This window comes from Rhodococcus sp. NPDC060090, assembly GCF_042729855.1.
Lineage (GTDB): Bacteria > Actinomycetota > Actinomycetes > Mycobacteriales > Mycobacteriaceae > Rhodococcus.
This window is the reverse complement of the sequence record NZ_JBHWXB010000018.1, coordinates 1-57,671: the sequence shown is the minus strand read 5'-3', so window position 1 is coordinate 57,671 and position 57,671 is coordinate 1. Positions and strand designations below refer to the sequence as shown.

Genomic DNA, 57,671 nt, shown 5'->3' with positions numbered 1-57,671 from the left:
GCGGTGTAGGGTACTCAAATATTGACACAAGTCAGTTTGGAGCGATGGGACCGTGCCGGTGATGGACAAGTTGTCAGGCCGCATTCCTCCTGCGCACACCCGATCATTCGACTGGAGGCCGGACGATGTGGCTCGACATTCTGAGATTGCTGGTTGCGTGGGGTTCGATGGGCGCGGTCATCGCGTTCTGGTACTGGGTGTTTTCCAATATCGGCACCTTCTGATCGTGTCGGGATCGGACACTGGAGTGCGACCGTGACCGCCGCGGCCACTTCGCCGCTGACGATCGAGCGGAGCTGTGCCCTCACCGCGGTGGCGTTCTCCGAGGGGCGTCGTGACGACGCACGTCTCATCTCCGGCGAGCGACGCAGTTTCGGGTTGAGCGGCACCCGGCGGGTGGTTCAGGTCCCGTACCCGCCGCCGGTCGAAGACTGGAGTCTTCGGACATTGACATGTGGTGTGGCACTGCAGTGCTCACCGTCGAAGGACCGGATTGCCCACTATCCCCTACATGAACTGTCCGCCCGCGAACGCGCGGCACTCACCGTCGTCGAAGGCAACGTCGCACTGGGGTGGGTCGGGGCCAGGTGGCCGGGGCTGCTGCCGGACCTGACCCGATTACTGCCGGGGCACGACCCGGTCGACGGCGATACCGACAGTGTCGACATGCTTCGGATGACCGACACGCTGGCTCGGTCTCGTGAACCACTGACCGTGCATCCTGTTCTCGGCCGGCTCCCGCTGGAGGAGCATCCACGCACAGGCTTCGCGGCCGCAGCGAAACGTATGTACGGGCGGATGCCGTGGTCGTCACCCCGATCCGCTTCGGTGCGGTTGATGTCGATTCCGGTCGGCGGTGACGGCGGTGTCCGCAACCCCAACCTGCCGCCGCCGAGCAGACCCGAGGATGAGGAACCCGAGATCCGGCCCGACGCACGAGTCGGCATCCCATATCCGGAATGGAACGCATGGCGCGATGCATTCCTCCCGGATCACGTCGCAGTGCTCGAGAGTCGGATGTCGACCGGATCGGCTGTGCCGATTCCCGTTGCCGCCGACGTGCGCCGCTGGTTCGAGCGCAACACGCACCGAGCCGTCGCGAATCGTCTCGAGGACGGATCCGACCTGGATATCGACGCGTATCTCGATCACCACATCGACACGATCACCGGCTACGTGACCGACGCCCGGATCTTCCGGGACCTGCTCCCCGGTTTCCGCGACGTGACGACGGCCCTTCTCCTCGACGGAAGTTCGTCGTTGGGCGTTCACGGCGGCAAGGTCTTCGCGCTGGAGCTCGCGTGCGCCGATGCGCTCTCCCGCGCGATGCGGCTGGCTCGTGAACGCCACGGGATTTTCGTGTTCAGCGGTAACACCCGCCATCGGGTGGAAGTGCGCTGCCTCAAGGACTTCGGCGACCGACACCTCGTCGTGCCCAGCGCCTCAGGTGTGACGACCGGCGGCTACACCAGGCTCGGGGCGCCGCTGCGGCACCTGACGAGACGACTGCTCGACCAACCGTCGGAACGACGACTCCTGCTCGTGGTCGGCGACGGACTTGTCTCCGATGAGGGATACGAAGGCCGATACGCGTGGGCGGACGTCGCCCACTCGGTGGAAGAAGCGGAGGAAGCGGGTGTCTGCGTGTACTACATCGGGGTGGGTCCCGCCCGCGTCGATCCGTTGCCGGAGGTATTCGGACCGGCGCGATCCCAACGTATCCACCGCGTCGAGGACCTTCCGCAAGTGCTCGCGCACGTGCATCGGGAGTTGGTGACGGAATGAACGACAGCGCCCTGTACTACGCATCCGGCAACGAGATCGACCTCTTCGAACGATCGTTCCGGCAAAGACTACCGGTGATGCTGACCGGACCGACCGGATGCGGCAAGACCCGCTTCGTCGAGCACATGGGCGAACTTCTCGGCTCCCCGGTTGTCACGGTCAGCTGCCACGACGATCTCACCAGTTCCGACCTCGTGGGTAGATTCACGGTATCCGGCGGTGATGTCGTATGGCACGACGGACCACTGACCAGCGCGGTCAGGAACGGTGCGATCTGCTACCTCGACGAAGTCGTCGAAGCCCGCCACGATTCGTTGGCGATCCTGCACTCGGTGACCGATCATCGCCGGACCCTCTACCTCGATCGGGCGGGGGAGGTGGTGCCTGCGCCCGCCTCATTCATGCTGGTGTGTTCCTACAACCCGGCATACCGAAGTTCTTTCAAGGACCTCAAACCCTCGTTCCGCCAGCGTTTCGTGACCCTGCCGCTCGACTACCTTCCGCCCGAACGCGAAGTCGACGTCGTCGTCGCAGAGACCGGCGTCGACCGTGGCGTAGCCGAGAGGCTCGTTGCATGCGCGGTGGGCATCCGCACCACCGACGACGTCTTCCATTTCGAACCGCCGTCCACCCGTGTGCTGGTCACCGCCGCCTCGCTGGTTGTCGCGGGAGCGAGTGTGAGCGAAGCAGCAGAAGCGTCGATTCTCGCGCCGTTGAGCACCGACGGCGCAATCACCGGTGGCCTGCGAGAAGTGGCAGCCGCAACGCTGCTCGGCCCAGACGATCAGCGCATCCGGCTCGAAACGTAAGGAGACCCGATGAACGAACAGGACCGCCGCCGCAAACGTGGCCTCATCGCCTTTCAGGTTTTCGCGTACGGGTTCCTGTTGTCGCAGTTCCTGATCCAGCTCTACCTGTCTGTGGTGCGAGGGTGGTGGGGGACGCCGTGAATCTTCCGACCTTCAACCTGAGGAAATCCGATACCGCGACGCCCAGCGGGGGTTATGACGAACACCAGGAGGAGTCCCGCCGCGCGCAACGTACCGCCGACTATTGGCTGACCGCCGGAACCTTGCTCATGGGCACTCTCGTGCTCGGCATCGTCGGGCTGCCGATCTTCCTGCGAGGCGTGTGGCTGCAACGTCGGGCCCAGCAGTCCGGATTGTCGGTGCGGCCTGTGATCGTCACGCTCATCGGATACCTCGTCATCCTGGATGCGGCTCTCAACAGCATCGGCTGGGCACTGGATCTGATTGCCAACCACACCCTCATCAACCGCGTGATCCTCACTGCGTGGGGGAACATGTTCGACGCGGGCTATTTCTGGCACTACAACGAACTGTGGATCGGTGGCGCGGCCGGACCGGGAGAGAAGGGCTGGGAAGTCGCCCTGATGCTCACGGTGTTCCCCATGCGTATCGCGGCGGGAATCGCATTCCTGCAGATGAAGCGGTGGGGACACCAGTGGATGATCGTCACCTGCTGGATGGGGCTGGTCATCTGGATCGGCTACACGTTCAACATGACGATGTATGCCGATGTCCGCTACGACGGCGTGGTGCTGCCCGTGATCGGCTGGTGGCTGTACGACATCTTCTATATCACCCCGTTCCTGGCAATTCCTTACCTGCATACCGTCAATCGAGAGATTTTCTCCGACTGAGATGTGCCCTTGCCGGGCGCAGAAGGGAAAGTCACGTGAAGAAGGCGTCATCGGACAACGAACCCGGGGCGGACGATCTGCCGCTCGGAACCACACCCGCGTTCGCTCGGATGCACAAGTGGATCAAGCGCGGCGTGTTCGTGTGCCTGTTCGCACTCGTCATCGAGGGGGCCTTCACGGTTCCCGCTCTCGCGATCTGGTACGGCTGGCCTCAACTGTCATTCCAGGAGATCTGTTCCGAACTCATGAAGGTCCGCTACTCGGACGACACCGTGGACTGCGAATACCCGTACCCGTTGTTCGGCCCGCCGGAAGGGGCAGCGGTCAAGGACTCGGCCGAGGACGCATGGGGGATCCAACCGACCCCCGGATGGGAACACGTAGGTTTCCGTGAACTGGTCCGCAATCACGAAGAGCGGGAGGGACGTTAGCTCGGGCTGGGCTACAGCTGGTTTGCCGGGCGAGTACGTATTCGGCGACCTGACCGGAGGCACTCCGCGACCGACACAGGGGAGGACGTGGCGCCGACCATCCGCGTGCACGACCTGCGGCACACCTCTATCAGGCTACTGCGGATCCCGGCGAAGGTGTGCACGGCGATGATGGCCGGACGCGGCCGCACTTCACCAACAGGGAAGAGCCGGCCCCACTGTCAGGGTCAGGGCCTGCCTCTTGTGTCTGTGATGGGACCACAGCGGGGGCTTCTGGGACCGTTGACGGAACCATGAGGGCGGTCGCCGTCCGGGTAGTGCGGTGACCTGTATGAAGCGTGGTGCCCCCGGTGAGACTCGAACTCACACTGGACGGGTTTTGAATCCGTTTCCTCTGCCAATTGGGATACGGGGGCGTGGTGCGGAGACCACTGTAAGGGATGGATGTGCAGGGTGCGAACACCGGTACCCTTCAAACGTTCGATTCCCTCACGGGGGCATCCGCAGCGAGAGGGGAAGGGCCCGCCATGACAGCCGTGCCGCAGGACGACAACGCCGCGACGAAGAGAGTCGTCGTCGCCGAAGACGAGGCGTTGATCAGGCTCGATCTGGTCGAAATGCTGCGCGAAGAGGGGTACGACGTGGTCGGCGAAGCGGGCGACGGGCAGCGCGCCGTGGAGCTCGCAGAGGAACTGAAACCCGACCTCGTGATCATGGATGTGAAGATGCCGCGCCGCGACGGAATCGATGCCGCATCCGAAATCGCGCAGAAGCGCATCGCTCCTGTGGTCATTCTCACAGCGTTCAGTCAGCGTGAACTCGTCGAACGGGCGCGTGACGCGGGAGCCATGGCGTACCTGGTCAAGCCGTTCTCGAAGAGCGACCTGGTCCCGACCATCGAGGTGGCGGTGAGCCGGTTCGCCGAAGTCCGCGAACTCGAACGCGAAGTACAGGGACTGTCCGAGCGGTTCGAGACCCGCAAGCTCGTCGACCGGGCCAAGGGGACGTTGATGGACAAACATGCAATGACCGAACCGGAGGCCTTCCGCTGGATCCAGCGCGCCGCGATGGACCGGCGCACCACGATGAAGCAGGTCGCCGAGGTGATCATCGAGAGCCTGGGGGAGACCGCCGGCTGAGTGTCGGCGCGGGTCGCACCGCTCAGTTCGTCCGGGTGGTCGTGGACGTCGTACCCGGTCCCTAGACTGGCACGCGTGACCCGTGCATCAGCTTCGCCCTCGACCACCCCGGCCGCCGACGACCGCCCGACCCTTCTGCTGCTCGACGGACATTCGCTGGCGTTCCGCGCGTTCTACGCGCTACCGGCCGAGAACTTCAGAACCACCAGCGGGCAGACCACCAACGCGGTGTACGGGTTTACCTCGATGCTCATCAATCTTCTCCGCGACGAGAAGCCGTCTCACGTCGCGGCCGCATTCGACGTGAGCCGCAAGACATTCCGCGCCGAGATGTATGCCCCCTACAAGGCTCAGCGCAGCGCTGCTCCCGACGAATTCAAGGGCCAGATCGATGTCACCAAAGAGGTGCTCGGTGCCATGGGTATCCCCGTCATGGCGGAGGAAGGGTACGAGGCCGACGACATCATTGCGACCCTCACCACCCAGGCCACGGCGCTCGGTTACAAGGTGCTCGTCGTCACCGGGGATCGCGACGCACTGCAGTTGGTCACCGACGACGTCACCGTGCTCTACCCGAAACGGGGCGTCTCCGAACTGACGCGCTTCACCCCCGAAGCCGTGGAGGAGAAGTACGGGCTCACCCCGGCGCAGTACCCGGACTTCGCGGCCCTCCGCGGAGACCCGAGCGACAACCTCCCCGGCATTCCGGGTGTCGGTGAGAAGACCGCCACCAAGTGGATCCGCGAATTCGGCAGCCTCACCGATCTGGTCGATCGCGTCGACGAGGTTCGGGGCAAGGTGGGTGACGCACTGCGCGAGAATTTGTCGAACGTGCTGATGAATCGTCAGCTCACCGAGATGGTGCGCGAAGTACCGCTGCCGTACGCGCCGGAGGCCCTCGCCCTCGCACCGTGGGACCGCGACCGGATCCACCTCTTGTTCGACGACCTCGAATTCAAGGTTCTACGCGATCGCCTCTTCGAGACACTCACGTCGGCCGAACCCGAGGCCGACGAGGGATTCGAGGTGCGCGGCGGCGTCGTCGAGCCGGGTGAGCTCGCCGCCTGGTTGGCAGAGCACGCGCCTGCCGGGCAGCGGCACGGACTGTCCGTCGCCGGTTCCGGCACCCCCTACGGGGGCGACGCGTCGGCCGTCGCGATCGCGGCAGCCGACGGTGAGGGCGCGTACGTGACGACGGTGTCGCTGACCCCGGAGGACGACACGGCCCTTGCCGCGTGGCTTGCCGATCCCGCCGTGGAAAAGGCTCTGCACGAAGCGAAATCGGCCATGCACGCGCTACGCGGTCGTGGCTGGAGGCTCGTCGGCGTCACCAGCGACACCGCGCTGGCGGCCTATCTCGTACGCCCCGGGCAACGCAGCTTCAAACTCGACGACCTCTCACTGCGTTATCTCAAGCGCGAACTGCGCGTCGAAGATACCGGCGCCCAGCAACTGTCGTTGCTCGACGACGAGGACGCCACCGACAAGCAGGCCGCCGAAGGCGAGATCTTGCGGGCCCGCGCCGTCGTCGACCTCGCTGCGGCGCTCGATTCCGAACTCACCGACATCGAGTCGGCGCGGCTGCTCACCGAGATGGAACTGCCTTTGCTCGAGGTGCTCTCCGACCTCGAGGCCACCGGTATCGCGGTCGATTCCACGCACTTGCACGACCTGCAGGCCGGCTTCGCCGCCGATGTCACCGCCGCAGCGAACGCTGCGTACGAGGTGATCGGTAAGCAGATCAACCTCGGCTCACCGAAGCAGCTGCAGGTCGTGCTGTTCGACGAACTCGAGATGCCGAAGACCAAGAAGACCAAGACCGGCTACACCACCGACGCCGACGCCCTGCAGAACTTGTTCGAGAAGACCGGGCATCCGTTCCTCGAGCATATGCTCGCGCACCGCGAGTCCACCAGGATGAAGACCACCGTCGACGGCCTCATCAAGTCGGTCGCCGACGACGGTCGCATCCACACCACTTTCAACCAGACGGTCGCGGCAACGGGGCGTCTGTCCTCCACCGAGCCGAACCTGCAGAACATCCCGGTACGCACCGACGCGGGACGGCAGATCCGCAACGGTTTTGTGGTGGGTAGCGGATACGACCTGCTCCTGACCGCCGACTACAGCCAGATCGAGATGCGCATCATGGCGCACCTGTCCGGAGACGAAGGCCTGATCGAGGCGTTCAACACCGGGGAGGACCTGCACAGTTTCGTGGGTTCCCGGGCGTTCGGCGTGCCGATCGAAGAGGTCACCGCAGAGCTGCGTCGACGGGTCAAGGCGATGTCCTACGGCCTGGCCTACGGGCTCAGTGCCTACGGTCTCGCGCAACAGCTGAAGATCTCGACCGACGACGCGCGCGAGCAGATGGAGGCGTACTTCACCCGTTTCGGTGGCGTGCGCGACTACCTGCACAATGTCGTCGAGGAAGCCCGCAAGGTGGGCTACACCTCGACTCTCTACGGGCGCCGCCGCTACCTGCCGGACCTGACGAGCGACAACCGGCAGCGCCGAGAGGTCGCCGAACGGGCTGCGCTCAATGCGCCGATTCAGGGCACCGCCGCCGACATCATCAAGGTCGCGATGATCGACGTGCAGAAAGCACTCGGCGACGCCGGCCTGCAGTCGCGGATGCTGCTGCAGGTCCACGACGAACTCGTACTCGAGGTCACCACCGATGAACGTGAGCGTGTCGAGGAGATCGTCCGCAGCAAGATGGATTCGGTGATCGAACTGTCGGTGCCGCTCGAGGTGTCGGTCGGCTACGGCCGCAGCTGGGACGCCGCGGCCCACTGACCGTAGCACTGTCTGCCGACAGGTCCTATCGACAGCAGCGCGGCTCAATCCCGAGAGGGAATCGAGCCGCGCTGTGGTGGATCGGGTCAGCCCTGGGCGTTCGACGCTTCGTCGATCTGCTTGCGCACATCGTCCATGTCGAGAGCCTTGACCTGCGAAACCAGGTCTTCGAGTGCGGCCGGCGGCAGTGCGCCTGCCTGGTTGTAGACCAGGATGCCTTCGCGGAATGCCATGATCGTGGGGATCGAGCGGATGTTTGCAGCGGCCGCGATCGACTGCTCGGCCTCGGTGTCGACCTTCGCATGAACCACGTCGGGATGCTTATCCGACGACGATTCGAATGTCGGTGCGAACTGCTTGCAGGGGCCGCACCAATCGGCCCAGAAGTCCACGAGCACGATGTCGTTGTTGGTGACGACCTCGTCGAAGGTCTGCTGGGTGAGAGCTTGGGTTGCCACGGTGGTCCTTTCGGTTCGGTCGTGTCGACGGGTGCAACAGCGAGCCGCCCCCATTTCTTCCGCCACGCTACGCGAGGCCGGTCACCCGGGGGCGGCGCTTGCGCGGTTCACATCACTCGACCGGGGCCAACTCTGCGGACCGGAAGGCCCGGCGGTACGCCTGGGGTGTGGTGCGGCGAAGACGCAGGAAATGCTGCCTGAGCACCGACGCGGTGCCGAAGCCGACACGGTCGGCAACGACATCGATCGGCAGATCGCTGTTCTCGAGAAGCTGCTGTGCAGCGAACACCCGCTGATCGCGGATCCACCGTGCCGGCGTCGTACCGGTTTCCTGCCTGAACCGTCGCGCGAAGGTCCGCAACGACATGTGTGCCTGTTCTGCGAGGGCCGTCACCGACAATTCGCGGTGCAGGTTCTCGGTGATCCAATCGAGTAGCGGGGCGATCGAGTCGTCGGTGCATTCGGAAAGCGGTGTGGTCACGTACTGGGCCTGCCCGCCGTCGCGGTGCGGGGGGACGACCATACCTCGCGCGATCGTGTTGGCGATGTGCGAACCCTGGGCGGTCCGCACGATGTGCAGGACCAGATCGATGCTGGCGGCGGTGCCTGCGCTCGTCAGCACCGGATGCTCATCGACATACAGTACATCGCGATCGACTCGGGCCGACGGATACATCGCGGCGAGCCGGTCTGCGTACCGCCAATGGGTGGTGCAGCGGCGGTCGTCGAGAAGACCGGCGGCGGCGAGGACGAAAGCGCCCGTGCACAGACTCGCGACCGGAGTCCCCCGATCGACTGCGCTCCGCAGTTTCTCGAACAGCGGCTCGAGGACGGCGAGATCGGGGCTGCCGCTTCGCACGAACTCGGGATCGGTCAGTTCCCCTATCCAGGTGCCGCCGGGAGGCACGATGATCAGGTCTGCGTCGTCGAGGCGGTCGAGATCATACGGTACGTCGATGGAGTAGCCGTACTTCGTGGTGACGGGTTCGGTGCTGCCCGCGACGAGCGCGAACTCATATTCGGGCAGGCCGTCGTCCGCGAGGTCGCCTCCGAAGACTTCGCAGGCGACACCGAGTTCGAACATCACGATGCGCGGGAGGAGGGGCACGACCACGTTGCGAAGCATGAAACCCAGTCTCCCCGCACAGTGGCAGAAAATCGAACGATTGCCTCAATTCTGCCACCGTTGGCGGGGTCAGCAGAGCCGCCACTCCTGTTTCGCGGTACCGTCCCAGCGGCGGATCCGGTTCGCCGTACCGGCCGGGTCACCCGGGGTCCGGTGGACCGAGATCACTGCGGCGCCGACCCGATCGGCGGGCACCCGCCGTGCCAGCGTTACGTGCGGAGTCCATTCACCCGGGCGGATGTGCGCCGGAATCCCGGGGCACTGTGCGAACGCGGAGAACACACGGGCCTGCAGTTCCAGCAGCGGTACCGAGGGCACGACAAGTCGCGCCACCGTCGCGTGACGACCTCCGAAGAGGACCACACCACCGAGGTGCACAGGCACCTCGACCCCGGAGAGGGCTGCACGCGCAGCCTCCTCCGCTTCCCGCGGGATCGATTCCGCCACGAACAGCGTGATGTGCGGCCGATTGGACTCGGTGCGGACCCGAGCCTGACTGTCGACGCCGGCCGCACGCAAGCTCTCCCACTGCTCGCGGACATGACCGTCGAGCCGATCATCGAGTAGCAACTCCACCGACTGCACCATGATGCGCAATGATGGCGCGGCGACCCACGAGACTGCAACGGCGACCCACGAGACGCAGCCATGCTTCTCGAGCGTCTCACCATCCCGAAGTCGCAGCTGTGTCGTCCGCGACATGATCTCGGGTCGACTCGAACACCGCGTCCGGTACAGATTTGCAGACACGCAGATCCCTCCGGTCTACTGTTCGACTGTGGATGGACCAGCTCACCCCCGTGTACTGCAGACCCGGCTCGGGGGTGCTGTCGCCGCAATGCTGTTCGTCCTCGCAACCCTGACCGGCTGCGTCATCAACTCCGAATCCACCGTCCCTCCCGGCGAACGGGTGCACGCCGAGCGCGTCGACGCACTCGCCGAGCAACTCCCACCCGCAACCGCCGCGGCAGGGCAATTGAAGGTGGGGTCGAACGTGCCGTATGCCCCCAACGAGTTCAAGGACGACGACGGCACCATCGTCGGATTTGCTGTCGAACTCGTGCAGGCGATCGGCGACGTGCTCGGCGTCGAGGCGGTGTTCCACGAGGCGGACTTCGACCGGATCATCCCGGCGGTGCAGTCCGGAACCTTCGATCTCGGTTCGTCGTCATTCACCGACACTCTCGAACGTGAACAGTCCGTCGACTTCGTCACCTACTTCAGCGCAGGCATCCAATGGGCCCAGCGCGTCGGCGAACCGGTCGACCCCGACAACGCCTGCGGGTTGAGAGTGGCCGTGCAGACGACCACCATCGAAGACATCGAAGAGGTCCCGGCGAAGAGCCAGGCCTGCACGGACGCAGGACTTCCGCCCATCGAGAAGATCAAGTACGACAGCCAGGACGAAGCCGCCAACGCCTTGATCCTCGGCCGCGTCGACGCGCTGTCTGCCGATTCCCCGGTGACCGCCTACGTGATCGAACGCAGTGAGGGTCGCCTCGAATCCGCCGGCCCCCTGTTCGACGCGGCGCCCTACGGATTCGTCGTCGGGAAGGGTGCTCCGATGGGCCCTGTCCTGCAACAGGCGATGCAGCACCTGATCGACTCGGGGGCATACCAGCAGATCGCCGACCGCTGGGGCGTGACCGAGGGGACGATCACCATGTCGCAGATCAATGCGGCGACGAGCTGAGGAAGGGTTCCGATGAGTCAGCACACGCAATCCGGTGCGGCCGAAACCGAACCGGAACCGATCCGGGCGGTCCCGCTCCGTCGTCCCGGCAGGTGGATCGCGGGAGCCCTCGTGGTGATCGCGGTGGTGTTGCTCGCCTGGGGGGCAGCAACCAACGGGGCCTACCGCTGGGACATCTACGGTCAGTACCTGTTCGACCGCCGGATCACCGAGGCAGCATGGAACACGGTGCAGTTGACCGTGCTCGCCATGCTCATCGCCGTCGTCCTCGGCGTGATCCTCGCCGTGATGCGCCTGTCGTCGAATCCGGTGCTCACATCCGTGGCGTGGGTGTACCTGTGGGTCTTCCGCGGTACCCCGGTATACGTCCAGCTCGTGCTGTGGGGTCTGTTCCCGTCGATCTACAAGCAGCTCGACATCGGAATCCCCTTCGTGCACCAGTTCTTCCACATCGATCTGCAGTCGCTCAATGCGGCATTCCTGTTCGCCGTGATCGGCCTTGCGCTCAACGAAGCGGCGTACATGGCCGAAATCGTCCGCGCCGGAATCGGTTCGGTGCCCGAAGGTCAGCTGGAAGCCTCCACCGCGTTGGGCATGTCGTGGTCGCAGACGATTCGGCGGACGGTGCTCCCGCAGGCCATGCGTGTGATCATCCCGCCCACAGGCAACGAACTCATCAGCATGCTCAAGACCACCTCGCTGGTCGCTGCCGTGCCGTACACCGCCGAGTTGTACGCGAGGGCACGGGACATCGCGGGCTCCAACTTTCAGCCGATTCCGTTGTTCCTCGTGGCAGCGACCTGGTACCTGGCGATCACGAGCATTCTCATGGTCGGTCAGTATTTCGTCGAGAAGCACTATTCGAAGGGCATGAGCCGGCACCTGACCGCACGCCAGCTCCAGGCACTCGCGGACGCCGAGGGCAAGGCCGTCGTCATCCAACCGGAGCCGCCGACAGACCCGACCATCCCCGGAGGTGAGCGCAAGTGACCGCGCAAGGCCAGATGACCGAGCCGGACGACGCTCCCATGGTGCGGGCCGATCGGGTGTGCAAGAACTACGGTGCCGTCAAAGTGCTCAAAGGGATCTCGCTCGAGGTGCAGCGCGGGGAGGTGACGTGCCTGATCGGCCCGTCGGGCTCGGGTAAGTCGACGTTCCTGCGGTGCATCAACCATCTCGAACGGGTGAACGCGGGACGACTCTATGTCGACGGCACACTCGTCGGCTACGCCGAACGCGGCGGCAAACTCCACGAACTGCATCCGCGCACGGCCGCGAAACAGCGCCGCGACATCGGGATGGTCTTCCAGCACTTCAACCTGTTCCCGCATCGGACGGTGCTCGCCAACGTCATCGAGGCGCCGATCCTGGTGAAGAAGATGCGTCGCAGCGAGGCCACCGAGAGGGCACGCGACCTGCTGTCGAAGGTCGGGTTGGGCAACAAGGCCGACGCGTATCCTGCTCAGCTGTCGGGTGGTCAGCAGCAGCGTGTCGCGATCGCACGGGCACTGGCGATGGAACCGAAGCTCATGCTGTTCGACGAACCCACCTCGGCGCTGGACCCGGAACTGGTGGGGGAGGTGCTCTCCGTGATGCGCGACCTCGCCGATGGCGGCATGACCATGGTGGTGGTCACCCACGAGATGGGGTTCGCGCGGGAGGTCGCCGATCAGCTGGTGTTCATGGACGGCGGAGTCGTCGTCGAGGCGGGGTCGCCCCGGGATGTGCTCAGCAATCCGCAGCAGGAGCGGACCCGCGAATTTCTCGCCCGTGTGCGGGGCTGATGCGGGCACAGAAGATCGCGGTGCCAGGGAAGATCTCGCCTCGCAACGGGCTCCACTGACCCCACTCCCTGTCGAGATGCTCGGGCCAGTCGGGTTCGACGATGTCGTAGACCTCGAAGCCGGCTGCGACCAGTTCCCGGACCCGATCGCCGATGGTGCGGTGATGCTCGACGTAGGTGGCGACTCCGTCGTGGTCGACCTCGACATACGGGGTGCGGTCGAAATAGGGGAACATCGCGACCAGTCCGCGCTCGCCCGGATCGTCGGGGAATATCCACCGCATCGGGTGGTTGACCGAGAACACCCACCGTCCACCGGGACGCAGCACCCGCGCGACCTCACGCATCACCTGCGCCGAATCGGCGACGAACGGGACGGCACCGAATGCCGAGCACGCGATATCGAAACTGTTGTCGGCGAACGGCAGATTCTCCGCGCCGGCCTGCACGAGAGGCACGCGCGGTCCACCCCGGTCCATCGCGTCGACGCCCCGCGAGAGCATGCCCATCGACAGATCGAGCCCGACGGCTCGGGCACCCTCTCCGGCGAGCCAGCGTGCACACGGCGCAGACCCGCAACCCAGTTCGAGGATGTCCTTACCGCGGACGTCACCGAGGAGATGGACGTCGCCTTCGTGCAGGCCCTCCGGGCACCATACGAATTCGCCCGCGGCCGAATCCACTCCGAGGAACTCGCCGTGGGTGAGGTGATAGTCGCCGGCGTCGGCGTCCCACCAGGTGCGGCTTGCGTGTTCACTGTCGCGACTGCCCACGCCGGCACGACCGGCCTTCGACGTGCCGAGCAGGGCATTGGCGGTGGCGTGACGAGGATCGGGCGGCAGGGGCGCGTCGGACATGGGAAACAGCGTAGGACGTGCGGTGTAGGTGATTCACAGCCGGGACGCGCAACGGAAGACGTTGACGTATGAGTGTGAGATCGAACATACTCGCCGCGGGGGCCGGGGCATCGATGCCTCATGGCCGAGGGGGGGATGTCATGTGGGGGATTGTGTCGACTCGTGTCCGCTGCGCGGCCGTCATCGCTGCTGCGGTGGTGCTGGTGCCGGTGGGAATCGCGACAGCGGGTCCGTCTTCGCAGGATTCGTCCGGCGTGGTCCATGAGACCGGTGAGGTCGCGACACACGCGGCGGCTCGTGCCGACTGCGGGCCGGGTTCACGACCCGAATCCGGACTGCAAGGCGATGTGCCTGCCGTCGACCGCGACAGCGGGCGCAGCACCGAGGGCTACGACTGCAACATCACCCGGATCGGTGGGTTCGCCGGTGACGGCGCGGGGATCGTGTCGGCGAGCTACGACCACTGCGCATACATGGGGAGTCTTTTCCCCGGCAGCCTCGTCGGACCGGAAACCGGTGTCCAGGTGGTCGACGCCTCCGATCCTGCCGATCCGCGACCGACCGTGACGCTCACCGAGCCTGCGATGCTCGCGGGAACCTGGGAGAGTCTCAAAGTGCATGCGGAACGAGAACTGCTGGTGGGCACGGGTGTTCCCGCGCTGCTCGGAGCCGGATTGTTGTCGGTGTACGACATCTCCGACTGCGCTCACCCGCGGTTGCTCAATCCCGGCGCCGGCACCGACCTGCGGATGCCGCTCCCGATCACCGCACACGAAGGGGGGTTCTCGCCGGACGGTCTCACCTACTGGTCCACCGGCGCAGAAGGGGTGCTCAGCGCTGTCGACCTCACCGATCCCACCGACCCGACAGTCATCTGGCAAGGCTGGATGGGCATGTCAGGGCACGGGTTCGGGATCTCGTCCGACGGCAACCGGCTGTACTTGTCGAACAATTTCGGCGGCCTGTCGATTCTCGACACCAGTGCCGTGCAACGCCGTGACGCGGATGCACAGGTGCGGCAGGTCGCCTCGATGTCATGGACGGATGGCTGGGCGACCCAGCACAGCATTCCCGTCACCTACGACGGACATCCCTACCTGTTCACGGTCGACGAAGGGGGCTCGGGTGGTGTCAAGCTCATCGACATCGCAGACGAAGCGAACCCGGCGATCGTCAATTCGATCAAGCTCGAGATCAACCTGCCGGAGAACATCGACAGTCAGGTCGCATCCGGGATGGGAGGCTCGGCGTTCGCCTACGAGTCGCACTACTGTTCGGTGGACCGGCCGGTGAATCCGACCGCCCTGGCCTGTGGATGGGTGTCCTCCGGCATCCGGGTGTTCGATATCGGCGACCCGTTCGACGTGAAGGAGATCGCCTACTACAACCCGCCGGCGATGACCTCCCGAAATCTCGAGCGCTCCAACTCGCCACACGCTCTCGCCTCTGTGATCGGTGTCCCCCTGCTCAGCGCGCCCGCGGTGCTGCAGTCCGCGATCGGTGGGCAGTTCGACCTCGCGGAGGCGGAGTCGCCCCGCAGTGGCATGGTGGTGGCCGGAGACCTGTCCACGGACTGGTGCTTCTCGCCGCCGGAATGGCGCGGCAACGACCTGTGGGTCAGTTGTTCGGACAACGGATTCATGACGCTGCGTCTGAGCGAAGATGTCTACACCCCGCCGGCCGACCAGCGGTCGACGATCGGATCATGACGGGAAGGGTCCGGTACCGAGGTGTCGAACATCACCATCCGAGTGCTGGCGCTGGCGGCGCTGTCGCTCCTCCTGCTGGGGGCCGGTGCGACGTTGCGGCCACTGGCGGGTCTGCCGGAAGAGTATCCCGGGAGCGCTGCCTCGGTCGCCGTGTTGAGTGACGTCGAGGTCGGATTCGTTCAGGATATGGCCGCCCATCACCAACAGGCACTGCAGATGACGGTGAGGCTGCCGCCGGGTCTCGACCCGGCCGTCGCTGCACTTGCAGATCGGATCGATGCCGCGCAGCGACTCGAACTCGGGACGCTGCTCGGCTGGCTGACGCTGACGGGGTCTCCGCCGATCAACCCGGACCCGATGTGGTGGCACAGCCCCACACACGCCCCCGGCGCAAATCTTCAGGGGGACGCAGATCATCACGGGACCGGCACGAGAATGCCTGGGATGGCGACGCCCGCGGAACTCGACGCTCTGTCGGCGGCACACGGACGCGACGCGGAGATCCTGTTCCTGCAGTTGATGACGCGACATCACGATGGTGGTGTAGCCATGGCGCGGGCGGCCGATCTTCTGCTCGACGACGGTCCCGTGAAGCGGATTGCCCGCGCGATGCTGCAGGAGCAGAGCAAAGAATCCGGGCTGATGACGCTGATGCTCGCCGAACGCGATGCCGTTCCTGCCGGGTGAGTTTGCCGGGGCCACATCGGACCGCGTAGCCTAGGGCACGCGAGTGTCCCGAGTTCTGCCCTTCACCGGTCTGCACAAGGGTGCTCGTGGTGGAACGCGCGCGATGTGCACGTCAGCGCCGGTCCGCCTGCCCGAAAGCGTTAATCAACCGACTATCAACCCGTCCGGAGCAACTCAAACACATGGCCTCCACTACCGTCACCTCGCCGCAGGTAGCCGTCAACGACATCGGCTCCGCCGAGGATTTCCTCGCCGCCATCGACGCCACGATCAAGTACTTCAACGATGGCGACATCGTCGAAGGCACCATCGTCAAGGTCGATCGCGATGAGGTGCTGCTCGACATCGGTTACAAGACCGAAGGCGTCATCCCGTCCCGCGAGCTCTCGATCAAGCACGATGTCGACCCCAATGAGGTCGTGTCGGTGGGCGACGAGGTCGAGGCCCTGGTCCTCACCAAGGAGGACAAGGAAGGCCGGCTGATCCTGTCCAAGAAGCGTGCGCAGTACGAGCGCGCCTGGGGCACGATCGAGGAGCTCAAGGAGAAGGACGAGGCCGTCAAGGGCACCGTCATCGAGGTCGTCAAGGGCGGCCTGATCCTCGACATCGGCCTGCGTGGCTTCCTGCCCGCGTCGCTCGTCGAGATGCGTCGCGTCCGCGACCTCCAGCCGTACGTCGGCAAGGAGATCGAGGCCAAGATCATCGAGCTCGACAAGAACCGCAACAACGTGGTCCTGTCGCGCCGCGCATGGCTCGAGCAGACCCAGTCCGAGGTCCGCAGCGAGTTCCTGCACCAGCTCCAGAAGGGCCAGGTCCGCAAGGGCGTCGTGTCCTCCATCGTCAACTTCGGCGCCTTCGTCGATCTCGGCGGTGTCGACGGCCTCGTGCACGTTTCCGAGCTGTCCTGGAAGCACATCGACCACCCGTCCGAGGTTGTCGAGGTCGGTACCGAGGTCACTGTCGAGGTTCTCGACGTCGATCTCGACCGCGAGCGTGTCTCCCTGTCGCTCAAGGCGACGCAGGAAGACCCGTGGCGTCAGTTCGCCCGCACCCACGCGATCGGCCAGATCGTCCCGGGCAAGGTCACCAAGCTGGTTCCGTTCGGTGCATTCGTGCGCGTCGAAGAGGGAATCGAAGGCCTCGTGCACATCTCCGAGCTGGCCGAGCGCCACGTGGAGGTCCCGGACCAGGTTGTCGCAGTCGGCGACGACGCGATGGTCAAGGTCATCGACATCGACCTCGAGCGTCGTCGTATCTCGCTGTCGCTGAAGCAGGCGAACGAGGACTACACCGCAGAGTTCGATCCGTCGAAGTACGGCATGGCCGACAGCTACGACGAGCAGGGCAACTACATCTTCCCCGAGGGCTTCGATCCCGAGACCAACGAATGGCTCGAGGGCTTCGAGAAGCAGCGTGAGGAGTGGGAGTCCCGCTACGCGGAGGCCGAGCGTCGTCACAAGATGCACACCGCTCAGATCGAGAAGATGGCTGCCGACGAGGCCGCCGAGGCTGCTGCCGGCGTGTCCAGCAGCAACTACTCCTCGGATTCGGCTCCGGAGGTGGGCGATACCGAGACCGCCTCCACCACCGGTGGTGGGGGCTCGCTCGCCAGCGACGCGCAGCTCGCTGCACTGCGCGAGAAGCTGTCGGGCAACGCCTGATAGCGTGTTTTTCACGGAAGACCCCGCACCTTCGGTGCGGGGTCTTCCGCATTCCAGGGAATCACTCGGCGGCGGCTGTGGGGGAATGATCCAGTCGATATGCCGACGCCCCCTCCCGGGCGGGAGGGGGCGTCGGTCGTGTCGTGTTCTGGAATCCGCGGTGGTATGGACGCTTTCCGGGGTGGTCAGCTCGTAGCGGGAGTTGCCCACTGTGTCGGCAGTGCGGCTGCGCGCTTGCGTATGGCGGCCTGGCTGTGGCGCGCGTTGCTCAGGAGCATCGTGAACCAAGTGCGCCGGTGCTCCGCGAGCGCGGAGGCCACCTCGGGGATGAGGATGCAGTGAACACCGTTTTCCATACCGAGGCGATGCCGACCGGGTGATGATTGGGAGGATCGCATTCTTGCCTTCTCGAGTGGACTGGATTCCGTGGTCGGACGCTTCTGAACGACGGTAACCGACGGAAAGGCTCGAGTGCCGCATTTGGCGCAGGTGAGAGGCGTGTTTCGCTCATGGCCGGGATCTCGCGATCGGCTTGTGATCCTCTCGTGACCGTGACGTGACTGCTGCAGCCCGGGTTTCGACCCCGGTTTCGGTGATGCAAGACTGGGCGGCGTGTTGCGAATGGGGTTGACCGGAGGAATCGGCGCGGGGAAGTCGACCGTGGCGAAAGAGCTCGTCGAACTCGGAGCGGTTCTCGTCGACGCCGACGTGATAGCCCGGGAGATCGTGGCGCCGGGATCGGAGGGTCTCGCGGAACTCGTCGACGCATTCGGTGACGGGATCCTGCTTCCCGATGGCTCGCTGAATCGGCCGACGCTCGCTGAGAAGGCATTCGCGAACGATGACGCGCGTGCTGTACTCAACGCGATCACCCATCCCCGGGTCGGCCGTCGTACGGCCGAGCTCGTCGAAGCGGCCGCCGACGATGCGATCCTTGTGCAGGACATTCCGCTGCTCGTCGAAGGCTCGATGGCCCCGGCGTTCCATCTCGTGGCGGTCGTGCACGCCGGCGAGCAGGAGCGCCTGCGTCGGCTGGTGGACCTGCGAGGAATGCCCGAGTCCGACGCCAAGGCCAGGATCCGTGCGCAGGCCACCGGAGAGCAACGCCGTGAAGTTGCCGACGTGTGGCTCGACAACACCGGCGAGCCCGAGGCCGTCGTCGAGGTGGTTCGCCGACTGTGGGAAGAGCGGCTGGTGCCGTTCGAGCAGAACCTGCGCACCCGTACGGTCGTGCACGCCGAGCCGGTTCTTGTCGCGGCGCAGTCGCAGTGGGATCAGCAGGCCCAACGTCTCGTGGCACGGCTCGCGCTCGCCTGCGGCGGGCATGCGGTGCGCATCGATCATGTCGGGTCGACGGCGGTCCCGGGACTCGTCGCGGTCGACATGCTGGATCTGCAGGTTACGGTCGCAGATCTGGCGGCTGCCGATGCGCTCGTCGAGCCGCTCGCAGCGGCGGGGTTCCCGCGGATCGAGCAGATCGACCACGACACTCCGAAGCCGTCCTACGGTGCGGGCGGCGAGACCGATCCCGCTGTGTGGTCGATGAGGCTGCACGGCAGTGCCGATCCCGGCAGGCCCGCACGTGTGGCTCTGCGGGTCGATGGCTGGCCCGGGCAGCAGTTCTCCCTGGTGCTGCGCGACTGGTTGCGCGACGACGCGGAGGCTGTGCACGAATACGCGGAGGTCAAGCGCGCCGCAGTTCGATCTGCCGCAGACGAGACCGATCCGCTTCGTGCTGCGTCGTCGTACCGCGACGTCAAGGAACCGTGGTTCGATCGGGCCTACCACCGTGCGTGGGACTGGGCGGGTTCCACCGGGTGGTCGATCTGACCGAGCATCGCTCCATGTGAACGCTGCTGCGAAGTCGTAGGGAATAGCCCAGCGCGGCAACCCGTTGATGTAGTTGACTGTTCAACGACATGACGGAGGTTCGGACGTGCAATTCGGCATTTTCACCATCGGAGATGTGACCCGCGACCCCACGACGGGACAGGTCCCCACGGAACACGACCGCATCGTCGCCATGACGAAGATCGCCCTCAAGGCAGAAGAGGTCGGCCTCGACGTCTTCGCTACAGGCGAGCACCACAATCCGCCGTTCGTACCGTCCTCGCCGACGACGATGCTCGGCTGGATTGCCGCGAAGACCGAGAACCTGATCCTCTCGACCGCGACCACACTGATCACGACCAACGACCCGGTCAAGATCGCCGAAGACTTCGCGATGCTGCAACACCTCTCCGGCGGACGCGTCGACCTCATGATGGGACGCGGTAACACCGGACCGGTATACCCGTGGTTCGGCAAGGACATCCGACAGGGCATCCCGCTGGCAATCGAGAACTATCACCTGCTGCGACGACTGTGGCGAGAGAAGGTCGTCGACTGGGAAGGCAAGTTCCGCACACCGCTGCACGGCTACACCTCCACCCCGATGCCCCTCGACGGCACCCCGCCGTTCGTCTGGCACGGATCGATCCGCTCACCGGAGATCGCCGAACAGGCAGCTTTCTACGGCGACGGGTTCTTCCACAACAACATCTTCTGGAACAAGGAACATATCCAGCAGATGATCACGCTCTACCGCACCCGGTTCGAGCAGTACGGGCACGGCGCCGCCGATCAGGCCATCGTCGGCCTCGGTGGACAGGTCTTCATGGCCGACACCGAAGTCGAAGCGAAACGCAGGTTCCGGCCCTACTTCGACAACGCTCCTGTGTACGGGCACGGACCGTCACTCGAGGAGTTCTCGTCGATGACTCCGCTGACGGTCGGTACTCCCGAGCAGGTCATCGAGCGGACTCTCGGGTTCGCCGACTACGCCGGGGACTATCAGCGCCAGCTCTTCCTCATGGATCATGCAGGCCTGCCTCTCGACGTCGTCCTCGAGCAGATCGAGATCCTCGGCCGCGAGGTCGTTCCCGTGTTGCGCACCGAGTTCGAACGTCGCCGTCCTGTACATGTGCCGTCGGATCCGCCGACCCACAGCTCGCTGGTGGCAGCGGGGCCGGACTCGCCGCATCGTCTGGTCGCGCCGGCCTCGATCGACACGGAAACCGTGGGGGCCTCGACATGAGCCGCCGCCTGATCGTCGTGACCGGCGGACTGTCGCAACCGTCGTCGACGCGACTGCTGTCCGATCGAATCTCCGACGCGGTGATCGCTGCGATCGGGGTGCGCGGTGAGGCAGTCGACGTCGATGTCGTCGAACTCCGCGATCTCGCAGGTGATCTCGCGACCATGATGACCACGCATGTGCCGACCCCCGAGCTCAGGGAGGCACGTGAGCGGATGTCGCAAGCGGACGGGCTGATCGCGGTGACTCCCGTGTTCACGGCGAGCTACAGCGGCCTGTTCAAGATGTTTTTCGACGTACTCGACACCGACTCCCTCCGCGGCATGCCGACGATCATCGCCGCTACGGCGGGCACGGCACGGCACTCACTGGTACTCGACCACGCGATGCGCCCACTGTTCGCGTTTCTCAACGCGGTGGTGGCGCCCACAGGAGTCTTCGCAGCCACCGAAGACTTCGGGGGCGGTGTGGGTCCGGACGGGGAGGGACTGTCCGGGCGTATCCGTCGCGCCGCAGACGAACTCGCGGCGCTGATGGTGGCCGACGGCGCCGGCGTCGAGGGGTTCGTGCCGACGCCCTCGACCAGGCCACGATCCTCCGGCAACATCGTGCCAGGCGTGTCGGCGGGGCCTGGCGGGTCGGCATTCGAGGCGTTGCTCCAGTCGCACCTGCAGTGACGACCTGCAGACTGCGACGCGAATCGGCCCGCAGTGCGACGAATATGTCGTTGCTGCGGGCCGATGCGGATGCCGAGTATGAGGTCAGACCAGGTCTTCACCGTGTCGGCGGGCTTCGAGCCACTCCTTGATGAAGCCGCGGCCCAGGACGAACAGTACGGCGGCCACCAGCACGGGCCAGATCAACACGTAGATGGTCAAGGCAAGGGTACTCATGCGTGGTCCTTCGTCAGAGTCGGATTGTTGCCTGGATCGCTGCCTGGATCGCTGTCTGGATCGCCGTCGGTCGGGTCGAAGTCACCGACACGCTCGGCGATCACATCGAAGTCGAATTCCTCGGTCTTGCTCACCGACATTGCCCAGCACACCACCGTACTGACCGCGTACGCCACCAACGACGCGCTCAGCACCGCGTAGTCGTGGAGGAAACCTATCGCGAACGGCGCGGCTACCAGGGCGGCCAGAATACCGACGATTCGTGCGACACGCAGGCCGAAGAACCCGAACGCCATCAACCCGGCGATCACGCCGACACCGACCACCGAGACGACATCCGTGATGTAGCCGACCACACCGTCCATCGAGATCCATCCGAACCGCACCGGCAGGAACAGGGCAAGCGCGAGTAGCACCGAGGTGGTGAAGGCTCTGTTGGTGACCTTGCCCCAGTAGAAACTGGCGATCACGGGGAAGACGAGCGCGCCCCACAGTGCGCCGACGAACACCAATAGGTCGAGGATGTTCAAGCGCATGCTTGCGAATCCGACTGCCGTCGCGGTGGCGAGCACCATGGTGGCTCGGCCCACGAACAGCATGCGCTTGGGATCGGCGTGTTCCTTGCCGCCTGCGATGTTCTGGCCGTAGATGTCGGCCATCACGATCGACGACAGGGCAGCGAGATCGGAGTCGGCCGTCGACGAGAGCGCCCCGATGATCATGACGAAGAACAGGACCACCAGAACCGTAGGCAGGTACGACGCCACCATCTGCGGAACGATGTTGTTGACGTCCCCGTCCATCGGCTCGATCCCGAGGTAGAGCGCGAGTACACCGAACATCCCGACGCCGATGACCGTCGCGCCGTACCCGACGGTAGCGGTGATGAATGTGGGCTTGATCAGATCCTGACGCACCGCGAACAGGCGCTGAGCGATGGTCTGGTTGCCGATCGCATAGGCCAGCACCGCTGCAATGTACGGCGCGCCCTGATTGAGGAACGCGTCGCTCGAGAAGAAGTTGCTCTGCTGCTCGGTGAGGTTGCTCGCGCCGGTGTCGAAGGCGCCGGGGAACCCGGTGATGAAGAAGACCGCGGGGATGATCACCACGACCGCTCCGAGCATGGCGACCACCTGGACGAAGTCGGTGAGAACCGACGCCCGGAATCCCGACCACAGTGTGTACAGGAGCACGCCCGCGGCGATGAACACCACGCCTTGCACGAACGAGAACGGTGAGAGCATCGAAATCAGTACGCCGCCCGCGATGAAGTTCGACATCAGACTGATGACGCTGCCGACCACGTTCGAGCCGGCGAGCATCAACTGGCTCGAGGCCCCGTGCCGTGCGTACATCACCTCGGCGAGTGTGTGCGCCTTGGGGGCGACCGCACGGATCCTCTTGCCGAACGGGTAGATGAACAGAATCATCAACGCGCCCCAGAGTCCGTAGTGGATGGGGCCGGAGATTCCGTAGGTATAGCCCGAGGTGGCGGACGCATAAAGCGAGGACGCCCAGATCCACGTCGCGGTCATACTTGCTGCCGAGACGCCGAATCCGATTTTGTTGCCTGCGGTCATATACCCGTCGGCATTTTCTTTCTTCTTGCCGATCCGGGCTGAAATGAGAAATGTTCCACCATAGAATAAAGCCAGCAACAGAACAACTGTCACTGCGCCGAGTTGAACGAGCTCGGTGCTGTCCAATGCAACCTCCTTCGTATTCGCGTGGTTCCCGGCGACGGGCACAGCTCGACTCGAATTCGGTTTCGGCTGTATCCACCGTTGGGCGGGCGGGGGTATGCCCGGGCGACCCGAACTGCGGTGAGGCAGCGGGTCGTTCAGGACACGTGGGTCTACGTATCCGGCTGGTCAACGCCCAGTTCTGGGTGTGCGTCGACGGGGCGCAGCGGCGTTGCTGCGCGTTCACGAAAATGTTCGGGCGCGCCGGACCTGTCGGCAGTGAGGGATTTCCTCATTCCTGCCGATTCGCAATGTCCCAGGCCGCTCGTCCGGAGATTTTTGCATGTGTAATACAAATTCTCATCGACCGCGAAACACTAACATGCCGAGGGTACGAGTATTTCCTCGGGTACCACCTACCGGCGCGAAATCCGCGATATCCAGCGGTTATTCGATGTGGTTCATGCGATATCGCAGAGTGGAATTCCGGTGAGTCGCGATGATCCTCGCGGAGGTATTCTCAGCGCCATTCGACGGGGTAACCCTCGGATGCGAGCCAGGTGTCGAGGTCGTGACCGTGAGAGGCGATTCCGTCGACCGCCGTGAGCGCGGTCGACACGGCTCGCTCGGCATCGTCGGTGTCGAGCACGCCTGCCGCCACGGCCGCGAACAACTCGTCGATGTCCTCGACCCGGGTACCGCGGCCCGTGGAGACCACCAGATCGAGATAGTGGTCGCGCGAATGCCACACGTCGCCGTCGCGCCAGAAGACGCCGACGTCGACGTACCGGTCCTGATCGCGCTCGTGCCCCGGGCGGAAGTGGAAGATCGACGCACGCAGATGCAGCGACGGCAGCAACCACGATTCGAGGTAGTCGAAATGCGGGTGATCCGCGGATCGACCCATGTACAGGCCCCACGGGAACATCCGGAAGGTCTCGACCGGCCGCACGACGCCCTTCGGGTCGGTGTTGGTTCCGGCGGTCACGTCGAATCGTTCCACCTTGATCGGATGAAGACGGTGCGGCATGAACGGCACGCTACCGCGACCGGTCATCGCGGGCGCGGCCGAGATGTCGGTGGCACCGCTTACCCTGGATCCCATGGCGTTCGCAAGCGAGCATCCGGTTGTTGCCCACTCCGAGTTCCGGCCGGTCGGTGAGATCGAGCGGGCCGACTCACGCTTCGAGGTCGTCAGTGAGTACGAACCCGCGGGCGATCAACCCGCCGCCATCGACGCACTCCAACGTCGATTGGAGGCGGGGGAGCGCGACGTCGTGCTGCTCGGCGCCACCGGCACCGGTAAGTCCGCGACCACTGCGTGGCTGATCGAGCGGGTGCAGCGTCCCACCTTGGTGATGGCACCCAACAAGACCCTGGCCGCGCAGCTCGCCAACGAGCTGCGCGAGATGCTTCCCCACAACGCGGTCGAGTACTTCGTCTCCTACTACGACTACTACCAACCCGAGGCGTACATCGCGCAGACCGACACCTACATCGAGAAGGACTCGTCCATCAACGACGATGTCGAACGGCTGCGGCACTCCGCCACGTCGGCGTTGCTCTCGCGGCGCGATGTCGTGGTCGTCGCATCGGTCTCGTGCATCTACGGTCTCGGCACGCCGCAGTCCTATCTCGACCGTTCGGTGCAGCTCGAGGTCGGCGTCGAAGTGCCGCGCGACGCTCTTCTGCGTCTACTGGTCGACGTGCAGTACACCCGCAACGACATGGCGTTCACGCGCGGTTCCTTCCGCGTCAAGGGAGATACCGTCGACATCATCCCCGCGTACGAGGAACTCGCCGTGCGTATCGAGTTCTTCGGTGATGAGATCGACGCCCTCTACTATCTCCATCCCCTCACCGGCGACGTGATCCGCAAGGTCGACTCGCTGCGGATCTTCCCCGCAACCCACTACGTGGCCGGCCCCGAACGCATGGAACGCGCCGTGCACTCGATCGAATCGGAACTCGAGGAACGCCTCGCCGATCTCGAGAACCGCGGCAAGCTGCTCGAAGCGCAGCGTCTTCGTATGCGCACCCAATACGACCTCGAAATGATCCGCCAGGTCGGTTTCTGCTCGGGCATCGAGAACTACTCGCGACACATCGACGGTCGCGTGGCCGGATCGGCGCCCGCCACCCTCATCGACTACTTCCCGGAAGACTTCCTGCTCGTGATCGACGAGTCACACGTGACGGTGCCGCAGATCGGCGCGATGTACGAAGGCGACATGTCGCGCAAACGGAATCTCGTCGAATTCGGTTTCCGGCTTCCGTCGGCCGTCGACAATCGTCCCTTGACCTGGGAGGAATTCTCCGACCGGATCGGCCAGACCGTCTACCTGTCGGCCACTCCCGGCGATTACGAACTCGGGCAGGCCGGCGGTGAGTTCGTCGAACAGGTCATCCGGCCCACCGGACTCGTCGACCCGAAGGTTGTCGTCAAACCCACCAAGGGGCAGATCGACGATCTCCTGCACGAGATCCGTGGGCGCGTCGATCGCGACGAACGTGTTCTGGTGACCACCCTGACGAAGAAGATGTCCGAGGACCTCACCGACTATCTTCTCGAACTCGGGGTGCGGGTGAGGTATCTGCACTCGGACATCGACACATTGCGCCGCGTCGAACTGCTGCGTCAGCTCCGTCTCGGGGAGTACGACGTCCTCGTCGGTATCAATCTCCTTCGTGAGGGTCTCGACCTTCCCGAGGTATCGCTCGTGGCGATCCTCGACGCAGACAAGGAAGGGTTCCTGCGCTCGACCAGGTCGCTGATCCAGACGATCGGTCGCGCGGCCCGCAACGTCTCCGGCGAAGTCCACATGTACGCCGACAAGATCACCGACTCGATGGCACGCGCCATCGAGGAAACCGAGCGGCGCCGCGAGAAGCAGATCGCATACAACGTCGAGCGCGGGATCGACCCACAGCCGTTGCGCAAGAAGATCGCCGACATCCTCGACCAGGTCTACGAGGAAGCCGAGGACTCCGAGAAGATCGAGGTCGGTGGTTCGGGACGTAACGCGAGCCGTGGGCGCCGAGCCCAGGGCGAATCGGGCCGAGTCGGCAGTTCCGGTGTCGTCGAGGGACGCGACACGAAGTCGATGCCCCGCGCCGAACTCGCCGACCTCGTACAACAACTCACCGACCAGATGATGCAGGCGGCCCGCGACCTGCAGTTCGAACTCGCCGGACGTCTGCGCGACGAGATCTCGGACCTCAAGAAGGAACTCCGCGGAATGGATGCGGCCGGACTCCAGTAGTTCGCTCTCGCCATCGAGTCGATGCCGTCGTGCCGTAGGCGGGTGCCGTGAGGTCGCCGTCACGTGCCGTAATGTCCCAGGACATGGATTCCGCTGCCGCCGGTCGGGCCGCCCGCGCTCTCGAGCTCCTTCATTCCTTCACGTATTTCGCTCCCGAAGTGCATTCCGAACTGGGAGCGGTCGGTCTGGAAGGCACTGCGATGAAATACGTCGCGTCGCGGGTTGCGCCGATGGGCGCGGTGGGTCCGAGCGTGGCGACCGCAACGTTCTACAACTTTGCACCACGTCTGATCGAGTCTGCGTTGCCCGCCGCATGGCAGATCGCCACGCCGTCGCAGGTGTACGCGGCACGTGTGCGGGGCGTGGACGCGGCGATGACACGGTGGCTCGGAGCGGATGTCACGACTTCACCGGACATGGTCGAGGCCGCGGAACTCGCCGCGTCGATCGCACGGTCTGTGCCCGGCGTCGACGGCAGGTCCCTCTACGCCGGATACGCGGATCAGCCCTGGCCGGAGGCGCCGCACCTCATTTTCTGGCATGCACTGACGCTTCTTCGCGAATACCGCGGTGACGGCCACGTCGCAGCGCTGCACGGCGCTGGGCTCACCGGACTCGACGCGCTCATCACGCACACCGCCAGCGGGATCGGGTTCAGCGCAGAATTCGCCAAGGCGAGCAGGGGCTGGACCGACGGTGAATGGGACGAGGCCGAGGCTTCACTCCGCGGGCGAGGGCTGATCGACCGCGCCGGCGAACTGACGGGCGACGGATTCGAAGTGCGCGAACTGGTCGAGGATCTCACCGACGACCTCGCGGTGGAGCCGTGGGCGGCAGCAGGGGAGGAGGCGATCGAGCGGTTGCTCGACCTCGCGGTGCCGTGGCGCGACACGATTGCCGACGGCGGACCTCTCCCCGGTGGGATGTTCGGACCGCGTTTCGGTGACGCGAAGTAACACACACTGTGGCGGCCGATGAGGTCTGTGCCCCAAACGTCCCACCTGTACCGCCGTGACCGCTAGTGTCTTTGCCAGCATCAGGTGTGGGGGATCGCCTGCTTCGATCCGTCGCCACCGATCGGCCACCGCGCCGACACATCATCGATGGAGGACTGAATGACCGCTTACCGGACCATTGTCGTCGGCACCGACGGCTCCGAGTCGTCGTACCGTGCCGTGGAGAAGGCTGCGGCCCTCGCTGCGGACGCCGGCGCCAAACTGGTGATCGCCTGCGCGTACTACCCTGCAGACGCCCGCGACACCGCCCAGGCGGCCGACGTCCTCCGCGACGAGGCGTACCAGATCACAGGTTCCGCACCGACCTACGACATCCTCCGCACCGCACGGGAGAAAGCGACTGTGGCCGGCGCGAAGGACATCGTCGAACGCCCCATCGTGGGTGCGCCCGTCGATTCCCTGCTGACCCTCATCGACGAGGTCGACGCAGACCTCGTGGTGATCGGCAATCGCGGACTCAACACCTTGACCGGCCGGCTCCTCGGGTCGGTTCCGTCGGATGTGGCCCGCAAGTCGACCTCCGATGTGCTGATCGTGCACACGGTGCGCTGATTCAGCAGAAGTTCTCGCGCGCGATCACGAGGAAATGCCGGGCGGCTTCGTCGCCCGGCATCGTCGTATCCGAGACCGTCGCGGCGTACGCCGCGATCGGCCGGACCACTTCGGCGATCTGCTCCTCCGGAACACCGGCCGCCAGCCGGCTGCACAGACCCCGTGCGACCGCGAGCAGCGTTGCGTCCGGCACACCTGCCGCCAGCCCCGAGTCGGCCAAGGCATTCTTGAACCGCAGGGCGTGAGCATCGAGCACCGGCGCCTCCCGGTCCGGCTGCGGAGCCGTCGTGGCAGCCGCGGCGGCGACCATCGTCTGCTCTACGGTGGTGGTGCTGGTGGCACACGACACCGCCGTGGAGACGGCGCCGAGCAGCACCACTGTGCGTGCGACCCGCCGGCCGCCACGTCGGTGCAGCATCGACCCGAGCGTCAGCACGGTGCAGGGGCCGCAAGACCCTCGAGCACGTGCGGAAGCGGCGCGGTGTGGACAATACCGAGGCGCTGCGTCGCGCGCGTCAATGCCACATACAGGTCGTTGAGTCCGCGCGGCGACGCCTCCCGGATCTCCTCCGGTTCGACGAGCACCACCGAATCGAACTCGAGTCCCTTCACGTCCTTGACGGTCGCCACTCGCACCGACGCCGACGCCAGGTGCGCCCACTCCTGCACCAGGCGCGGCGGGACGATCACCGCGGTGAGTCCGGGGCCGTCCTCGGCGTCGATGATCTCGCGGACTGCGTCGACGAGTTGGTCCTGGCGGACGTGTCGTGCCCACGGCACGAAACCGGAGTCGCGCACAGAGCGGGGCGGCACCTGTTCGGGATCGATCTCGGCGAGCACGTCGTGTGCTATTCGCATGATCTCGGCGGGCGTCCGATAGTTGACCGTCAGCTCCGCCCTGCGCCACCGATTTTTCACATACGGTTCGAGAACCCGTTGCCACGACGATGTTCCGGCCGGGTCGCCCGTCTGCGCGGTGTCTCCCACGAGAGTCATCCAGCGGTTCGGGATCCGGCGCATCAACATGCGCCACGCCATGTCGGAGAGCTCCTGCGCTTCATCGACGATCATGTGTCCGTACGTCCAGGTGCGGTCACCTGCCGCGCGCTCGGCAGTGGTCCGGTGCTGCTTCAGATCCTGACGCTCGGCGAGTTGGGAGGCATCGATCAGGTCGTATGCCATCAGCAACTCGGGATCGAGCTCGTCTTCGAGATCCTGCGGCGCCGAACCGGTGAGGATGTCCAGCGCGCCCTGCGCGTCGGCGATCTGCTTGCGCCACCGCTTGGCGGCCCCCTCACGTTCTGCCGCATCGTCGATGCCCAGCAGTTCGGCGAGTTCGTCGAGCAGCGGTGCGTCCGCGGCACTGAACCCTACGGGCGGGCCGGGCCGATGCAGCGCGTCGATCCCGCTGTCGGAGAGGTGCGGTGCAGCCGTGGACAGTCGAGTCTTCGAGGCCAGTAGATCCGACAGAACTCGCTGCGGTGACAGCTGGGGCCACAGGGCATCGATGGCGGCAACGATGTCGGAGTCCGCCCGCATTTCCGAACGGATGTCGTCGATGTCGTCGCGGCTCAGGAGATTTCCGCCATTGACGAGATCCGCTCCGATGAGCTCCGCCATCTGATCCGCGAGAGCTTCGATGACGCCGGACACGAAGATCGGCCGTGCCAGATTGTGGGGACGGCGTGAGGAGCGCGCGCGGCCTCGGGCGCGTGTGACCACCTTGCGGTCCAGGGTGAGCCGGTACGTGTCGAACGTGAGTGGAACCGGCTTCGACGGCACTTCCTGCCGGTCGCGCACCGCCTTCTTCAGGGTGTCCACCATGTCGAGGGACCCCTTGATCTCGCCGGCCTCGACATTGTCGTCGAGAGTGGCCTTCACTCCGGGGTAGAGGTCGCCGACCGTGGAAAGCAGCACACCCGTTTCGCCCAGCGACGGCAACACCTGGCCGATGTAATCGAGAAATGTCGAATTGGGTCCGACGATGAGCACACCGCTCTTCGCCAGCTGCTTGCGATAGGTGTAGAGCAGGTACGCGGCGCGGTGCAGGGCGACCGCGGTCTTGCCCGTGCCCGGTCCGCCCTGCACCACCAGGACGCTCTTGTGCTCGGAGCGGATGATGGCGTCCTGTTCCGACTGGATCGTGGCGACGATGTCGTGCATCTGCCCGGTGCGGGCTGCATTGAGCGCGTCCAGGAGGGCGGACTCCCCGGCGACGCCCCCTGCAGCGCCGACGTTCGCGTGCTCGCGTGCTGCGTCGAGGTCGAGGTACTCGTCGTTGAGGGCCGTCACGGTGCGGTTCCTGCTGCGAATGTGCCGTCGCAGAATCACCCCTTCGGGTGCTGCGGGCGTGGCCAGATAGAACGGCCGGGCCAGGGGAGCGCGCCAGTCGAGCAACAGCGATTCGTAGTCGTTGTCCTCGTCGAGGATGCCGATGCGCCCGATGTACCGGGCCTCGGTGTCGCTGCCGGCGGTGTTCCTGCCGGCGGTGTCCGGGCTGTCGCTGTGTTCGGATTCACGGACGTCGACGCGGCCGAAGCACAATCCGTGTTCGGCCGCGTCGTACTTGGCGAGGTCTTCGGTGTACATCTGAGTGAACGATTCGCGCTCACTGCGTGCCTGGGGTGTGCCGCCGGTCTCCAGCAGGACCCGCTTCAATCGGGTCTGGGTGTACTCGCGCAATTCGTCGAGGTGCGTATACAGCGTCGACAGGTACCGCTGCTCGTGCTCGAGGTCGGGATGGGGCGCGCCATCATCCGGCACATGAACTCCTCGGGTTGAAACGATTCGAACGCGCAGGCACGTCGAGGAAAGTGTCCAAGGAGTCTAGTGCGGCCGGGGCCGCTGTGCAGAAATCACGACGCGCCCGCGGACCTCCCGATGGGCTCGGGACCGCTACCCGAGCTTCTTCTCGAGCGCCTTCTCGGCTTTCGCCCGGGCCTTCTCCGCCTTCGTCCGAGCCTTCTCGGCGCGCTTCCGTGCGTGCTGCGCGTTCTCGAGCGCCTTCGCATTCAGTTCCGAGGACCGTTCCTCCGCCAGATGCGCAAGCTCGGTGCCTCGATCGCGGGTCGTCTCCCACCACTGTGACCCGCGCCGACGGGCGACCTCGGCGTATTCGGGGGCGCGGTTGCGTGCACGTTCGAGGAGTTCGCTGCTGCGTTCCTTCGCCGTGTCGGTGAGTTCAGGGGCATGTTCCTTGGCTGCGTCGAAGAGTTCGGTACCGCGGTCGCGTGCGCGCTCGGCGAGTTCTGGCCCGCGCTCACGAGCGACCCCGAGAATTTCCGTACCGCGGTCGCGGGCGACCTCGGCGAGTTCCGGTGCGCGTTCCTTGGCCTTGTCGAGAAGGACGCTTCCTTGGTGGCCGGCCTCGTCGGTGAGCGACTTCACTCGCTCGGACACGGTGTGGATGGCGTCGCCTGCCGCGTGATCCGACGAGGATCCGGGCAGGGCTGCCGCGACCGCTTCCTGTGCCTGGTGTGCGGCGCGGCGGCCTCGCCACCCGAGCGACGGCTTGCCTTCGGTGTCGACGGATGCAAGCAGCAACCCACCGAGCAGACCGACATTCTTGAGGAACTGGGTGCGATGCTGGGCACGCGCGTCGGGGTCGTCGTAGTTCCAGAAATCATGGCCGGCCACAGTGGTGGGTACGACGGTGCCGGCGAGTGCGAGCGCCGAGATGCGCGGCCATTTGCCGATGGCGAACAGCGCGCCCGCGCCGATCTGCACCGCGGCGTTGATCTGCACCAGGGTTTCCGGGTTGCTCGGCAGGCGATCGGTGACGGAATTCGGCGCGGCGCCGATCATCTGATCCAGCCCCGGCTGGGCCGCAGCGGCCTTGGGGGAGGGGTTGCGCAGGGAATCGATGCCTCCTGCAATGAAAATGGACGCGAGCATCGGGCGCGCAAGCCTTCGGACGATCATGTCAGCCTCTTTCTCCGCAGTCGCTGTGAATTCGGACCCTGCCACGTGTACCCGGCTGTGTCCGGAAGTATGCCGAAATCGCCCACCCCGATGAATCGGTCCACGGCTGAATTCGAACGTGACGGAACGGCTGAATATGCAGAACTATGGGGGCACGATCTGCCCGTGAACCACGTGTCGCCTCGGCAAGGTGGAGCGCTTCTTCGTCACCAGCCTCGCTCGCGCCACTCCTGAAGATGAGGACGCTCGGCCCCGAGTGTGGTGTCCTTGCCGTGACCGGGGTAGACGACGGTGTCATCGCCGAACCGGCCGAAGAGTTTCGTCTCGACGTCGTCGAGCAGCGAGGCGAACTTCTCGTTGTCCGCAGTCTTTCCGATTCCGCCGGGAAAGAGGCAGTCGCCGGTGAAGACATGGTGACGTCCGGTGCCGGCCTCCTCGAGCACGAGCGCGATCGAACCGGGGGTGTGTCCGGCCAGGTGAAGCACTTCGAGACTCAGATCGCCGATGCGAACCGTGTCGCCTTCCTCGAGGAGACGTTCCGGAGTCACGGGCAACGGCTCGGCGTCGAGTGGATGCGCGGCGGTCGGCACCCCGGTCGCGGCAGCGACCTGCTCGAGCCCCTGCCAGTGGTCCCAGTGCTGATGCGTAGTGAGGATGAGTTCGAGATTCGGTGCATGCTCGGCGAGGTAGGACACGAGCAGATCCGGCTCGTTGGCAGCGTCGATGAACAGCGACTTGCCGGTTTCCGAGTCGGTGATGAGATAGGTGTTGTTGTCCATCTGCCCCACCGAGAGCTTGACGATGGTCGCGCCGGGGATCGTGCGGCGCTGCGCGGGGCCACCGGGGGAGACCTCGCCGGTGTAATGGTCGTCGATGATGAGTGGCTGCTTCGTCATAGTGATGGAGGCTACCTCCGGGCCGCATCGTTCGAGGTGGAGCGGTCGTGGACCAGAACCTGTCGGAGTGCGCGCCTACGATGGGCCAGGGCCCGAATGCGGCCTTGTCGACGAGGAAGGAACTGGTGTGGCGGATCGCCTGATCGTACGAGGGGCGCGCGAGCACAATCTGCGTGGTGTCGACCTGGATTTGCCGCGCGACAGTCTGATCGTGTTCACCGGCCTCTCCGGGTCCGGCAAGTCGAGTCTCGCGTTCGACACGATCTTCGCCGAGGGCCAGCGCCGCTACGTCGAGTCTCTCTCGGCGTATGCGCGGCAGTTCCTCGGTCAGATGGACAAGCCCGACGTCGACTTCATCGAAGGTCTCTCGCCTGCGGTGTCCATCGACCAGAAGTCGACCAACCGCAACCCGCGCTCGACCGTCGGCACCATCACCGAGGTCTACGACTACCTCCGACTGCTCTATGCGCGCGCTGGTGCGCCGCACTGCCCGGTGTGCGGCGAGAAGATCGCACGCCAGTCACCGCAGCAGATCGTCGATCAGGTCCTCGAGATGGAAGAGGGACTCCGCTTCCAAATCCTCGCGCCCGTGGTGCGCACCAGAAAAGGCGAGTTCGTCGACCTCTTCGAACACCTCACGGTGCAGGGATACTCCCGCATCCGGGTCGACGGGGTGGTCTACCCGCTGTCCGAGCCCCCGAAGCTCAAGAAGCAGGAGAAGCACGACATCGAGGTCGTCATCGACCGCCTCGCCGTGAAACCTACCGCGAAACAGCGCCTCACCGATTCCGTCGAGACCGCGTTGCGCCTCGCCGAAGGCATCGTCGTTCTGGATTTCGTCGACCGCGACGAGGACGCCCCGGATCGTGAACGCCGCTTCTCCGAAACCTTGGCCTGCCCGAACGGCCATCCCCTCGCGATCGACGACCTCGAGCCGCGCTCGTTCTCGTTCAACTCCCCGTACGGCGCGTGCCCCGATTGCGCCGGCCTCGGTGTGCGCAAAGAGGTCGACACCGAACTGGTGGTACCCGACCCCGACCGCAGCCTCGCCGACGGCGCGATCGCGCCGTGGTCGATGGGGCAGAGTGCCGAATACTTCACCCGGCTGCTCACCGGGTTGGCCGACGTCATGGGCTTCGACATCGACACCCCGTGGAAGAAGCTGCCCGCCAAGGTCCGTAAGGCCGTGCTCGAAGGCAGCACCGAGCAGGTGCACGTCCGCTACAAGAACCGCTACGGCCGTGTCCGCTCGTACTACGCGGAGTTCGAGGGCGTCATGCCGTTCCTGCATCGCCGCATGGAACAGACCGAGTCGGAGCAGATGAAGGAACGCTACGACGGGTACATGCGCGACATCGCGTGCCCGACGTGCAACGGCACACGACTGCGCCCGGAGATCCTGGCGGTCACGATCACCGCGGGAGACCGCGGTGCCAAGTCGATCGCCGAGGTCTGCGAGCTGTCCATCGCCGAGTGCGCCGACTTCCTGAACAGTCTCACCCTCGGTCCGCGGGAAGCAGCAATCGCCGGTCAGGTGCTCAAGGAAGTACAGGCGCGGCTCGGCTTCCTGCTCGACGTGGGTCTCGACTACCTGTCCCTCGCTCGCGCCGCCGCCACGCTGTCCGGTGGTGAAGCCCAACGTATCCGGCTCGCCACCCAGATCGGCTCCGGTCTCGTCGGTGTCCTCTACGTGCTCGACGAGCCGTCGATCGGTCTGCATCAGCGCGACAACCGGCGGCTGATCGACACCCTCACCCGGCTGCGCGATCTCGGGAACACTCTGATCGTCGTCGAACACGATGAAGACACCATCCGGGCCTCGGACTGGGTGGTCGATATCGGCCCCCGCGCCGGCGAGCACGGCGGACACGTCGTCCACAGCGGCACATACAAGGGGCTCCTCGACAACCCCCGATCGATCACCGGCGCGTTCCTGTCGGGCCGCGAATCGATCCCGATTCCGCTGGTGCGTCGGCCGGTCGACCCGAAACGTCAGATCACGGTGATCGGTGCACGCGAGAACAATCTCCGCGAGATCGACGTCGCGTTCCCGCTCGGAGTGCTCACCTGCGTGACCGGTGTGTCGGGGTCCGGAAAGTCGACGCTCGTCAACGAGATCCTCGCGACCGTGATGGCCAACAAGCTCAATCGCGCGCGGCAGGTTCCCGGTCGGCACACCCGCGTCAACGGTCTCGATCAGCTCGACAAACTCGTGCAGGTCGACCAATCGCCGATCGGACGGACACCGCGGTCGAACCCCGCGACCTACACGGGCGTGTTCGACAAGATCCGCACCCTCTTCGCCGCCACCACCGAGGCGAAGGTGCGCGGCTACCAACCGGGACGATTCTCCTTCAATGTCAAGGGTGGCCGCTGTGAGGCGTGTTCGGGTGACGGCACCCTCAAGATCGAGATGAACTTCCTGCCCGACGTGTATGTGCCGTGCGAGGTGTGCCACGGGGCGCGGTACAACCGGGAGACGCTCGAGGTGCACTACAAGGGCAAGACGATCGCCGAAGTGCTCGACATGTCGATCGAGGAGGCCGCCGACTTCTTCCAGCCGATCACCTCGATCCACAGGTACCTCGCGACCCTCGTCGAGGTGGGTCTCGGTTACGTCCGTCTGGGCCAGCCCGCGACGACGCTGTCCGGTGGTGAGGCTCAGCGCGTCAAGCTCGCCGCCGAACTGCAGAAGCGCTCCAACGGACGTACCGCCTACATCCTCGACGAACCGACCACCGGGTTGCACTTCGACGACATCCGGAAGCTACTCGGCGTCATCAACGGGCTCGTCGACAAGGGCAATACCGTCATCGTGATCGAACACAATCTCGATGTGATCAAGACGTCGGACTGGGTCATCGACATGGGGCCGGAAGGTGGATCGGGTGGCGGCACCGTCGTCGCGGAAGGTACGCCCGAGAGCATCGCGACGGTCGAAGCCAGCTACACCGGCCGTTTCCTGGCGGAATCTCTCGCCGTCACCACCTCGGTCCCCGAGAAGAAGGCCGCTCGTCCCGCCCGCAAGCGTGCGCCTCGGAAGAAGGCCGCGACCGGCTGAGCGGACGGGGCGAACGTTCGCCGAACGTCAGTAGACGGGACCGGTGTACTTCTCGCCGGGGCCCTGGCCGGGCGCATCGGGCACCGAAGATGCTTCGCGGAACGCCTTCTGCAGTGCCTGCAGGCCCTCACGGATCGGGCCGGCGTGCGGGCCGAGGTACTCGACCGACGCGGTGACGAGCCCGGCGAGGGCGGTGATCACGCGGCGCGCCTCGTCGAGGTCGAGGCGGTTGCTCGCGTCGGGGTCGTCGGCGAGGCCCAGCTTCTCCGCAGCGGAACTCATCAGCATCACCGCAGCGCGGCTGATCACCTCGACCGCGGGGATGTCGGCGAGGTCGCGCACGTCCGCGGGCTGGTCGGCGTGGTCGGTGGGATCGGGGATGTCGGTCATGCCTCGAGGATCCCACCACCGGCACAGTGCTCACTTCCCGGGTACGCGCTGCGGCGTCCGATTCTGCGCCGAGATGCATCTTTTGCTAGACTGATCGTCACGACCGCCTGCGCATACTCGCGTGGGCAGCAAGTGGAGTCCGACTCCCACCTCTGGCCGCGCAATTCTACGGTGCAGTGGTCCGGTCCTTCGAACGCTCCGGCGCTCGGAGAGTCCACGTCCTCGAGGGCGTGGAACGTGGTCGCGGTGATACCGCGGCGCGTCGATCGGTCGGTACGGACCCCGCGAGGTGCATAGCGCCGCAGCGGGGTTTTTTGTCGAGGAATCGCCGGGCCCCGCTTGCTGCGGTGCGGTCAGAGAGACCACACCGCATTTCTACCTAGGAGGCCCCATCAGCGCTGAGACCCGCATCAACGAACGCATCCGTGTTCCCGAGGTCCGGCTCGTCGGACCGGGTGGTGAACAGGTCGGAATCGTGCGTGTCGAAGATGCACTCCGCCTGGCCATCGAAGCCGACCTCGACCTGGTCGAGGTGGCCCCCGACGCCCGCCCGCCGGTCTGCAAGATCATGGACTACGGCAAGTTCAAGTACGAAGCCGCGCAGAAGGCGCGCGAATCGCGCAAGAACCAGCAGCTGACCGTGATCAAGGAGCAGAAGCTCCGTCCCAAGATCGACGCCCACGACTACGAGACCAAGAAGAAGAACGTCGTTCGCTTCCTCGAAGCCGGCTCGAAGGTCAAAGTGACCATCATGTTCCGCGGTCGTGAGCAGTCGCGACCCGAACTCGGATTCCGTCTGTTGCAGCGTCTCGGCGCCGATGTCGCCGACCTGGGTTTCATCGAGACGTCCGCGAAGCAGGACGGCCGCAACATGACGATGGTCCTGGCCCCGCACAAGGGTGCGAAGACCCGCGCCAAGGCCCAGGAAGCTGCCCACGCCGCTCCGGCGAAATCTTCTCGGCCTGCCTCCGCAGCACCTGCAGCATCCGCCGACTCCGCAGCACCTGCTGCGCCCGCAGCTCCTGCTGCGCCCGCAGCTCCTGCTGTGCCGGAGCAGCAGGAGCAGTCGGGAGAGGTACAGACCAACTAGCCGCTCCGGCAGCACATCCGGTGCTGCGCGCGAGCACCGATGTATCCACGACAAGAACTGAGGACTCCATGCCCAAGTCGAAGACCCACAGCGGCACCGCGAAGCGATTCAAGGTGTCCGGTAGCGGAAAGATCCTGCGCCAGAAGGCCGGTCGCCGCCACCTGCTCGAGCACAAGTCCTCGCGCGTGACGCGTCGCCTCGACGGCGTCGCCGTCGTCGCCGCCGCCGACGTGCCGCGCATCAAGCGCCTGCTCGACATCTGAGCCTTCCCGACCGATCATCCCGGGGGCGAGTACCTGCCCCCCGAAACTGACAGGACATATCAGTGGCACGCGTGAAGAGGGCTGTCAACGCCCAGAAGAAGCGCCGTTCGATTCTCGAGGCCTCCAAGGGCTACCGCGGGCAGCGTTCGCGCCTGTACCGCAAGGCCAAGGAACAGCAGCTTCACTCGCTGACCTACGCCTACCGCGACCGCCGCGCACGCAAGGGCGACTTCCGCAAGCTCTGGATCACCCGCATCAACGCTGCGGCTCGCGCGAACGACATCACCTACAACCGGTTCATCCAGGGCCTCAAGGCCGCGGGTGTCGAGGTCGACCGTAAGAACCTTGCGGAGATCGCCGTTGTCGACGCCGAGGCATTCGCCGGCCTGGTGGCCGTCGCGAAGGCTGCTCTTCCGGCCGACGTCAACGCTCCGGCTGCCTGAGCGCGACGCTGAACGAGAATCCAGCACAGGAACGGCCCGTGGACCCGCTCACCGAGCGCACCCCACGGGTCGTTTCTGCTGTCAAACTGCTTCGCGCCTCCGAGCGGCGCAAAACCGGACGTTTCCTCGCCGAAGGTGAGAACTCGGTCACCGAGGCACTCGCGACCGGGGTCGTTCACGACGTGTTCGTCACCGCGGACGCCGCCGAGCGATACCGGGACCTCGTCACCACCGCGCAGGGCCGCGGCATTCGCGTCGGTATCGTCACCGACCGCGCTGCGGAGCGGTTGTCCGACACCGTCACCCCGCCCGGTCTGGTCGCCGTGTGCGACACCCTCGACGTGACCCTCGACTCCGCACTCGAATCCAGGTCGCGGTTGCTCGCGATCCCGGTCGAGATGGGGGAACCAGGCAACGCAGGCACCCTCATCCGCGTCGCCGACGCCGTCGGCGCCGACGCGGTGATCCTCGCGGGCGACAGCGTCGACCCCCACAACGGCAAGTGTGTGCGCTCCTCCGCCGGAAGCGTGTTCCACCTTCCGCTCGTGCGCGAACGCGACACCACCCGCGTGCTCGATGCCGTGACCGCCGCCGGCGTCACCATCCTCGCGACCGCCGCCGACGGCGAGGTCGACCTCGACGACGCAGACGAACTGCTTGCCGCACCCATCGCCTGGCTGTTCGGCAGCGAGGCCCACGGACTGCCCGCCGAGGTAGCCGCCCGTGCCGATCATCGGGTGCGTATCCCCATCCGCGGTCGTGCCGAATCCCTCAACCTTGCGACCGCCGCCGCCATCTGCATGTACGCGAGTGCCCGGGTGCAGCATCGGTCGGCTACGCGCTTAACCTAGGATTTCCATGGTGCGGCTTCGCTGCATCGGCTTCACCCACCGACGAAGAACCGTTCGCCCGAAGAAGGAGTTGCACCGGTCGTGGCCAAGAAAGAGGACGGCACTCCGCCGGCAGTCGATCCCCGAGCGCTGACCGAGGACGCCCTCGCTACGGCAGAGAAAGCAGCTGTCGAAGGGTTCGGCGCGGCCGCCGACCTCGACGAACTCGCCCAGGCGAAGATCGCTCATCTCGGAGACAAGGCGCCGATCTCGCTCGCGAAGCGTGCCCTGGGCTCCCTGCCCGGACCCGAACGCGCCGACGCGGGCAAGCGTGTCAACGCACACCGCACTGCCGTGCAGGCCGCGTTCGATGCACGCCGTGAAGAACTACAGGCGCAGCGCGACGCCGCGGTCCTCGTCGCAGAGTCGATCGACGTGACCCTCCCCGCGACCCGCCGCGCGCTCGGCGCGCGCCACCCCATCACCATCATTTCCGAGCAGGTCTCCGACGTGTTCGTCGCGATGGGCTGGGAGATCGCGGAGGGGCCCGAAGTCGAGACCGAGCACTACAACTTCGACGCCTTGAATTTCCTGCCCGATCACCCGGCCCGCACGATGCAGGACACCTTCCACATCGCGCCCGAGGGCTCCCGGCAGGTGCTGCGTACCCACACCTCCCCGGTGCAGGTCCGCACGATGCTCAGCCGCGACATTCCGATCTACGTGGTGTGCCCCGGCCGCACCTTCCGCACCGACGAACTCGACGCCACGCACACCCCGGTGTTCTCGCAGATCGAGGGCCTCGCGGTCGACAAGGGCCTGACCATGGCGCACTTGAAGGGCACGCTCGACGCGTTCGCCCGCGCACTGTTCGGCCCCGAGACCACCACCCGGATGCGGCCGAACTACTTCCCGTTCACCGAGCCTTCCGCCGAGGTCGACGTGTGGTTCCCGAACAAGAAGGGCGGCGCAGGCTGGGTCGAGTGGGGCGGCTGCGGCATGGTCAACCCCGACGTGCTCCGCGCGAGCGGCATCGACCCCGACGTGTACGGCGGTTTCGCGTTCGGCATGGGCCTCGAGCGCACCCTCCAGTTCCGCAACGGCATCTCCGACATGCGCGACATCGTCGAAGGCGACATCCGCTTCACCCTGCCCTTCGGGGTACAGGGCTGACGCCCTGATCCGTGCCCTTCGGGGTACAGGGCTGACGCCCTCATCCGTTGACCGACGGGATCCGGGGCCGACGCTCCGACCCGAGACCGACATCGAACGAGAAAGCTGAGCTCAAGTGCGAGTAGCGCAATCCTGGCTGGCGGAGATCCTGCAGCGCGCCACACCCGAGTGGAACGTCACCCCGGAGGAACTCGACGCGGGCTTCGTCAGGGTCGGTCTCGAGGTCGAGGACATCGAGACTCTCGACCGCGTCGACAACCTCGTCGTCGGCCGTGTCGCGGAGATCACCGAACTCGAGGGCTTCAAGAAGCCGATCCGGTTCTGCCAGGTCGAGGTCGGTGAGGACGCCCCCCGCGGCATCGTGTGCGGCGCTCGTAACTTCGACGAAGGCGACCTCATCGTGGCGGCGCTACCCGGTGCAGTGCTGCCCGGCGGCTTCGCCATCGCGTCACGTAAGACGTACGGGCAGGTCTCCGACGGCATGATCTGCTCGGTCTCCGAACTCGGTATCGGCAAGGACCATTCCGGCATCCTCGTCCTCGAACCCGGTTCCGCTGAGCCCGGCGACGACGCGAACGATCTGCTCGGACTCGGCGACACCGTCATCGAACTCAACATCACCCCCGACCGCGGTTACTGCTTCTCGCTACGCGGCCTGACCCGTGAACTCGCGTGCGGTTTCGACCTCGAGTTCATCGACCCGGCACAGGTCCCGTCGCTGCCGTCCGAGGGTGGGGAGAGCTACCCGATCCGTCTCGAGCCGGAAGCCGGTGCCACCCGGTTCGCGGCGCGCAAGGTCACGGGCATCGATCCGGCGGCGGTCACTCCATGGTGGATGCAGCGTCGCCTGCACACCGCTGGAGTCCGTCCGATCTCGCCGGCCGTCGACGTGACCAACTTCGTGATGCTCGAACTGGGCCAGCCCCTGCACGCGTTCGACGCTGCCACCCTGCAGGGTGAGCTCGTCATCCGTCGCGCCGCAGCGGGGGAGAAGCTCACCACGCTCGACGGCGTGGAGCGCGCCCTCGATCCCGAGGACGTCGTCATCACCGACGACAGCGGTGTCATCTCTCTCGCCGGAATCATGGGCGGCGCCACCACCGAGGTCGGCGACGGCACCACCGACATCCTCCTCGAGGCCGCCACCTGGGATCCGCTCGCGGTATTCCGCGGGAACCGGCGGCACAAGCTCAGCAGCGAGGCCGGTAAGCGCTTCGAGCGCACCGTCGATCCCGAAGTTGCGCTCGCGGCGCTCGACCGTGCAGCGTCGCTGCTCGTGGAGATCGCCGGCGGTCGCGTCGAGCCGACCCTGACCGACCTTGCGGTGCACACCGAGACCGCCTCTATCCATATGGACATCGACCTGCCCGACCGCATCGCAGGCGTGAGCTATGCGAACGGCACGGCCGCGCGACGCCTGACGCAGATCGGATGTGCTGTCGAGGTCGGTGTCGGCGACGACGGGCACGGTCAACTCGTCGTCACGCCTCCGTCGTGGCGTCCGGATCTGCGTCAGCCCGCGGATCTCGTCGAAGAGGTCCTGCGTCTCGAGGGGCTCGAGCAGATCCCGTCGATCGTCCCGGCCGCACCCGCCGGACGCGGACTGACCCCGAGCCAGCGTCGCCGTCGCTCGGTGGGCCGTGCGCTCGCCTCCGACGGCTACGTCGAGGTTCTCGCCCCGGTGTTCCTTCCTGCCGGCGTGTTCGATACGTGGGCGCTCGACGCCGACGACCCGCGCCGCACCACCACCAAGGTCCTCAACCCGCTCGAGTCCGATCGGCCGGAGCTGGCCACGACACTGCTGCCGGGACTGCTCGAAGTACTCTCCCGCAACGTGTCGCGCGGCCATCGAGACATCGCGCTCTTCTCGATGGCGCAGGTCGTCCATCCCGGACCCGACACCACCGCGGTCGCGGCACTGTCTGTCGACCGACGTCCCACCGAGGACGAGATCGCTTTGCTCGAACGGTCGCTGCCTGCGCAACCCGTGCACATCGGCGGCGTCCTGTCGGGCCTGCGGGAACCCGCCGGTCCCTGGGGGACGGGTCGTGCAGCCGAAGCAGCGGACGCATTCGCCGCGGCCGACACCGTCGCACGAGCCGCGGGTGTGCAACTCGAGCGCCGCGCGGCACAGTACCTACCGTGGCACCCGGGACGTTGCGCCGAGCTGCTCGTCGACGGTGTCGTCGTCGGACATGCCGGTGAGCTCCACCCCGCCGTCCTCGAACGCGCCGGACTGCCCGCGCGGACCTGCGCCTTCGAGGTGAACCTCGATGCGTTGCCGATCGTGGAGGCATTGCCCGCACCGGTGGTGTCGCCATTCCCGGCGGTACTGCAGGATGTCGCGGTGGTGGTGTCCGACGAAATTCCTGCCGCACAGGTGGAAGCGGCCCTGCGCAGCGGTGGCGGCGAGTTGCTCGAGGATATCCGTCTGTTCGATGTGTTCACGGGTTCCCAGGTCGGCGACGGCCGCAAGTCGCTCGCGTTCGCGCTGCGGTTCCGTGCATACGATCGCACCCTCACCGAGGACGACGCGAGCGCTGCTCGAGACGCGGCCGTCGCCGCCGCATCCGCTGCGGTGGGTGCGGAACTGAGGCACTGACAGGCGGCAGCCGACCGGCGTGCGACGTAACCTGGACCAATGAGCACGAATGAAGCTTCCCCCGAACGCATACCGGATCCTGACAACCCCGAGGAACCCGTACCGGACGTGACACCGGCCGGACCGGATACGCCGTCGGTCCCCGACGTGCCGCCCGGCCCCTCGATACCCGACGTCCCTCCGGTCGAACCGGAGCCGTCGCCTGACCCCGATATCACACCGGCCGGGACGCGGGCACCCACCATCGAGGAGATCACCGGGTACACCGAGGGTGGGGTGCCCACCTTCGACTCGGTGCGGGACAAGATCGAGCGTCGATCAGGAGTGGCGATCGGCATGGAGGAACTGGCACACGAGAGCGCGGCCGGTAGAACACTCGACGAGCAGTACGAGGATCGCAAGAAGGCTGCTGTCGACAAACTCGACGAGATCCGGCGGTCGATGAAGAGCACCTGATGCCGGGAGCACCCGGTGATGAAATAATTTGCACGACGGTGCATAATCAATCGCATGGGTAATTCACCGGCATTCACAGCGACACCGCAGTCGCCACTCCGGGTCGCGGTCGCGGGCGCCAGCGGCTACGCGGGCGGCGAGGTCCTGCGTCTGCTCCTCACACACCCCGCCTACCTGGACGGCTCCCTCGTCATCGGCGCACTCACCGCAGGCGGCAACGCCGGCGCTGCCCTTCGCGAGTTCCATCCGCACCTGCACCCGCTCTCGGAGCGTGTGCTCGCACCGACGGACCTCGACTCCCTCTCCGGTCATGACGTCGTCTTCCTCGGCCTGCCGCACGGCCACTCCGCCGCGCTCGCCGAGAAACTCCCCGACACCACCGTCGTGATCGACTGCGGCGCAGACTTCCGGCTCGAGAACGCGGACGACTGGCAGCGCTGGTACGGCACCGATCACGCAGGCACGTGGCCCTACGGACTCCCGGAACTCGCCGGAAAGCGGGAGCAGCTCACCGGTGCCACCCGCATTGCAGTGCCCGGCTGCTATCCGACGTCCGCGACACTCGCGCTGGCCCCGGCCATCGCGGCAGGCATCGTCGAGCCGACGGTCCAGATCGTCGCGGTCTCCGGCACTTCCGGAGCAGGCAAGTCCCCGAGAGTCGACCTGCTCGGTTCCGAAGTGATGGGCTCGGCCCGCGCCTACGGCATCGCCGGCGCACACCGGCACACCCCGGAGATCAAACAGAACCTGTCCGCACTCGCCGGCGTACCCGTGACCGTCTCGTTCACACCCGTCCTGGCACCGATGCCGCGCGGCATCCTCGCGACGTGCACTGCACCTACCACCGCCTCGGCTGCGGACGTGCGCGCCGTCTACGAGAAGGCCTACGCCGACGAACCGTTCGTCCACCTGCTTCCAGAAGGCGTACTACCCGCCACCGGCGCAGTCGTCGGATCCAACGCGGTGCAGATCTCCGTCACCGTCGACACCGACGCCGGACTCCTGGTCGCGATCGCAGCGATCGACAACCTCACCAAGGGCACCGCCGGCGGCGCCGTGCAATCCATGAACCTTGCAGTCGGTCTGCCCGAGACGGCCGGCCTGCCCACTGTGGGAGTCGCACCGTGACCGAGAACACCGACAAGCACGCCGACCACGTCTACGGCGAGGCGGTCGACATTGCCGGGGGACGGCTCATTCGCACCCAGGGCGTCACCGGCCCAGCCGGATTCCGTGCTGCCGGCATCCCCGCCGGTATCAAGGCCTCCGGCAGGACCGATCTCGCGCTGGTGTTCAACGAAGGCCCCGACCTCACCGCCGCAGGCGTGTTCACCACCAACAAGGTCAAGGCCGCGCCCGTCCTGTGGTCGCAGCAGGTGCTGGCCTCGCACGCCCTGCGCGCCGTGGTCCTCAACTCCGGCGGCGCGAACGCGTGCACCGGTCCCGGCGGATTCCAGGACACCCACGCCACCGCCGAAGCCGTCGCCGAAGCGCTGAGCAACTGGGGCACCGACACCGGTGCCGGCGAGATCGCCGTGTGCTCGACCGGCCTCATCGGCGACCGGTTGCCCATGGACAAGGTGCTCTCCGGCGTCCAGGAGATCGTGCACGAACTCGCCGGCGGAATCTCCGGCGGAACCGACGCCGCCTACGCCATCATGACCACCGACACCGTGCCCAAACAGGCGGCACTGCACCACGCCGACAAGTGGAATGTCGGCGGCATGGCAAAGGGCGCCGGCATGCTCGCCCCTGCGCTCGCCACCATGCTGTGCGTCGTCACCACCGACGCCGTCGCAACCGCCGAACAACTCGACGAAGCACTGCGCGGCGCGACCCGCATGACGTTCGATCGACTCGATATCGACGGCGCCACCAGCACCAACGACACGGTTCTGCTCCTTGCATCCGGCGCCAGCGGCGTCGCCCCGTCCCAGGACGCACTCAACGCCGCCGTCCTCACCGTGTGCGACGACCTCGCGGACCAGATGATGGCCGACGCAGAGGGCGTCACCAAGCGCGTCACCGTCACGGTGCGTGGTGCCGCCTCCGAATCCCACGCGCTGATCGGTGCCCGCACGGTCGCCCGCGACAGCCTCGTCAAGACCGCACTGTTCGGCTCCGACCCCAACTGGGGCCGCGTCCTCGCTGCGATCGGCATCGCCCCCATCGAACTCGATCCCGACAAGATCTCGGTGACGTTCAACGGAAACCCCGTGTGCATCGACGGGGTCGGCGCACCTGGCGCCCGCGAGGTGGATCTGTCCGGCATCGACATCGCCCTCGACATCGACCTCGGTGTCGGCGACGCCGAAGTATCCATCCGTACCACCGACCTCTCGCACGCCTACGTCGAAGAGAACTCGGCGTACTCGTCCTGACCGGGCGGACCCCAGCCCACCCGGCGACACAGGAGACCCTATGACCGACGACCTCATCGCGAGCGTGACCTCGCACCAGAAGGCGTTCGTACTCGCAGAAGCCCTGCCGTGGCTGCAGAAGTTCCGCGACAAGATCGTCGTCGTCAAATACGGCGGCAACGCCATGACCGACGACATCCTCAAGGCCGCCTTCGCCGCCGACATGGCGTTCCTGCGCACCGTCGGCATCCACCCCGTGGTGGTGCACGGCGGTGGCCCCCAGATCAACGCGATGCTGAAGCGCCTCGGCATGGAAGGCGAGTTCCGCGGCGGCTTCCGCGTGACCACCCCCGACGTCATGGACGTCGTGCGCATGGTGCTGTTCGGGCAGGTCGGCCGCGAACTCGTCGGCCTGATCAACAGCCACGGACCCTACGCCGTGGGGATCTCCGGTGAGGACGCGCAACTGTTCACCGCGACCCGACGCACCGTCGTCGTCGAAGGAACCGACACCGACATCGGACTCGTCGGCGACGTCACCACCGTCGACCCCGCCGCCGTGCTCGACCTCATCGCGGCCGGCCGCATCCCCGTCGTGTCGACGATCGCGCCCGACGTGGACGGTGTCGTGCACAACATCAACGCCGACACCGCCGCGGCAGCCCTCGCCGAGGCACTCGGTGCGGAGAAGCTCGTCGTCCTCACCGACGTCGAAGGCCTCTATACCAACTGGCCCGACCGCACGTCGCTCACCTCGCAGATCGACACGGTCGCGCTCGAGGCTCTCCTGCCGTCACTCGACTCCGGCATGGTTCCCAAGATGGAGGCGTGCCTGCGCGCCGTGCAGGGCGGAGTTCCCACCGCGCACGTCATCGACGGACGCCGGCCACATTCCGTACTCCTCGAGCTGTTCACCGAAGAAGGCATCGGCACCATGGTGGTACCGGCCCCCGACCAGGAAGGCGCCGCATGACCGGCACGTCCGAGATCCAGCAGCGCTGGGCCGGCTCACTCATGAACAACTACGGGGTGCCCAAGATCGCGCTCGTCGCCGGTGACGGAGCCGTCCTCACCGACGCCGACGGCAAGCAGTACCTCGATCTGCTCGGCGGCATCGCCGTCAACAGCCTCGGCCACCGCCACCCCGCCGTCATCCAGGCAGTCACCGCCCAGCTCAACCAGCTCGGGCACGTGTCGAACCTGTACGCCTCCCAGCCGGTTCTCGACCTCGCCGATCAACTCCTCGGTCACCTGGGGCACCCCGGTCGCGCATTCTTCTGCAACTCCGGAACCGAAGCCAACGAGGCCGCGTTCAAGATCGCGCGGCTCACCGGCCGACCCAAGATCATCGCCGCCGAGAAGTCCTTCCACGGCCGCACCATGGGTGCACTCGCGCTCACCGGCCAACCGGACAAGCGTGCTCCCTTCGAACCGATGCCCGCCGGCGTCGAATTCGTCCCCTACGGCGATCTCGACGCACTCGCCGCCGCGATCGACGACACCACCGCCGCGGTGTTCCTCGAACCGATCATGGGTGAATCCGGTGTCGTCGTGCCCCCCGAGGGCTACCTCGCGGGTGCGCGGCGCCTCACCACTGAACACGGTGCGCTGCTCGTGCTCGACGAGGTCCAGACCGGCATCGCCCGCACCGGCACCTTCTTCGCGCACCAGGCGGCCGGCATCGTCCCCGACGTGATGACCCTTGCGAAGGGACTCGGTGGCGGCCTGCCGATCGGCGCGGTCCTCGCCACCGGGCCGGCTGCCGATCTGCTCACCCCCGGCAAACACGGCACCACTTTCGGAGGCAACCCGGTGTGTGCAGCGGCCGCGCTTGCCGTGCTGCGCACCATCGACGAGCAGAACCTGCTCGACCACGTCGATTCGGTGGGCAAGGCCCTCGCCGCCGGGATCGAGGAACTTGCTCACCCACTCGTCTCCCAGGTGCGCGGTTCGGGCCTGCTCCTCGGTGTCGTGCTCACCGAGACAAAGGCCGGTGCCGTCGAAACAGCCGCGCGCGACGCAGGATTCCTGGTCAACGCAGCCGCACCCGACGTGATCCGCCTCGCGCCGCCGCTCATCCTCACCGAGGAGCAGGCGAACGGTTTCGTCACCGCGCTTCCGGACATCCTCGACACCGCATCCCAGGAAGGACATCGGTGACCATGGTCAGGCATTTCCTCCGCGACGACGACCTCACCCCGGCGGAGCAGAACGAAGTCCTCGAGCTCGCCGCAGAGCTGAAGAAGAATCCGCTCTCGCGTCGCCCTCTCGAAGGCCCGTACAGCGTCGCCGTCCTGTTCGACAAGACATCCACACGGACCCGCTTCTCGTTCGACGCGGGAATCGCACAACTCGGCGGACACGCGATCGTCGTCGATGCGGGCGCCACCCAGATCGGTAAGGGCGAAACCCTCGACGACACTGCGCGCATGTTCTCTCGCTTCACGAAGGCGGTGGTCTGGCGCACGTACGGCCAGGACCGCATCGAGACGCTCGCGGCCCACTCCGACGTGCCGGTGGTCAATGCGCTCACCGACACCTTCCATCCCTGCCAGGTCCTCGCCGACCTGCAGACGATCCGCGAGAACAAGGGCAGCACCGCAGGCCTGACGATGACGTACTTCGGGGACGGCGCCAACAACATGGCGCACTCGCTGATGCTCGGCGGCGTCACCGCAGGCATGCATGTCACCGTCGCCACCCCGGAGGGGTTCGCGCCCGATCCGCAGGTAGTCGAGGCCACCCGCACCCGCGCCGAGCAGACCGGTGGAAGCGTCACGATCACAGGCGATCCCCGAGCCGCGGCGGAGGGCGCCGACGTCCTCGTCACCGACACCTGGGTATCCATGGGGCAGGAGAACGACGGCCTCGACCGCGAGGCGGTGTTCCGGCCGTTCCAGCTGAACGACGACCTCGTCGCACTGTCGAAGTCCGACTCGATCGTGCTGCACTGCCTGCCCGCGTACCGCGGTAAAGAGATCACCGCCGAGGTCATCGACGGCCCCCGCGCGGTCGTGTGGGACGAGGCAGAGAACCGCCTGCACGCGCAGAAGGCACTGCTCGTGTGGCTGCTCGAACAGAGCCGGAGCTGACGATGAGCACCGCGCCCGGCCGAGAAGAGGTTGCGGTGAACGCTCCGACTCGGGCGGCCCGGCAGGCGCGCATCATTACGCTGCTGGCCACCCGCGCGGTGCGTAGCCACACCGAACTCGCGACTCTGCTCGCCCACGACGGCATCGACGTCTCGACCGCCACGCTCTCCCGCGACCTCGAAGAACTCGGAGCCGTCAAGCTTCGTGCGGCCGACGGGGGAGCAGGCGTGTATGTCGTCCCGGAGGACGGCAGCCCGGTCCGCGGGGTCACCGGCGGCACCGACCGCCTGTCGAAACTCCTCGGCGAACTGCTCGTCTCGACCGACTCGAGCGGCAACATCGCGGTGCTCCGAACTCCACCGGGGGCAGCGCACTATCTGGCCAGTGCACTCGATCGTGCATCATTACCGGAAGTGGTCGGCACGATTGCGGGTGACGACACCATCGCGGTGATCGCCCGGGAACCGAACACCGGAGCCGACCTGGCTGCGAAAATCGAATCACTCGCCTGACCTACCACTGATCGACGTACGTCAAAATAAGAAGGAGCACAATCACCATGGCCGATCGCGTCGTACTCGCCTACTCGGGCGGGCTGGACACCTCCGTTGCCATCAGCTGGATCGGCAGGGAGACCGGCAAGGAGGTCGTCGCCGTCGCCATCGACCTCGGCCAGGGCGGCGAGGACATGGAGGTCGTGCGACAGCGCGCCCTCGACTGCGGTGCTGTCGAATCCGTGGTCGTCGACGCCAAGGACGAATTCGCGACCGAGTACTGCCTGCCGACCGTGCAGGCCAATGCCCTGTACATGGACCGCTACCCGCTGGTGTCCGCGATCAGCCGTCCGCTGATCGTCAAGCACATCGTGCAGGCTGCGCGTGAGCACGGCGGCACCATCGTCTCCCACGGCTGCACCGGCAAGGGCAACGACCAGGTCCGTTTCGAGGTGGGCTTCGGCGCCCTCGCCCCCGACCTCCAGGTCATCGCGCCCGTCCGCGACTACGCCTGGACCCGCGAGAAGGCCATCGCGTTCGCCGGTGAGCACGGTCTGCCGATCAACGTGTCCAAGAAGTCGCCGTTCTCCATCGATCAGAACGTGTGGGGTCGCGCCGTCGAGACCGGCTTCCTCGAGGACCTGTGGAACGCTCCGACGAAGGACGTCTACGACTACACCGAGGATCCGACCCTCAACTGGCAGGCCCCGGACGAGCTCATCGTCAGCTTCGAGGCAGGCCGCCCGGTCGCCATCGACGGCAAGCACGTGACCGTGCTCGAAGCCATCCAGGAGCTCAACAAGCGTGCCGGCGCACAGGGCGTGGGCCGCCTCGACATGGTCGAGGACCGTCTCGTCGGCATCAAGAGCCGCGAGATCTACGAGGCTCCCGGTGCGATCGCGCTGATCACGGCTCACCAGGAACTCGAGCACGTCACCCTCGAACGGGAACTCGGGCGTTACAAGCGTCGCGTCGAAGAGCGCTGGAGCGAGCTGGTCTACGACGGCCTGTGGTTCTCCCCGCTCAAGTACGCGCTCGACGCATTCATCGAGAAGACCCAGGAGCGTGTCACCGGCGATATCCGCATGGTCATGCACGGCGGCCACATCTCGGTCAACGGCCGTCGCAGCCCCGAGTCGCTGTACGACTTCAATCTCGCGACCTACGACGAGGGCGACAGCTTCGACCAGTCGAATGCCAAGGGCTTCGTGCAGATCCACGGCCTGTCCTCGAAGGTCGCCGCCAAGCGCGATCTGGGCCTGTAACAATGACCCAGGCTCACGGCACCAACGAAGGTGCCCTGTGGGGCGGCCGGTTCGAATCGGGACCGGCCGCCGCCATGGCGGCTCTGAGCAAGTCCACGCATTTCGACTGGGTGCTCGCCCCGTACGACGTGCGCGCGTCGCAAGCCCACGCGAAGATCCTGCACCGGGCGGGGTTGCTCACCGAGGCCGATCTCGCGACGATGCTCGACGGTCTCGAACGGCTCGCCACGGATGTCACATCCGGAGCGTTCACCCCCGCTGAATCCGACGAGGACGTCCACGGTGCGCTCGAACGAGGGCTCATCGAGCGGGTCGGTCCCGAGATCGGCGGACGGTTGCGTGCGGGTCGGTCGCGCAACGACCAGGTCGCCACGTTGTTTCGCATGTGGCTCCGCGACGCTGCCCGGCGCATCGGTGACGGGGTGCTCGACGTCGTCGAGGCCATAGCCGGTCAGGCAGCGGCGCATCCGGACGCCATCATGCCCGGGAAGACGCACCTGCAAGCGGCCCAGCCCGTGCTTCTCGCACACCACCTGCTCGCGCACGCGCATCCACTGCTGCGCGATGTCGATCGTCTGCGTGATTTCGACAAGCGTGCTGCCGTGTCGCCGTACGGGTCGGGTGCGCTTGCAGGTTCGTCCCTCGGACTCGACCCGGACGCGATCGCGACGGATCTCGGATTCGACTCCGCTGCGAGCAATTCGATCGACGCGACCAGCTCGCGCGACTTCGCGGCCGAGGCCGCGTTCGTGCTGGCGCAGATCGGGGTGGATCTGTCGCGGATGGCGGAGGAGGTGATCCTCTGGAGCACGCCCGAATTCGGTTACGTCACACTCGCCGATGCGTGGTCCACCGGATCGTCGATCATGCCGCAGAAGAAGAACCCCGACGTCTCGGAACTGACCCGCGGCAAAGCCGGGCGTCTGATCGGCAACCTCACCGGGCTGCTGGCCACGCTCAAGGCACAGCCGCTCGCATACAACCGGGATCTCCAGGAAGACAAGGAACCGGTCTTCGATTCGGTAGCACAGCTCGAGCTGTTGCTGCCCGCGATCACCGGGCTCATCGCGACGCTGACGTTCCACACCGACCGGATGGCGGAACTCGCACCGGCCGGATTCACTCTCGCGACCGACATCGCCGAGTGGATGGTCCGTCAGGGCGTGCCGTTCCGCGTCGCGCACGAAGCGGCCGGGGCATGCGTGCGTGTCGCAGAAGGGCGCGGTGTCGGGCTCGCCGAGCTCACCGACGACGAGCTCGCCGCGGTCGACCCTGCACTCACCCCCCAGGTTCGTGAGGTACTCACGGTCGAAGGATCGGTAGCGTCCCGCAACGCGCGCGGCGGTACGGCCGGTGTCCGTGTCGCCGAGCAGCTCGACGAGGTGCGTGCAGAGGCACAGGGCCTGCGTTCGTGGGTGCGCGCCTGACCGAATGGATCTCGGACACGCCTCCGCTGTTGAAGGACGCTCTGCACAACGCGGCACCGACCGGCGCCTGGCGTGTGGCAGGCTGAGAGCTGTCAACCGGGGTGCCGGACGCCAGGTGGAGGGGGCGGTACGTGGAACTGAGTGGTGACGCGGTGATCGGGTCCCTACGGCGCATCATCGCCACGGCGCAGAACGGTCTCGAGGTTGCACGATTCGGCGGTCTGGAATCGGGGGCGGCGCCGTCCCCGTTCCAGGTCGTTGTGCGCACACCCATGTACCGGTTACGTCGGTACTTCCCTGAATCCGACACTGCCACCTCAGGAATTCCGATCGTGTTGGTGCCGCCGATGATGATGTCGGCCGACGTATACGACGTCACCCCCGACACAGGAGCTGTCGGGTTGCTGCATTCATCGGGGCTCGACCCGTGGGTCGTCGATTTCGGGTCTCCGGACGAGGAGGAGGGCGGATGGGGGCGCACGCTGACCGATCACATCGTGGCCCTCGACGAGATCATCGATCGGGTCCACGAGTACACGGGCCGCGACATCCACCTGTCGGGGTACTCGCAGGGCGGAATGTTCTGCTATCAGGTGGCCGCATATCGGCGGAGCCGCCACATCGCGAGCCTCGTGACATACGGCAGCCCCGTCGACACCCTCGCAGCACTTCCGTTCGGTATCCCTGATGCGCTCGCGGTCAGATCAGCGGACTTCCTGGCCGACCACGTGTTCAACCGGCTCGCGATCTCGAGTTGGATGGCGCGCGCCGGTTTCCAATTCCTCGATCCCGTCAAGACCGTGCGATCACGCATCGACTTCCTTCTGCAGTTGCACGATCGAGAAGCGCTGCTGCCACGCGAGCCGCAGCGCAGGTTTCTCGATACCGAAGGCTGGGTTGCGTGGTCGGGGCCCGCGGTCGCCGAACTGCTACGCCAGTTCATCGCGCACAACCGGATGATGAGCGGTGGCTTCGTGATCAACGACCGCGCTGTGAGTCTCGCGGAGATCACCTGTCCGATCCTCGCGTTCGTCGGTGAGGTCGACGATATCGGCCAGCCACTTGCGGTCCGCGGTATCCGCAAGGCTGCACCGCGTGCCGAGGTATACGAGTATTCGCTGCGTGCGGGCCATTTCGGCCTGGTCGTGGGATCCGTTGCAGCACAACAGACATGGCCTGCCGTAAGTGAATGGGTGCAGTGGCGTGACGGGAACGGTGACCGGCCGGTCGGTGTGGTCCCGATGGAAGCGCCGGATCCGCACGGTGAAGACGAGACCGGTGTGACGTTCGGCAACCGCATCACCCACACCGCCACGACGATCGCCGAGGTCGGTACCGAATTCGTCGCAGGGGTTGCCGACATCGCCGTCGGCGCAGTGCGGGGTGCCCGCGAACTGTCGAGCGAGGCGGTGCGTGCTCTGCCTCGGCTCGTTAGATTGGACCAACTTCAATCCCACACTCGTATCTCCGTCGGGGCCTTGCTCGCCGAGCAGGGCAACAAGGCGGCGCAGCGCGAGTGCTTCATCTACGACGACCGGGTGTACACGTTCGAGGTCGTCAACGCCCGAATCGACACTGTCGTCCTCGGCCTCGTCAGTTGCGGGATCCGTCCGGCCACGCACGTCGGCGTGTTGATGGGTACCCGGCCCAGCGCGATGGCAGCCGTTGCCGCGGTGTCGCGGCTCGGGGGCGTATCGGTGATGCTGTCCGAGGGACCCGACCTCGCCGAGGCGATCAGGCTCGGTTCCGTCGAGACGATCATCACCGACCCGGAGAACCTCGACCGCGCCGCCGCGACCGGTTTTCACGTGCTGGTCCTCGGCGGCGGCAATCTCCGCGAGCTGGATGTTCCACCGGGCGCCGAGGTCGTCGACCTCGAACGTCTCGACGTGTCGACCGTCGAGTTGCCGGGCTGGTATGTCCCGAATCCCGGGCTCGCCCGCGAACTGGCATTCGTGCTGTTCACAGGTAGCGGCGACACGCTCGAGATGAAGCGGATCACGAATCACAGGTGGGCGCTGTCGGCGTTCGGCACCGCGACCGCGGCCTCACTCGATCGCGGCGACACCATGTATTGTCTTGCACCTCTGCATCATTCATCGGGGCTCCTGGTGGGGCTCGGGGGAGCACTTGCGGGTGGCGCGCGGATCGCATTGTCTCGCGAATTGGGCCCGGCACGGTTCCGCGAGGAGATCCACCGCTACGGGGTGACGGTGGTGACCTACACCTGGTCGATGCTGCATACCGTTCTCGACAACTCGTCCTGGCACTCCGACGACATCCACCCCATCCGACTGTTCCTCGGATCCGGTATGACGCCCGGTCTGTGGCGGCGCACGATGGAGCGATTCGCACCGGCCCGTGTTCTCGAGTTCTACGCCTCGACCGAGGGCGATATCGTGCTGGCGAACGTGTCCGGAGCGAAGATCGGCTCGAAGGGGCGACCGTTGCCCGGCAGCGCCGAAGTCCGCCTCGCTGCCTACGAACCGGTATCCGGACGACTCGTCGAAGACGACCGCGGATTCGTGCGTGAATGCGATCCCGACGAAGTCGGGCTGCTGCTCGGTCGACGGAGTCACTCGGCGGAGGGCTTCCCCGGAGTGATGCGCGGCGTCTTCGAACCCCGTGACACCTGGGTACCCACCGAGAATCTGTTCCGCCGCGATGCCGACGGGGATTTCTGGCTCCTCGACAACAAGCGCTCGGTCATCGTGACCCCGCACGGTCCCGTCTATGCGCAACCGATCGTCGACGTCCTCGGCAGTCTTCCACGCGTCGACCTTGCCGTGTCGTACGGCGTCACCGTCCGCCATCAGGACATCGCGGTGGCGGCGATCACCCTCCGTGAGAATCGGGCGCCGACCGCCTCCGAGATCACCGTGGCGCTCGACGCTCTGCCGGTCGGCGAGCGTCCGGATGTGGTTCACGTGGTCGCCGAGATACCACTCGGACCGTCGTACCGCCCGATCACCGATGTCCTGCGTGCGCGAGGGTTGCCGACGCCCAGCGTCCGGTCCTGGTACGCAGACCCGACGACGGGCACCTACCGCCGGTTCACCAAGGCGGTAGCGACGAAGTGGTCCTCGGGCACAAATCGGACAGGTCCGGTCGCGCGGTAACCTGAGCCCGTTCACAATCAGCTCGTCGAGAGGACATCCGTGGCCGTCGATCCCACACTGTTGAGCATCCTGGCCTGCCCGCAGGACAAGGGACCACTTCTACTCGTCGACGACACAGTGCTCTACAACCCGAGACTCCGACGTGCGTATCCCCTGGAAAACGGGATCCCGGTTCTGCTCGTCGACGACGCGCGTGATGTCGCGGACGCCGAGCACCAGGATTTCGTCGCACGTGGTGTCGCCGGGTGGGTCGCGGACTGACCTCGGGCCGCCTGTCGGCACTCGATCCGGTTTCTGCAGCGCGCGCACTGCTGGCGGCTCACATCCGAGTCGGTGACGTGACTCTGCGCGTCACCGAGGTCGAGGCGTACGGCGGTCCCGAAGGTGGTCCCTGGCCGGACCCTGCGGCGCATTCCTACCGAGGACCGACGGGCCGCAACCGTGTCATGTTCGGACCGGCCGGTCACCTGTACGTCTATCGCAGCTACGGGATTCACCACTGCGCGAACATCTCGGTCGGCCCCGACGGAACGGCCGCCGCTGTGTTGCTACGCGGTGCCGAAGTGATCACGGGTGAAAACGGGGTGCGCACGCGGCGGACACCGCACACCCCCTTGGAGAATCTCGCACGCGGCCCCGGAAACTTCGCGCAGGCCCTCGGTTTGACCCTCGACGACAACGGTCTCGACGTCTTCGCTCCGGATGCGCGGGTATCGGTCATGCTCGCCGACACGAAAACACAGGTGGAGGCCGGTCCGAGAGTGGGGATCAGTGTCGCGGCCGACCGGCCGTGGCGGTTGTGGATCCCCGGTGGAATCGGTGTCTCCGCATATCGAAGAAGCCCACGCGCTCCGATGCCCTGAACGGTAATGGGATGATCGAAGTGTGACTGAGCAAATTCTGGACGAACTGACCTGGCGCGGGCTCATTGCCCAATCGACCGATCTCGACGCACTTCGACGGGACCTCGATGCGGGTCCGATCACGCTCTATGCCGGATTCGATCCCACCGGACCGAGCCTGCACGCCGGTCACCTCGTACCGCTGCTCGCACTCAAGCGTTTCCAGCGCGCAGGCCATCGGCCGATCGTGCTCGCCGGCGGTGCAACCGGCATGATCGGCGATCCGCGCGACGTGGGGGAGCGGACCATGCAGTCCGCCGACACCGTTGCCGACTGGTCGGATCGCATCCGCGGGCAGCTCGAACGATTCGTGGACTTCGGAGACCCGGACACTGGCGCTGTGGTGGTGAACAACCTCGACTGGACCGGCCGGCTCAGTGTGGTCGACTTCCTACGCGACATCGGCAAGCACTTCTCTGTCAACGTCATGCTTGCGCGCGACACCGTCAAGCGTCGCCTCGAAGGCGACGGTATCTCGTACACCGAGTTCAGCTACATGCTGCTGCAGGCCAACGACTACGTGGAACTTCGTCGCAAGTACGGCTGCGCGCTCCAGGTCGGTGGCTCCGATCAGTGGGGCAACATCATTGCCGGCGTCGAACTGAATCGGCGCACCGATAGCGCCTCGGTTCATGCCCTGACCGTCCCCCTGGTGACCTCGTCGGACGGCACGAAGTTCGGGAAGTCCACCGGCGGTGGAAGCCTGTGGCTCGATCCGGAGATGACGAGTCCCTACGCGTGGTACCAGTACTTCGTCAACGCAGCAGACGCCGACGTCATGACGTACCTGCGGTGGTTCACCTTCCTGTCGCGTGAGGAATTGGTGGAGCTCGAGACGGCGACCACCGAACGCCCGCACGCACGTGAGGCACAGAAGCGTCTCGCGGCGGAGATGACGACACTCGTCCACGGTGAAGCGAATACCCGTGCGGTCGAACACGCGAGCCTTGCATTGTTCGGGCGCGGCGAGCTCGCGGAGCTCGACGAGGGAACACTTGCTGCGGCGCTGACCGAGGCGTCGGTGTCGGAGGTGCGGGCCGGCGAACCGAACACCATCGTCGACCTGCTCGTTGCAACCGGGCTGTGCGAGAGCAAGGGCGCGGCACGCCGGACGGTCAAGGAAGGTGGTGCGTCGGTCAACAATGTCCGAGTCTCGACCGACGACTGGACGCCGTCGGAGGGTGAACTGCTCCATGGCCAGTGGATGGTCGTGCGTCGCGGTAAACGGAACTTCGCCGGAGTGCGTGTCGTACGGGACTGAAATGAGTCGACGCTGCTGCTAGCAGGGCTCTGATCAGGCGATTTGACGTCCTGTTAGCGGTGGCGTAACTTTGTCGTTGTTCGAGCGACATGAACACCAACCCGGACCGAAAGGTCCGGGTGTATGGTAGTGTTCAGCTCCGCAAGAGCAATCACAGCGAAATATTCGAAGGGCGTTCGTTTGCGCCCCACGGATAAGCTGTGATAGGTTGGAACGGTTGCCCCGGAGCGGGTCGGATGTGAAAATCCGGTCGGTGATGGTGTGTGCGTGTTCTTTGAGAACTCAACAGTGTGCCGATGAATGTCAGTGCCAATATTATTTGGTGCGGCCACCCGCTTTTGTGGGTGGTTGTT

General features: G+C 65.8%; 52 protein-coding genes and 1 tRNA gene. 39 read left to right on the top strand and 14 right to left on the bottom strand.

What is annotated here, in order from left to right:
- Positions 1 to 255: 255 nt before the first annotated feature.
- Genes ACFWCF_RS22115 through ACFWCF_RS22095 form a run of 5 tightly spaced genes read left to right on the top strand, consistent with a single transcriptional unit; the run spans position 256 to position 3,879 of the window.
- Entirely contained in the window at positions 256 to 1,785 is a 1,530-nt protein-coding gene (locus ACFWCF_RS22115; RefSeq protein ID WP_378566041.1) for a nitric oxide reductase activation protein NorD, read from the top strand.
- Positions 1,782 to 2,594 (top strand): CbbQ/NirQ/NorQ/GpvN family protein, encoded by an 813-nt coding sequence (locus tag ACFWCF_RS22110; RefSeq protein WP_378566038.1) that lies wholly within the window; start codon positions 1,782 to 1,784, stop codon positions 2,592 to 2,594. Before ACFWCF_RS22115 ends, ACFWCF_RS22110 begins: the two co-directional genes overlap by 4 nt.
- Positions 2,595 to 2,603: 9 nt before the next feature.
- Positions 2,604 to 2,735: a hypothetical protein gene (locus ACFWCF_RS22105; protein ID WP_378566035.1), complete on the top strand. Its 132-nt coding sequence runs from the start codon at positions 2,604 to 2,606 to the stop codon at positions 2,733 to 2,735.
- A gap of 17 nt (positions 2,736 to 2,752) precedes the next feature.
- Positions 2,753 to 3,448, top strand: a complete 696-nt coding sequence (locus ACFWCF_RS22100; protein WP_378566173.1) for a hypothetical protein — start codon at positions 2,753 to 2,755, stop codon at positions 3,446 to 3,448.
- A 35-nt stretch (positions 3,449 to 3,483) separates the two neighbouring features.
- Positions 3,484 to 3,879 carry a hypothetical protein gene (locus tag ACFWCF_RS22095; protein ID WP_378566032.1) on the top strand — a complete coding sequence of 132 codons (396 nt, stop codon included), beginning with the start codon at positions 3,484 to 3,486 and terminating at the stop codon, positions 3,877 to 3,879.
- 339 nt (positions 3,880 to 4,218) lie between these two features.
- Here ACFWCF_RS22095 and ACFWCF_RS22090 read toward each other — a convergent pair.
- Positions 4,219 to 4,295 (bottom strand) — tRNA-Leu (locus tag ACFWCF_RS22090).
- A 111-nt stretch (positions 4,296 to 4,406) separates the two neighbouring features.
- Here ACFWCF_RS22090 and ACFWCF_RS22085 point away from each other — a divergent pair.
- Entirely contained in the window at positions 4,407 to 5,018 is a 612-nt protein-coding gene (locus tag ACFWCF_RS22085; RefSeq protein ID WP_378566029.1) for an ANTAR domain-containing response regulator, read from the top strand.
- 75 nt (positions 5,019 to 5,093) lie between these two features.
- Positions 5,094 to 7,817 carry a DNA polymerase I gene (gene polA, locus ACFWCF_RS22080; RefSeq protein WP_378566026.1) on the top strand — a complete coding sequence of 908 codons (2,724 nt, stop codon included), beginning with the start codon at positions 5,094 to 5,096 and terminating at the stop codon, positions 7,815 to 7,817.
- Positions 7,818 to 7,903: 86 nt separating this feature from the next.
- Here the strand turns inward: polA and trxA are convergent, their stop codons facing one another.
- The 3 genes from trxA to ACFWCF_RS22065 form a co-directional block, all read right to left on the bottom strand.
- Positions 7,904 to 8,275 carry a thioredoxin gene (gene trxA / locus ACFWCF_RS22075; RefSeq protein ID WP_378566023.1) on the bottom strand — a complete coding sequence of 124 codons (372 nt, stop codon included), beginning with the start codon at positions 8,273 to 8,275 and terminating at the stop codon, positions 7,904 to 7,906.
- Positions 8,276 to 8,387: 112 nt separating this feature from the next.
- Positions 8,388 to 9,401 (bottom strand): GlxA family transcriptional regulator, encoded by a 1,014-nt coding sequence (locus tag ACFWCF_RS22070; RefSeq protein ID WP_378566020.1) that lies wholly within the window; start codon positions 9,399 to 9,401, stop codon positions 8,388 to 8,390.
- 69 nt (positions 9,402 to 9,470) lie between these two features.
- A complete protein-coding gene (locus ACFWCF_RS22065; protein WP_378566170.1) occupies positions 9,471 to 9,989 on the bottom strand; it encodes a 2'-5' RNA ligase family protein in 519 nt (172 codons plus the stop codon).
- Positions 9,990 to 10,239: 250 nt separating this feature from the next.
- On the opposite strand from ACFWCF_RS22065, the gene ACFWCF_RS22060 reads away from it, so the two are divergent.
- The 3 genes from ACFWCF_RS22060 to ACFWCF_RS22050 are packed head-to-tail and all read left to right on the top strand — an operon-like array spanning position 10,240 to position 12,878.
- Positions 10,240 to 11,094, top strand: a complete 855-nt coding sequence (locus ACFWCF_RS22060; RefSeq protein WP_378566168.1) for an ABC transporter substrate-binding protein — start codon at positions 10,240 to 10,242, stop codon at positions 11,092 to 11,094.
- A 12-nt stretch (positions 11,095 to 11,106) separates the two neighbouring features.
- Positions 11,107 to 12,084 carry an amino acid ABC transporter permease gene (locus tag ACFWCF_RS22055; RefSeq protein WP_378566017.1) on the top strand — a complete coding sequence of 326 codons (978 nt, stop codon included), beginning with the start codon at positions 11,107 to 11,109 and terminating at the stop codon, positions 12,082 to 12,084.
- Between the two features lie 38 nt (positions 12,085 to 12,122).
- Complete coding sequence (locus tag ACFWCF_RS22050) at positions 12,123 to 12,878, top strand: amino acid ABC transporter ATP-binding protein (RefSeq protein ID WP_378566165.1); 756 nt, start codon at positions 12,123 to 12,125, stop codon at positions 12,876 to 12,878.
- Here ACFWCF_RS22050 and ACFWCF_RS22045 read toward each other — a convergent pair.
- Complete coding sequence (locus tag ACFWCF_RS22045) at positions 12,823 to 13,734, bottom strand: class I SAM-dependent methyltransferase (RefSeq protein ID WP_378566014.1); 912 nt, start codon at positions 13,732 to 13,734, stop codon at positions 12,823 to 12,825. The genes ACFWCF_RS22050 and ACFWCF_RS22045 overlap by 56 nt on opposite strands.
- 140 nt (positions 13,735 to 13,874) lie before the next feature.
- Here ACFWCF_RS22045 and ACFWCF_RS22040 point away from each other — a divergent pair, with 140 nt between their 5' ends.
- The 3 genes from ACFWCF_RS22040 to rpsA all read left to right on the top strand — a co-directional run bounded on the left by ACFWCF_RS22040 (position 13,875) and on the right by rpsA (position 17,791).
- Complete coding sequence (locus ACFWCF_RS22040) at positions 13,875 to 15,443, top strand: LVIVD repeat-containing protein (protein ID WP_378566011.1); 1,569 nt, start codon at positions 13,875 to 13,877, stop codon at positions 15,441 to 15,443.
- Positions 15,444 to 15,464: 21 nt separating this feature from the next.
- A complete protein-coding gene (locus ACFWCF_RS22035; protein WP_378566008.1) occupies positions 15,465 to 16,130 on the top strand; it encodes a DUF305 domain-containing protein in 666 nt (221 codons plus the stop codon).
- A 182-nt stretch (positions 16,131 to 16,312) separates the two neighbouring features.
- Positions 16,313 to 17,791, top strand: a complete 1,479-nt coding sequence (gene rpsA, locus ACFWCF_RS22030) for a 30S ribosomal protein S1 (RefSeq protein WP_378566005.1) — start codon at positions 16,313 to 16,315, stop codon at positions 17,789 to 17,791.
- Positions 17,792 to 17,976: 185 nt separating this feature from the next.
- Here rpsA and ACFWCF_RS22025 read toward each other — a convergent pair whose 3' ends face one another.
- Positions 17,977 to 18,189, bottom strand: coding sequence for a hypothetical protein (locus tag ACFWCF_RS22025; RefSeq protein WP_378566002.1), 213 nt, complete (start codon positions 18,187 to 18,189; stop codon positions 17,977 to 17,979).
- Positions 18,190 to 18,403: 214 nt separating this feature from the next.
- On the opposite strand from ACFWCF_RS22025, the gene coaE reads away from it, so the two are divergent.
- From coaE to ACFWCF_RS22010, 3 genes are all read left to right on the top strand, one after another.
- Complete coding sequence (coaE, locus tag ACFWCF_RS22020; protein WP_378565999.1) at positions 18,404 to 19,621, top strand: dephospho-CoA kinase; 1,218 nt, start codon at positions 18,404 to 18,406, stop codon at positions 19,619 to 19,621.
- 106 nt (positions 19,622 to 19,727) lie between these two features.
- Positions 19,728 to 20,867: an LLM class flavin-dependent oxidoreductase gene (locus ACFWCF_RS22015; protein ID WP_378565996.1), complete on the top strand. Its 1,140-nt coding sequence runs from the start codon at positions 19,728 to 19,730 to the stop codon at positions 20,865 to 20,867.
- A complete protein-coding gene (locus ACFWCF_RS22010) occupies positions 20,864 to 21,544 on the top strand; it encodes an FMN reductase (protein WP_378565993.1) in 681 nt (226 codons plus the stop codon). The genes ACFWCF_RS22015 and ACFWCF_RS22010 overlap by 4 nt, the downstream gene beginning before the upstream one ends.
- Positions 21,545 to 21,628: 84 nt before the next feature.
- Here ACFWCF_RS22010 and ACFWCF_RS22005 read toward each other — a convergent pair whose 3' ends face one another.
- The 3 genes from ACFWCF_RS22005 to ACFWCF_RS21995 form a co-directional block, all read right to left on the bottom strand.
- Complete coding sequence (locus tag ACFWCF_RS22005; RefSeq protein ID WP_378565990.1) at positions 21,629 to 21,760, bottom strand: putative transporter small subunit; 132 nt, start codon at positions 21,758 to 21,760, stop codon at positions 21,629 to 21,631.
- Entirely contained in the window at positions 21,757 to 23,466 is a 1,710-nt protein-coding gene (locus tag ACFWCF_RS22000; protein WP_378565987.1) for a sodium:solute symporter family protein, read from the bottom strand. Before ACFWCF_RS22000 ends, ACFWCF_RS22005 begins: the two co-directional genes overlap by 4 nt.
- A gap of 496 nt (positions 23,467 to 23,962) precedes the next feature.
- Complete coding sequence (locus tag ACFWCF_RS21995; RefSeq protein WP_378565984.1) at positions 23,963 to 24,472, bottom strand: DUF402 domain-containing protein; 510 nt, start codon at positions 24,470 to 24,472, stop codon at positions 23,963 to 23,965.
- Positions 24,473 to 24,545: 73 nt separating this feature from the next.
- Here ACFWCF_RS21995 and uvrB point away from each other — a divergent pair, with 73 nt between their 5' ends.
- The 3 genes from uvrB (at position 24,546) to ACFWCF_RS21980 (ending at position 28,273) form a co-directional block, all read left to right on the top strand.
- A complete protein-coding gene (gene uvrB, locus ACFWCF_RS21990) occupies positions 24,546 to 26,705 on the top strand; it encodes an excinuclease ABC subunit UvrB (protein ID WP_378565981.1) in 2,160 nt (719 codons plus the stop codon).
- 83 nt (positions 26,706 to 26,788) lie between these two features.
- On the top strand, positions 26,789 to 27,661 hold the full coding sequence (locus ACFWCF_RS21985) for a hypothetical protein (RefSeq protein WP_378565978.1): 873 nt from the start codon (positions 26,789 to 26,791) through the stop codon (positions 27,659 to 27,661).
- Positions 27,662 to 27,820: 159 nt separating this feature from the next.
- On the top strand, positions 27,821 to 28,273 hold the full coding sequence (locus ACFWCF_RS21980; RefSeq protein ID WP_378565975.1) for a universal stress protein: 453 nt from the start codon (positions 27,821 to 27,823) through the stop codon (positions 28,271 to 28,273).
- A 1-nt stretch (position 28,274) separates the two neighbouring features.
- Here the strand turns inward: ACFWCF_RS21980 and ACFWCF_RS21975 are convergent, their stop codons facing one another.
- The 4 genes from ACFWCF_RS21975 to ACFWCF_RS21960 all read right to left on the bottom strand — a co-directional run bounded on the left by ACFWCF_RS21975 (position 28,275) and on the right by ACFWCF_RS21960 (position 33,090).
- Positions 28,275 to 28,691, bottom strand: a complete 417-nt coding sequence (locus tag ACFWCF_RS21975; RefSeq protein ID WP_378565972.1) for a DUF732 domain-containing protein — start codon at positions 28,689 to 28,691, stop codon at positions 28,275 to 28,277.
- Between the two features lie 11 nt (positions 28,692 to 28,702).
- Positions 28,703 to 31,036, bottom strand: a complete 2,334-nt coding sequence (locus ACFWCF_RS21970; RefSeq protein ID WP_378565969.1) for a HelD family protein — start codon at positions 31,034 to 31,036, stop codon at positions 28,703 to 28,705.
- Between the two features lie 132 nt (positions 31,037 to 31,168).
- Positions 31,169 to 32,194, bottom strand: coding sequence for a DoxX family membrane protein (locus tag ACFWCF_RS21965; RefSeq protein ID WP_378565966.1), 1,026 nt, complete (start codon positions 32,192 to 32,194; stop codon positions 31,169 to 31,171).
- Positions 32,195 to 32,400: 206 nt separating this feature from the next.
- Positions 32,401 to 33,090, bottom strand: a complete 690-nt coding sequence (locus ACFWCF_RS21960) for an MBL fold metallo-hydrolase (protein WP_378565964.1) — start codon at positions 33,088 to 33,090, stop codon at positions 32,401 to 32,403.
- Positions 33,091 to 33,217: 127 nt separating this feature from the next.
- On the opposite strand from ACFWCF_RS21960, the gene uvrA reads away from it, so the two are divergent.
- A complete protein-coding gene (uvrA, locus tag ACFWCF_RS21955) occupies positions 33,218 to 36,151 on the top strand; it encodes an excinuclease ABC subunit UvrA (RefSeq protein ID WP_378565962.1) in 2,934 nt (977 codons plus the stop codon).
- A 27-nt stretch (positions 36,152 to 36,178) separates the two neighbouring features.
- On the opposite strand, the gene ACFWCF_RS21950 is transcribed toward uvrA, so the two are convergent.
- Positions 36,179 to 36,541 (bottom strand): DUF1844 domain-containing protein, encoded by a 363-nt coding sequence (locus ACFWCF_RS21950; protein ID WP_378565959.1) that lies wholly within the window; start codon positions 36,539 to 36,541, stop codon positions 36,179 to 36,181.
- Positions 36,542 to 36,932: 391 nt separating this feature from the next.
- Between ACFWCF_RS21950 and infC the strand changes: the two genes are divergently transcribed.
- From infC to tyrS, 19 genes are all read left to right on the top strand, one after another.
- The gene (infC, locus tag ACFWCF_RS21945) at positions 36,933 to 37,631 is read left to right on the top strand and encodes a translation initiation factor IF-3 (protein ID WP_378566161.1); all 699 of its coding nucleotides are present in this window, start codon (positions 36,933 to 36,935) and stop codon (positions 37,629 to 37,631) included.
- A 68-nt stretch (positions 37,632 to 37,699) separates the two neighbouring features.
- Positions 37,700 to 37,894, top strand: coding sequence for a 50S ribosomal protein L35 (rpmI, locus tag ACFWCF_RS21940; protein ID WP_378490221.1), 195 nt, complete (start codon positions 37,700 to 37,702; stop codon positions 37,892 to 37,894).
- 62 nt (positions 37,895 to 37,956) lie between these two features.
- Positions 37,957 to 38,337 carry a 50S ribosomal protein L20 gene (gene rplT, locus ACFWCF_RS21935; protein WP_378565956.1) on the top strand — a complete coding sequence of 127 codons (381 nt, stop codon included), beginning with the start codon at positions 37,957 to 37,959 and terminating at the stop codon, positions 38,335 to 38,337.
- A 38-nt stretch (positions 38,338 to 38,375) separates the two neighbouring features.
- Complete coding sequence (locus ACFWCF_RS21930; RefSeq protein ID WP_378565953.1) at positions 38,376 to 39,188, top strand: TrmH family RNA methyltransferase; 813 nt, start codon at positions 38,376 to 38,378, stop codon at positions 39,186 to 39,188.
- An 81-nt stretch (positions 39,189 to 39,269) separates the two neighbouring features.
- Positions 39,270 to 40,340, top strand: coding sequence for a phenylalanine--tRNA ligase subunit alpha (pheS, locus tag ACFWCF_RS21925; protein WP_378565950.1), 1,071 nt, complete (start codon positions 39,270 to 39,272; stop codon positions 40,338 to 40,340).
- Positions 40,341 to 40,455: 115 nt separating this feature from the next.
- Positions 40,456 to 42,942, top strand: a complete 2,487-nt coding sequence (gene pheT, locus ACFWCF_RS21920) for a phenylalanine--tRNA ligase subunit beta (RefSeq protein WP_378565947.1) — start codon at positions 40,456 to 40,458, stop codon at positions 42,940 to 42,942.
- A 39-nt stretch (positions 42,943 to 42,981) separates the two neighbouring features.
- Complete coding sequence (locus ACFWCF_RS21915) at positions 42,982 to 43,398, top strand: PspA/IM30 family protein (RefSeq protein WP_378565944.1); 417 nt, start codon at positions 42,982 to 42,984, stop codon at positions 43,396 to 43,398.
- Positions 43,399 to 43,452: 54 nt separating this feature from the next.
- On the top strand, positions 43,453 to 44,526 hold the full coding sequence (argC, locus tag ACFWCF_RS21910; RefSeq protein WP_378565941.1) for an N-acetyl-gamma-glutamyl-phosphate reductase: 1,074 nt from the start codon (positions 43,453 to 43,455) through the stop codon (positions 44,524 to 44,526).
- A complete protein-coding gene (argJ, locus tag ACFWCF_RS21905) occupies positions 44,523 to 45,779 on the top strand; it encodes a bifunctional glutamate N-acetyltransferase/amino-acid acetyltransferase ArgJ (RefSeq protein WP_378565938.1) in 1,257 nt (418 codons plus the stop codon). Before argC ends, argJ begins: the two co-directional genes overlap by 4 nt.
- 40 nt (positions 45,780 to 45,819) lie before the next feature.
- Positions 45,820 to 46,731: an acetylglutamate kinase gene (gene argB / locus ACFWCF_RS21900; RefSeq protein WP_378565935.1), complete on the top strand. Its 912-nt coding sequence runs from the start codon at positions 45,820 to 45,822 to the stop codon at positions 46,729 to 46,731.
- A complete protein-coding gene (locus tag ACFWCF_RS21895) occupies positions 46,728 to 47,918 on the top strand; it encodes an acetylornithine transaminase (protein ID WP_378565932.1) in 1,191 nt (396 codons plus the stop codon). The genes argB and ACFWCF_RS21895 overlap by 4 nt, the downstream gene beginning before the upstream one ends.
- A gap of 2 nt (positions 47,919 to 47,920) precedes the next feature.
- A complete protein-coding gene (gene argF, locus ACFWCF_RS21890; RefSeq protein ID WP_378566158.1) occupies positions 47,921 to 48,850 on the top strand; it encodes an ornithine carbamoyltransferase in 930 nt (309 codons plus the stop codon).
- Positions 48,851 to 48,852: 2 nt separating this feature from the next.
- A complete protein-coding gene (locus ACFWCF_RS21885) occupies positions 48,853 to 49,362 on the top strand; it encodes an arginine repressor (protein ID WP_378565929.1) in 510 nt (169 codons plus the stop codon).
- Positions 49,363 to 49,409: 47 nt separating this feature from the next.
- On the top strand, positions 49,410 to 50,609 hold the full coding sequence (locus tag ACFWCF_RS21880) for an argininosuccinate synthase (RefSeq protein ID WP_378565926.1): 1,200 nt from the start codon (positions 49,410 to 49,412) through the stop codon (positions 50,607 to 50,609).
- Between the two features lie 2 nt (positions 50,610 to 50,611).
- Positions 50,612 to 52,036 (top strand): argininosuccinate lyase, encoded by a 1,425-nt coding sequence (argH, locus tag ACFWCF_RS21875; protein WP_378565923.1) that lies wholly within the window; start codon positions 50,612 to 50,614, stop codon positions 52,034 to 52,036.
- Positions 52,037 to 52,167: 131 nt separating this feature from the next.
- Positions 52,168 to 55,155, top strand: coding sequence for an alpha/beta fold hydrolase (locus tag ACFWCF_RS21870; RefSeq protein ID WP_378565920.1), 2,988 nt, complete (start codon positions 52,168 to 52,170; stop codon positions 55,153 to 55,155).
- A gap of 39 nt (positions 55,156 to 55,194) precedes the next feature.
- Positions 55,195 to 55,416 carry a Trm112 family protein gene (locus ACFWCF_RS21865; protein WP_378490235.1) on the top strand — a complete coding sequence of 74 codons (222 nt, stop codon included), beginning with the start codon at positions 55,195 to 55,197 and terminating at the stop codon, positions 55,414 to 55,416.
- Positions 55,413 to 56,018: a DNA-3-methyladenine glycosylase gene (locus tag ACFWCF_RS21860; protein ID WP_378566155.1), complete on the top strand. Its 606-nt coding sequence runs from the start codon at positions 55,413 to 55,415 to the stop codon at positions 56,016 to 56,018. Before ACFWCF_RS21865 ends, ACFWCF_RS21860 begins: the two co-directional genes overlap by 4 nt.
- A gap of 22 nt (positions 56,019 to 56,040) precedes the next feature.
- Positions 56,041 to 57,318: a tyrosine--tRNA ligase gene (gene tyrS, locus ACFWCF_RS21855; RefSeq protein ID WP_378565917.1), complete on the top strand. Its 1,278-nt coding sequence runs from the start codon at positions 56,041 to 56,043 to the stop codon at positions 57,316 to 57,318.
- The last annotated feature ends 353 nt before the right edge of the window (positions 57,319 to 57,671 follow it).

Coding starts and splice junctions, on each gene's coding strand:
- ACFWCF_RS21885 (WP_378565929.1), top strand. CDS start 48,853: ATGAGCACCGCGCCCGGCCGAGAAGAGGTTGCGGTGAACGCTCCGACT.
- ACFWCF_RS21980 (WP_378565975.1), top strand. CDS start 27,821: ATGACCGCTTACCGGACCATTGTCGTCGGCACCGACGGCTCCGAGTCG.
- ACFWCF_RS22005 (WP_378565990.1), bottom strand. CDS start 21,760: ATGAGTACCCTTGCCTTGACCATCTACGTGTTGATCTGGCCCGTGCTG.
- ACFWCF_RS22040 (WP_378566011.1), top strand. CDS start 13,875: ATGTGGGGGATTGTGTCGACTCGTGTCCGCTGCGCGGCCGTCATCGCT.
- ACFWCF_RS22055 (WP_378566017.1), top strand. CDS start 11,107: ATGAGTCAGCACACGCAATCCGGTGCGGCCGAAACCGAACCGGAACCG.
- ACFWCF_RS21985 (WP_378565978.1), top strand. CDS start 26,789: ATGGATTCCGCTGCCGCCGGTCGGGCCGCCCGCGCTCTCGAGCTCCTT.
- argF (WP_378566158.1), top strand. CDS start 47,921: ATGGTCAGGCATTTCCTCCGCGACGACGACCTCACCCCGGCGGAGCAG.
- ACFWCF_RS21975 (WP_378565972.1), bottom strand. CDS start 28,691: ATGCTGCACCGACGTGGCGGCCGGCGGGTCGCACGCACAGTGGTGCTG.
- rpmI (WP_378490221.1), top strand. CDS start 37,700: ATGCCCAAGTCGAAGACCCACAGCGGCACCGCGAAGCGATTCAAGGTG.
- ACFWCF_RS21965 (WP_378565966.1), bottom strand. CDS start 32,194: ATGATCGTCCGAAGGCTTGCGCGCCCGATGCTCGCGTCCATTTTCATT.
- ACFWCF_RS21880 (WP_378565926.1), top strand. CDS start 49,410: ATGGCCGATCGCGTCGTACTCGCCTACTCGGGCGGGCTGGACACCTCC.
- ACFWCF_RS21995 (WP_378565984.1), bottom strand. CDS start 24,472: ATGCCGCACCGTCTTCATCCGATCAAGGTGGAACGATTCGACGTGACC.
- ACFWCF_RS21950 (WP_378565959.1), bottom strand. CDS start 36,541: ATGACCGACATCCCCGATCCCACCGACCACGCCGACCAGCCCGCGGAC.
- ACFWCF_RS22065 (WP_378566170.1), bottom strand. CDS start 9,989: ATGGTGCAGTCGGTGGAGTTGCTACTCGATGATCGGCTCGACGGTCAT.
- ACFWCF_RS22105 (WP_378566035.1), top strand. CDS start 2,604: ATGAACGAACAGGACCGCCGCCGCAAACGTGGCCTCATCGCCTTTCAG.
- ACFWCF_RS21895 (WP_378565932.1), top strand. CDS start 46,728: ATGACCGGCACGTCCGAGATCCAGCAGCGCTGGGCCGGCTCACTCATG.
- ACFWCF_RS22060 (WP_378566168.1), top strand. CDS start 10,240: ATGCTGTTCGTCCTCGCAACCCTGACCGGCTGCGTCATCAACTCCGAA.
- argB (WP_378565935.1), top strand. CDS start 45,820: ATGACCGACGACCTCATCGCGAGCGTGACCTCGCACCAGAAGGCGTTC.
- ACFWCF_RS22050 (WP_378566165.1), top strand. CDS start 12,123: ATGGTGCGGGCCGATCGGGTGTGCAAGAACTACGGTGCCGTCAAAGTG.
- ACFWCF_RS22085 (WP_378566029.1), top strand. CDS start 4,407: ATGACAGCCGTGCCGCAGGACGACAACGCCGCGACGAAGAGAGTCGTC.
- ACFWCF_RS22110 (WP_378566038.1), top strand. CDS start 1,782: ATGAACGACAGCGCCCTGTACTACGCATCCGGCAACGAGATCGACCTC.
- ACFWCF_RS22070 (WP_378566020.1), bottom strand. CDS start 9,401: ATGCTTCGCAACGTGGTCGTGCCCCTCCTCCCGCGCATCGTGATGTTC.
- argH (WP_378565923.1), top strand. CDS start 50,612: ATGACCCAGGCTCACGGCACCAACGAAGGTGCCCTGTGGGGCGGCCGG.
- uvrB (WP_378565981.1), top strand. CDS start 24,546: ATGGCGTTCGCAAGCGAGCATCCGGTTGTTGCCCACTCCGAGTTCCGG.
- ACFWCF_RS21960 (WP_378565964.1), bottom strand. CDS start 33,090: ATGACGAAGCAGCCACTCATCATCGACGACCATTACACCGGCGAGGTC.
- rpsA (WP_378566005.1), top strand. CDS start 16,313: ATGGCCTCCACTACCGTCACCTCGCCGCAGGTAGCCGTCAACGACATC.
- ACFWCF_RS21915 (WP_378565944.1), top strand. CDS start 42,982: ATGAGCACGAATGAAGCTTCCCCCGAACGCATACCGGATCCTGACAAC.
- argC (WP_378565941.1), top strand. CDS start 43,453: ATGGGTAATTCACCGGCATTCACAGCGACACCGCAGTCGCCACTCCGG.
- ACFWCF_RS22025 (WP_378566002.1), bottom strand. CDS start 18,189: ATGCGATCCTCCCAATCATCACCCGGTCGGCATCGCCTCGGTATGGAA.
- ACFWCF_RS22010 (WP_378565993.1), top strand. CDS start 20,864: ATGAGCCGCCGCCTGATCGTCGTGACCGGCGGACTGTCGCAACCGTCG.
- ACFWCF_RS22045 (WP_378566014.1), bottom strand. CDS start 13,734: ATGTCCGACGCGCCCCTGCCGCCCGATCCTCGTCACGCCACCGCCAAT.